Source organism: Actinomadura physcomitrii, from assembly GCF_008923205.2.
Taxonomy (GTDB): domain Bacteria; phylum Actinomycetota; class Actinomycetes; order Streptosporangiales; family Streptosporangiaceae; genus Spirillospora; species Spirillospora physcomitrii.
The window spans coordinates 222,775-280,013 of the sequence record NZ_WBMS02000003.1; the positions used below are offsets into that span (position 1 = coordinate 222,775).

The window sequence follows — 57,239 nt, forward strand, 5'->3', positions numbered from 1 at the left end:
CCCCTCAAAAATCATCAGGGGGGGCCCTGGGCCGGGGGGGGGGCCCCCCCCCCGGGGGGGGGGGGGGCCCCGCCGCCGTCTCGCGGTCAGTGGATCTCGTTGGAGGACCGGAGCGCCTCCTGCAGGCGGTCGATGCCGAAGTCCGGCTCGCGCACCGACGCCAGCAGCGCCTGCTCGCGCCGGGTGACCGTGCCGGCGCCGGCGATGACGTCGTCGACGAGGGGGAAGGGGATCACGACGGCGCCGTGCTGGTCCGCGTGGATCAGATCGCCGTCGTCGACCACCATCCCCATCACCGTCACGGTGCCGCCGAACCCGGTGACATGGGTGTGGGCCCGCGAGGGCACGACGCCGCCGGCGAGGATCTGGAAGCCCGGCGCGTTGTCCGGCACGTCGCGGATCGACCCGTTGGTGACGGTCCCGAGCGCTCCCAGGCGCTGGTGGATGGTGGTGTTGACCTCGCCCCACATGCACCCGGCTCCGGCCCGGTCGGCGTCGAGGTCCTCGATCACCACGACGGTCGGGCCGGCCCCGGCGGCGACGTACTCGTAGTAGGCGGCCCTGAGCTTCGCGGTGGCCTGCTTGTCGCCGGGCGGGCGGACGGCCCTGATCGTGGCCGTGCGCGCGTACCCGACCATCGGCGGCAGGTCCGGATAGACGCACCGCAGCGACCGCGTCGTGAAGTAGTGCAGGTCGAAGTCCGGATCCACCAGGTCCAGCGCGTTGCACACCGTCGGGGTGTCCAGCGCGCGCAACCGCGCGAACTGCTCGTCGGAGATGGTCCGCTCAGGCACGGGCGGCCTCCGCCCGCAGCCGGTCGGGCACCTCCAGCAGGGCCAGGGGCACATGGTGCTGGCCGGCGTGGACGTCGCGGTCGTGCAGGCTCGCCTGGGACACCGGACGCGGGAAGGAGATCTTGACGACGTTGAGCGAGGGGATGCGGAAGATCTGGACGTCGCCGGCCGGGACGCCGTAGAGCCGGCCGATCACCTCCTCGTTGAGGAAGGCGGCGTCGGAGGCGATGCGGTAGCCCGCCTCGTCGCGCATGAAGGTCTCGAGGGTCACCCAGAACGGGCCGGCGTTCTTCGACCTCACCTCCAGCGCGTAGTCGGCCAGGCGGGGGCGCGGGGTCTCAGGCATGGGCGTCCTCTTCCAGGTGGATCCGGAACAGTTCGGACTCGGTGTCGACGTCGACGACGTGGTTGAGCACGAACTCGTACTTCGCCCCCCGCTCGACCTCGGCCGGCGACGTCGGGAAGGCGAAGCTCGGCAGGTAGGCCATGTCGGGCAGCGGCAGGTGGAGCATCAGGGGGTTGGCGACCTTGGCGACCGCCGTGGCGGTGGCCTGGTCGGCGGCGTTGACCAGCAGCATCACGCCGACCTCCCGGGCCGGGCGCCGCTCGGGGTCGGCGGCGCCGAGGATCGCGTCGTGCCCGTAGAGGCGCAGGTCGTAGTCGTACTGCTCGCGCGTGATACCGAGGGTCTGCCGGACGCGGTCGGTCAGGACCTGGTCCATGAACGCCGACCACTCGTCGATGCGGGCCACGACCTCGGGGTCGCGGATGCCGACGAAGGACATCGTCTCGTAGCCGGAGATCCTGGCGCCCTCGAGCTTGACGGTGAGCTGGTCGGCCGGCAGGAACCGCGAGCCCTCGACGCGCACGCGCCGGTCGTCGACGGGTTCGTAGGTGGCGCCGGTGACGTCGAGGGTCCCGGCGGGCTCGCGCATCGAGAACGGGTCGGCGGTCTCGTAGAGCATGTGCGCGGCCACCGAGATGGGCGTGCAGGCGGTGCCGGGGTCGAGCGGCTCGATCTCGAAGCCGTCCGCGTCGATGGTGGCGATCACACCGCCGGAGCGCGGGTTGGTCGTGCACTGGCCGCCGCACTCGACGATCTTCGCGGCGTGCCACGCGGGCCCCGCGGGCATGCCGCGCATCAGCGGGACCGCCGCCGCGGACGCCGTGTCGGTGGCGCGGCCGGCGAGCACGACGTCGGCGCCGGCCCGCAGCGCCTCGGCGAACGGCTCGTGGCCCATCATGCCGACGATGTGCGTGCACTCCTCGAGCAGTGCCGCGTCGAGCGGCCCCATCGGCGCGAGCGGGTGGATCGCGCCCGCGGCGAGCCTGCGCTTGAGGTCCTCGGCGTTCTGCTCGGTGTAGATCCGGGCGACCTTGAGGTCGAGCCCCTCGTCGAGCAGGATCTTCTCGGCGATGCCGGCGACCCAGTCGACTCCGGAGTCGGTGCCCGAGGTGCCGCAGGAGCCGATCAGCAGCGGGATCCGCGCCTCGGCCGCGGCCGCGAGCAGGATCCGCAGGTCCCGCACTATCGCGGCCTCGGTCGTCTTGGCGACGCCCTTGCCGAGGTAGTAGGGCCCGGAGTCGGTCGACCCGCCGTCGACCGAGATCACGTCGGCGCCGAGGGCCAGCCCCCTGGCGACGGTGGCCGGGTCGATCCCGGCTCCGAGCATCCCCGAAGGCGCCATGACCTTCACCCTGGCGGGGAGCCGCACGTCGGCGGCGAACTGCGCGTCTTCACTCAACTGTCGTCTCCTGGCTTGTCGTCGCGCCCGGCCGGGGGACCTCGGCGCGCACCTGTTCCGGCTCGTCCCCCGACCGGTCGCCGGACTCCGGCGCCGGCAGAAGGCGTAGGGCGTCGGGCGGGAGTTCCACGGTCACCTCGGTCGCGTCGACCCGGCGGGTCGTCGCGATCGTGAGCGCGAGATCGTCGGCGCGCAGCGTGTAGCGGTAGTGGTCGCCGAGGTAGGAGACCGCCTCCACCTTCCCGGTCAGTTCGTTGACGCCGCTTCCGGGACGGCCGGCCTCCACCACGTGGACGGACTCGGGCCGGATCGACAGCGCCACCGGGCCGGGCGCCGCGTCGGGGACGGCGACCTGGAGCGGCCGGGCGATCCCGGCCGCCTGCACCAGGACCGGGCCGGCGCCGGACCGCAGAACGGTCCCGGCGAGCAGGTTGGTGGCACCGACGAAGTCGGCGACGAACGGGTCCGCCGGGTGCTCGTAGACCTCGGTCGGCGTCCCGATCTGGCGGACGGCGCCCGCCTCCATCACCACGATCCGGTCGCTCATCGAGAGCGCCTCGTGCTGGTCGTGGGTGACGAAGATCGTCGTCACGCCGATCTGCCGCTGCAGCGCCTTGAGCCACTCGCGCGCGCGGTCGCGCAGCTTGGCGTCCAGGTTGGAGAACGGCTCGTCGAGCAGCAGCAGGTGCGGCGGATGCGCGAGTGCGCGCGCCAGCGCCACCCGCTGCTGCTGGCCGCCCGACAGCTGGTGGGGGTAGCGGTCGCCGAAGCGCTCGAGCTCGACGAGTTCGAGCACCTCCATGACCCGCTCGCGCCGCCGTTTCCGGCCGACCTTGCGGAGCTTGAGGGGGTAGCCGACGTTGTCGGCGACCGACATGTGCGGCCACACGGCGTAGGACTGGAAGACGACGCCGAAGTCGCGCCGCTCGGGTTCCACATGGACGCCGCGGCCGTCGAAGAGCACCCGGTCGCCGAAGCGGATGGTGCCCGAGTCGGGACGGTGCAGGCCGGCGATCGACCACAGCGTGGTGGACTTCCCGCAGCCGCTGGGGCCGAGGAGGGTGAGGATCTCACCGTCGGTGACGGTCAGGCTCAGGTCCTTGAGGACCTGGTTGGCGCCGAAGCGCTTGGCCAGCCTGTCCAGGACGAGGTCAGGCACGGGGCCTCACCCCGAACAGCGCGCGCCCGGCGCCGAGGACGACGAGTGTGATGACCATTTGAATCACTCCTAGAGCGGCGACTGTCCCGCCGGTGCTGGTCGCTGCGAGCTGCAGCATCGAGAGCCCGAGGACCGGGGTCTTCTCGGTGACGAGGAAGACGGCCGGCTCGGCGTCGTTGAGCATGGAGACGAACAGCAGCACGAAGGAGGCCGCCATCGCCGGCAGCACGAGCCGCAGGACGACGGTGCGCATCGCCTGCCACCACGTCGCGCCGGAGGTCCGGGCCGCGTTGTCCAGGTCGCGGCCGATGGCGGCGAGCGCCGGGTAGAAGGCGCTGTAGCCGAGCGCCAGGCTGCGCACCGCGAAGGCGATGCCCATCCCCCACAGGCTCGAGCGGACCCGCCCGGAGGGGTCGAGGACCGCGAAGGACCAGAAGAACGCCATGCCCGTGATCAGGCCGGGCATCATGCGGGGCCAGACCATGCCCCGCTGCAGCGAGCCGCGGAACCGGAACTCCGAGCGGTGCGCGACCATCGACAGCGCGGCGATCACGAGCGTGGTGAGGGCGCCGCCGACGGTCGCGATCAGCAGGCTGTCGGTCAGCGCGCGGGTGTAGAGGTCGTTGCCGACGACCGCCGAGAAATTGGCCGTGGTGAGCACGGTCCACGGGTTGATCAGCGGGGTGAAGATCCTCGTGAAGGCGCACAGCACGACGCCCAGGAGCGGCACGAGGACCATGACGAGCAGGCCGGCGCCGACCACCGCGCTGACCGCCCAGCGCGCCGGTCCGAGCCGGACGGTGCGCCTCGCGGCCGGCTTGCCGGTGACGGTGGTGTACCGGCCGAGGTCGCCGGCGAGCCGGTTGCGGGCGGCGAGCAGCAGCGACACCAGGGCGAGCAGGACGACGGCGCCGGCCGACACCAGGCCCTGGCGCGGCGCCGACGACGCGCTCCAGTTGTCGTAGAGGTAGGTGGAGATCATGTCGATGTTCTTGGAGAACCCGAGCACCAGCGGCAGGCCGAGGACCTCGATGGACAGCGCGAAGACCAGCAGCGAGGAGTTGAGGATCGCGGGCCGCAGGAGCGGCAGGCTGATCGAGAGCACCGCCCGCAGCGGCGACGCGCCGGTGGTGCGCGCGGCGTCCTCGAACGACGGGTCGATGCCCTCGATCGCCCCGCGGCAGAACAGGAAGACCACCGGCGCGGCCACGCTGATGCCGACCAGCGCCATGCCGGGGACGCTGTAGAGGTCGATGGGCATCGCCAGGAAGGTGTGCAGCTTCAGCCAGGACGAGGCGAACCCGCTCGGTGCCCACATCAGGCTCCACCCGAGGATCAGCACGATGCCGGGCAGCATCACCGGCAGGAGCAGCAGGACGCCGAAGACGCGGCGCCCCGGTATGTCGGTGCGGGTGAACAGCACCGCGCACGCCACGCCGACCACGACGGAGCCGGCCGTGTTCAGCGCCCCGAAGAACACGCTGTTGCGGACCGCCGTCCACCACGCCGGATCGGTGAGGAGGTCGCGGTAGTTGGCGGCGGTGAGGTGGCCGCCGCCCTGGTAGAGCGGCGTCGACCACAGCGAGGCGACGACGACCGGGACGATGGGACCGGCGAGCAGGACGAGCGCCGCGCCCCACAGCAGGTAGTGCGACGCCCCGGTGGGCGCCAGGCGCCGCCGTGCGGTTCCGCGATGAGCGGTGAGCGCGCTCATCGGGCGTACCCCTCCATAGGCCTTCCTCCAGACGCGACCGATCGCAACGGTCTCGCTAGATGCTACTTGCTATAGTGAATACGTCAAGATGGATCCGAGAGCCGTACACCTTCTCCTCGCCGTCCGCTCAGAAAGGTGGTCCATGGGCGCGCACATCGTCCTGACCCAGCCCATCCATGCCGACCAGCTCGAGCGGCTGCGGGCCGGCGGCCACCGGGTCACGGCGCTGGAGTCGCCGCGCGGCCTGTCGGCGGCCGAGCTCGCGGACGCCTGCCGGACCGCCGACGTCCTGATCTGCCAGCTCACCGACCAGGTGGAGCGCAGGGTGTTCGAGACGACGTCGCTGTCTCACGTCGCGACGGTCTCCGCCGGCCACGAGCACGTCGACATCGCGGCGGCGGCCGAGCACGGCGTGCTCGTCACGCACACCCCGGGCGTGCTCACCGACGCCACGGCCGACCTCGCCCTGGCCCTCATCCTGGCCGTGACCCGCCATCTGCTCTGGGGCGACCGGGCGGTGCGGCGGCAGAGCGGCGGCCCGTGGCGGCTGCTCCACGAGCCGATGGGCCTCGACCTGTCCGGTGCCACGCTGGGGATCGTCGGCATGGGACGGATCGGCCATGCCACCGCGCTGCGCGCCCATCGCGGCTTCGGCATGAAGATCGTCTACACCGCTCGCCGGCCCCACGCCGCGGCCGAGGCCGACCTCGGCGCCGTCCGCCTCGAACCGGAGCGGCTGCTCGCCGCCGCCGACGTCGTCTCCCTGCACGCTCCGGCCACCGCCGAGACCCGCCACTTCCTCAACACCGCGACGCTGGCGCTCATGAAGCCCTCGGCCGTGGTGATCAACACCGCCCGCGGTTCGCTCATCGACGAGCCCGCGCTCGGCCGGGCGCTGCAGCGGGGCGTGATCGCGGGCGCCGGGCTCGACGTCCTGGAGAACGAGCCCGCGGCCCATCCGGAGCTGCTCGCGGCGGGGGACCGCGTCGTCCTGACCCCCCATGTGGGCAGCGCGACGGCGAGGACCCGCCGTGCGATGGCGGCGATGGCGGTCGACGACGTGCTGGCCTTCCTGGCGCAGGAGGCACCGGCGCATCCGGTCCCCGGCACGGGCCGTAAGCCTCCCCGGTAGGCGCCGCTATCGCGCGGCCGATGGCGCCGGCCGGCCCGCCGCGATGCGCGGTGGCCCGGCCGGAGCGCGGCCTATCGCTCCCGGCGGGCCAGGCGCGGCTCGTTGCCGGCGTGGCTGTGCTCGCGCATGAGCTGCTCGGCGCGATCGGCGTCATGGGCCGCGATCGCCTCGTAGATGGCGCGGTGCTGCTTGAAGCGCCGCGCGACCGCGCCCGGCTCGCGCTCGATCTGGTCGAGGAGGACGGCGCGCCGTTCCTCGTAGTTGAAGGCGTCGACCATGTTGAGCATGTGGATCAGGGTGGCGCTGCCGCTGGCCCGGTCGATGAGGGAGTGGAAGTCGCGCAGCGCCTGCCGGGCCCCCTCGACGGCGGAGCGGTCACCGGCTCTCGCCTGCTCGGCGGCCTGCTCGGCCCGCTCGAGCAGGCCGAGCAGTTCGGCGAGCTGGCCGTCGGTGGCCTTCTCCGCGGCGAAGCGCGCGGCCAGCGCCCGCAGCGCGTCCTCGATGGCGGTGATCCTGCGCAGCTCGTCGGCGTCGAACCGGGCGATCCGCACCGAGCGCGGCCCCACCCGCTCGACCAGGCGGTCCTGCTCGAGGCGGCGCAGGGCCTCGCGCACCGGGGTCGGGCTGATGTTGAGCATGTCCGCCAGGCCCCGCTCGGTGACCTTCGCGCCGCGTTCGAGGGTGCCCGAGACGATCGCCTCGCGGACCGCGGCGTAGGCGCGGTCACCGATCGTCGGCGTCGGCGCGAGCTGCTCAAGCTCCCCCATGGTCGACCTCTCTGCTATGGCACATGGTATATCCGTTAGCCTATCGGAGGGTCGGGAGGCGCGGAGGGCCGTGCCGCCGATCGGTCATGTGAGTTCGACGACCAGGTTGTGCCGGGCGTCGACGGTGATGCGCGCGTCCGGCCCGAAGCCGCAGGACGTCTCCCGCTCCTCGATGACGGCGGGACCCTCGATCACCGTCCCCGCGGGCAGCGCGTAGCGGTCGTACACGGTGGTCTCCAGCTCGCCGTGCCCCTCGAAGTGGACGCGCCGGGTGCCGCGCACCGGGTCGCCCGAGGCGGGCCGGTAGGCCAGGTCGATGTGCGAGCCGGGCAGCGCCGCACTCATCCGCCAGCTGATCACCTCGGGCCGTCCGCCGGAGATCGTCCTGCCGAAGGTGGCGTCGTAGGCCGCCAGGAACCGGTCGCGGATCGCCTCGGCGGCACCGGGCCCGAACGCCGCGTCCGGCAGCGGGACCTCGATCTCGTAGCCCTGGCCGACGTACCTCATGTCGGCCGAACGGCTGACGACGACCTTGTCGCCGAACTCGTCGGCGCCGGCCAGCAGCGCCCTGGCGCGTTCCTCCATCTCGGCGAAGAGCCGGCTCACGTGCGCCCAGTCGGCGTCCGCCAGCTCGGTGGGGTAGCCGCGCACGTCGGTGACGGTGGGGGCGGCGACCAGGAAGCCGAGCGCCGACATGACGCCCGCGCCCATGGGCACCACGATCCTGCCGATCTTGAGCAGCCTCGCGAGCGCGTAGGCGTGGACGGGGCCCGCCCCGCCGAAGGCGACGAGCGTGTACGCCGAGGGGTCGGCGCCCTTCTCCGCCAGGTGCATCCGCGTGGCGGCGGCCATGCTGTCGGCGGCGATGCTCTGGACGCCGACGGCGGCCTCGGCCACCCCGATGCCGAGCGGTCCCGCGACGTGCGCCCGCAAGGCGGCGCGCACGTCGTCGCCGACCAGGTTCATCTCGCCGCCCAGGAAGTGGTCCGGGTCGAGGCGCCCGGTGACGAGGTCGGCGTCGGTGACCGTGGGCAGCGCGCCGCCGAGTCCGTAGGCCACCGGGCCCGGAACCGAACCCGCACTGCGCGGCCCGACCTTGAGCAGGCCGAGGTCGTCGAGGCCGGCGATCGAGCCGCCGCCCGCACCGATCTCGATCATGTCGACCACGGTGAGCCGGAGCGGGAGCCCCGATCCGGGCTTGAACTTCTCCAGCCGTCCGGCCTCGAACCGGTGGGCGAGGGCCGGCGCGCCGTTCTCGACGACGCTCATCTTGGCGGTGGTGCCGCCGACGTCGAAGGAGATGACCCTGTCCTCACCGATCGCGCGGGCGATGTGGGCCGCGGCGATCGCGCCCGCGGCGGGCCCGGACTCCAGCAGCTTCACCGGGAACTCCTTGGCCTCCTCCACGGTCGTGAGCCCGCCGCCGGACAGCATGATGTAGAGGCGGCCGGCGAACCCGGCGGCGCGCAGCGAGTCCTCGAGCCGGTCGAGGTAGGCGTGGACCCGCGGCTGGACGTAGGCGTTGACGCACGCGGTGCTCATCCGCTCGTACTCCCGGATCTCCGGCGCCACCTCGCAGGACAGCGTCACCAGCGCCTCCGGATGGGCCGCGGTGATGACCTCCTTGGCCCGGCGCTCGTGGGCCGGGTTGCGGTAGGAGTGGAGGAAGGCGACGGCGAGGGCCTCGACGCGATGGTCCTCCAGCAGCGTGCGCGCGGCGCCGAGCAGGGCCTCCTCGTCGAGGGCGAGGTGCTCGGTGCCGTCGGCGAGGAGCCGTCCGGGGACCCCGAGGCGCCGGTCGCGGGGCACGAGGACGGTCGCGGGGCGGGCGAAGAGGTTCTCGGTGTCGAACCGGATCTCGCCCCCCATCTCGAGCACGTCGCGGAACCCGTCGGTGGTGATGAGCCCGATCTCGGCGCCGGTCCGCTCCAGGACGGTGTTGGTGATCAGGGTCGTGCCGTGGACGATCACCCCGACGTCGTCCCATCCGGCCCCCGACTCCCGCAGGAGGCGCTCGATGCCGGCGAGGATCCCGCGCCCGGGGTCGTCGGGAGTGGTGAGCAGTTTGCCGGTGCGGGTGATCTGGCGCGACTCGTCGTGCAGGACGAGGTCGGTGAACGTCCCCCCGACGTCGACGCCGATGCGCGCGGTCCTGCCTGACCTCACTGGGTGTTCCTTTCCGGGGCGTGGCCGGGGTAGTCGCGTTCCGCGGCCTCGGGGGTGAGGTACCCGAGGGCGACATCGGTGGCGACGGCGTCCGGGTCGCGTTGGTCGGGGGGCCCGAAGCCCGCGCCGCCCGCGAACAGGAGGTCCACCGTCGCGTCGGGTGCGAGCTGTACGACCGACTTGACCGACGAGACCGGCTCGCCGTCGACCGCGGCCGCGGTGCCGAGGGCGGGCGAGCCGCCCAGCAGTCCCCGCGGCGGGTGGTGCTCCCGGTCTCCGAGGAGGGCCGCCTGCCAGGGACGGCCGGTGGTGTTCCGCACCGAGATCAGCTGCCCGAGGCCGCCGCGGTGGGTGCCGGCGCCGCCGGAGTCGGCGCGGTACTCCTTGCGGGTGAACAGCAGCGGGGAGGCCGCCTCGAGGGCCTCGATGCTGCCGCCGCCGGAGTTGGTCGGGAAGGCGGTCGTGGACAGCCCGTCCGCGTGCGCCGAGGCGCCCATCCCGGCGCTGGCGAACAGCACGAGCCGGAACGGCGCGCCGTCCCGGCCGGTTCCGGCGAACTGGACGCGGAACGCCGGAGCGCCGCCGCTGTCGGCGATGACGCGCTCCGGCAGCACCGGAGCCAGCGCCTGGTAGACCGCGCTGGAGAGCAGGTGACCGGTGAGGTGCCGGGCGAGCACCGGCGCCGGGAAGCGCGGGTTGAGGATCGAGCCCTCCGGCGCGGTCACGGTCAGGGCCCGGTAGGACCCGTGGTTGCCGCGCGCGCCGGCCCCGAGGAGCAGCTTGAGCGGGTTCATCGTGTACGCGCGGGTGTAGGGCAGCGTGCAGTTGATCGCGTAGGGGACCTGCGGCGAGGTCCCCGTGTAGTCGACCTCGATCCGGTCGCCGGCGATGGTGACCCGGCACTGGATCGTGGTCGGCCGCCCGGGCACCCCGTCCGCCTCGACGGTGGAGGTGTAGGCGCCGTCGGGCAGCTCGGCGATGCTGCGCCGCAGGGCGGCGTCGGTGACCTCGTGGATGGCGCTCCCGAGCTCTTCGAGGTCGTCGGCGCCGATGTCGTCGAGGAACTCCAGCAGCCGGCGCCGGCACGTCTCGTTGGCCGCGACCTGCGCCTGGATGTCGCCCCAGACCTGCTCCTGGAGCCTGACGTTGGCCATCAGGAGCGATCTGACCTCCTCGTTGAGCGCGCCGCCGCGGTAGAGCCGCATCGGCGGGACGAGCAGGCCCTCGGCGATCAGCTCGGTCCTGCCCATGCTGGGCGCCCCGCCGATGTCGGGAAGGTGGGCCGCCGTGCCGGTGAAGCCGACGAGCTCGCCGCGGTGGAAGACCGGCGCCACCATGGCCAGGTCGGGCAGGTGCCCGATGCCGATCCACGGGTCGTTGGTGATGACCCGGTCGCCCTCCCGCCAGGTGTCGGCGGGGTAGCGCCGGAGCAGCTCCCGGGTCAGCGGCGTCATCAGCGCGGCGAAGGCCGGGATGCCGGCCCGGCACTCGGCCACCGTCTCGCCGGCCCTGTTCATGATCACGACCGTGTAGTCGTTGGACTCGCGGATGATCGTGGAGAACGCCGTGCGCAGCAGGGTGGTGGCCGCCTCGTCCGCGAAGGCGGCGAGGCGGCTCCACCAGATCTCCAGGGTGACCGGGGCGAGCGCGCGCTTCGGCGGAAGGGAAGAGGTCACCGGCCGTACGCCGCCTTCCACCGCGGCTCGATGGCGGCGCGTCCGCCGGCGGCCTTGTCGATGGTCATGACGTCGAGCTTGTCGGTACCGGTGACCTTCTTGATCGAGGGCACGCCGAACGGGCACCGCACGCCGTCGCGGTAGGGGCTGAAACCGCCCTTGCACGCGGCCTCCTGGCCCTCCACCGAGAGCATGTAGTTGACGAAGACCTTCGCCGCGTTCGGCGACCGCCCGCCCTTGGTCACCGCGATCGTGCGCGGGAGCACCGGCGTGGCGTCGCTGAGGTAGGTCCAGTCGAGCACCTTCGCCGCGTCGGACGTGATCAGTGCGCGGACGGCGCCGCTGACGAAGTACGACGCGGCGTACTGGCCCTGGAGCACCTTCTGGACCAGCGGGCCCACGTTGGACTCGACGGTGGTGTTGGCGCCCAGTTCCTTCAGCGTGGCCCAGGCCGCGTCGCCGCCCTTGGCGACGTAGACCTGCGTGGCCTCGAGCCCGACCGGGTTCCCGATGTCGACGGTGCCGATCTTGCCCTTCATGGTCGCGGAGAGCTTCGCCAGGTCGGCGAGCGTCTTCGGCTGCTTGTCCTTGGGAAGCAGGGCCTTGTTGTAGACGGCGATCACCGGGTCGAGGGAGACGGCGGTCACGCCGGGGGCCGTCTTGGCGTAGTCGGGCAGGTTCGGCAGGTTGGGGTCCTTGTAGTCGACGAAGTCGCCGCGCTCGATGAACTCCTGCATCGTCGCGAGGCTCATCGGCATCACCACGTCGGCCGTGCGCGCGTGGGTCGCGGTCTCGGTCTGGTAGCGCTGGAAGATCTGGTCGTTCTCGAGGCTGAGGACCCTGACCTTGATCTTCGGGTACTTCTTCTCGAACGCCTTGCGGATCGGATCCGTGAGCTGGTCGTCGGCGTCGGTGTAGAGGAGGACCGACCCCTCCTTCTCGGCGGCGGCCAGCACGTCCGGGGCGGGCGGGGTCACCGCGGACGGCGTGCCGACGTCGGCCGAGGGGGTCGACGACGGGGGCGAGGCGGAGCCGCTCCCGCTCTCGCCGCAACCCGCCAGCGCGAGGACTCCGGCGACAGCGGTCGCCGTTGCCGCGATCCTGAACTTGATCACCTGGTGCTCCTCACCCGTCACGGGCCCGCTGCGGGCTCCCTCACATCACGCACAAGATATATGCAATAGCAAATCTGTCAAGGAGTGAGCGCTGCCCATCGCTCTCGGACGGGTGCGCGAGCGGTGTGCTCGCCGGGTGATGGAGGCCGTCAGACGATGACGGCCGACAGCACGCCGGTCAGCTGGTCGGCGAGCTCGCGGGACAGGCCCTGCTCGCGCAGCCGTGTGCGGATCTTCTCGCGCAGCTGGGCGATCCGCTCGGACACGTCGACCGGCCGGCGGGCGAGCAGATCGTTCTCCAGATTGGTGATCACGTTGTCGAGGTCGAGGGCGACGTCCGGCCTGATCTCTCCCGAGGCGGAGCCGCGGTCCACGATGGGACGCAGCCGGCCGAGCGCGTCGCTCACCCCGGCAGGGACCGGTGACGCCGTCGGCCCGGACCCCGGACTGGAGGCGGGAGCCGGAGCGGGAGTGTCCGCCGGGGTCGATCGCGTGGCTTGCGGCTGCGCGACGGGCAGCGGCTCGCGCGCCGACGGCGCCAGCGCCGCCACCACGGCCGTGACCGGGATGGCGATCGCGATGGCGGCCGCGGCCAGGAGCCTCACCTTGCCGCGCCGCGTCCGGGACTCGGGAGGGCGCAGCGTCCCGGTCCCGTCCCGCGGGGCGGGGGACGGCCGCCGTACCGTCGCGGACCGCACCGGGTCCGGCGGCTCGGCGGGCGAGGACAGCATCGACGCGACCTGCATCGCGGACGGCCGGAGCGCGGGATCGGGATCCAGGCAACGCGCCGCGAGCATCGCGAGGTCCGGCAGCGGCGGCCCGCCGGCGAGGCAGGCCGCGATGATGCCGCCCAAGGCGCGGACGTCGGCGGCCTTGGCGTCGTCCAGGGCCGGCCGGAGCGGGACGGGCGCCGTGCCGCCCGTCGTCGCCCGCGCGGTCCGCGCGACCGCGCCGATACCGGTGTCGACGATCTTGATGCCTTCGGAGGCCGGCAGGACCTTGTCCGGCGTCAGGTCGCCGTGCGCCACGTCCGCCGCGTGCGCGGCCGCGAGGGCTCGGGCGATCTGCGCGCAGACGTCCGCGATCTCGGCTGGGGTGAGCGAGCCCGCGGCGAGGCCGCCGGCGAGGGACGCGGCGTCCAGGAACTCGGTGACGACATAGGACACCAGATGCCCGGACGCGTCCCGGGTCCGGTCGCTGTCGTAGATCTTCTCCAGCCCCGGATGCGACAGGCCCGCCGCCCGGTTGACGGCCTTCTGGAACCGCGCCTGCAGATCGCCGCCGGGCGCTGTGAGCACCTTCACCGCCACGGGACGGCCGAGCAGTTCGTCCCGCGCCAGCCAGACCTCTTTGGCCCCGCCGCCGTCCAGGCGATCGACGAGCCGGTAGCGCTCCGTCAGCCAGAACCCGGATTCCACGGCAGGCGGTACGCGGCCGGCGGCTCCCGGGTTCGAACGGCCCCGGCCCCCAGCCCTCCGCACCGTCTGCAGCGCGGCGCGGGGGAGAGGGGCCGGGACCGCCGGCGTCAGCGGCCGATCGAGGACTTGCGGGCGTTGGCCACGATGGTCGCGGCGTCACCGGGGGTGAGGAAGCCGCCCTTCACCGCCGCATTGGCGGGGAAGTGGTGCGCCACACCGGTCTTGGTGAGCCCCACCCGGACCGCGATCTCGTCCAGGGTCGTGCCCCGGTAGCCCTCGGCGGCGAACGTCTCAAGCCCCGCGTCCAGGATCCGCTCGTGGCGAGCGAGGCGATCCGCCCGCCTTTCCGCCGGACTTCGTTCCTTCGTCATCGACACTCCTGAAGCGAGCGCCATCGCCTCGTCCAGAGCCGATCGGCTCGACCGCCTGTACTCGCCGTACGTCACGAACGTCATCACCCACCGAAGGAATTCATCGATGATCAGCGCCGGGTGGAGCCCGGAAATTCCTGATAGTCGGCTGGAAACTCCAGGGGGGCCGCGCACGAACCTCGGACCGGTCTATCTCGGGCACCGGAAATTCGGGTGTGCCGAGCACATTGTCGGGCCAGGGAAGTGGCATCATGGAGAATCGGACTTCCGCTGATCGGTGTCGACGAGGCGGCGAGCTCTCCGAGACCGGTATGTTCGCGGGCCCGTACTGCCATCCTGGGGGTGTCCTCCGAGGTCAGGGGGCCGGCCTCCAGTGCGGTGCGGCGTATCGGGCGAAGGTTTCGGCGAGCACCGGGTCGGAGGCGTCCAGCAGGCGGGTCTCGACGAGGAGCGCCCAGCCGGTCTCCGGGTCCTGCCGGAACCACGGCAGGGCTCTGTGCTGCGCGGACGCCGCGGCAAGAGGTCGGACGACGACACTTTTCCGGCCGAGCCGGCCAATGCGCCCAAAGGCGATCTGGTCGATGTCGTCCCAGGCGTAGGTAACGCGGCTGGCGCCTGTTCGCAGTTCCAAGCCCTGGCCGTCGATCCATAGACCGTCGCGGGCCGGATCGTACTTCGACGACCGTACGAACCAGCGCACGAACAGCGGGACGGCGACGGCCATGAACAGCAGCCCGATGCCTTGCCTGTTGATCACAGCCCCGACGGCCGCCACCATGAGCATGACAGCACCGACGATGAGCAGCGGGTTGGGAAGCGGCGCGCGAATGGGAACGACGCTTCCGGACGGGCGGGGCGTGGTGCCGGGTTCCCGTGCGGGTGGCCGGTGCGGAGAACTCCGCACCTCCGTCCGCTGCTCCGAGGTCACGGTCTGGGTTCGTTCCAGCACGAGGGTTCGCGCGCGGCCCGGGAGCCAGTCACGGGTGAGGTCGGTACCGGTGAACGCGGCGAGGAGGCCGTCGGTGCTCGGACGCTGTTCAGGGTCCTTGGCGAGGCAGCCGGCCACGAGCCCGCGGATCGCGTCGGGAAGGCCGGACAGGTCGGGCTCCTGGTGGACGACGCGGTACAGCAGCGCTGTCGGCGGCCCGTCACCGAAGGGCCGCACCCCGGCGGCGAAGCACAGCACGGCCCCGAAGGCGAACACGTCGGTCGCCGGGGCGACCGGCCCGCCGGTGACCTGCTCGGGCGCCATGTACCCGGGCGTGCCCACGGCGCCGGCCGCCCGGGTGAGCGCGGTCGCGTCGGCCGCCCGCGCGATGCCGAAGTCGATGACGCGGGGACCGTCGTCGGCGATCAGGATGTTGGACGGCTTGAGGTCGCGGTGCACCAGGCCGGCGCCGTGCACGGCTTCGAGGGCCTCGGCGATCCCCGCGCCGAGCACTCGCAGGGTGGGCTCGGGCAGCGGTCCGTGCGCGGCGACCAACTCCATCAGCGAAGGCCCGGGGACGAAGGCGGTGACCAGCCACGGGGGGTCGGCGTCGGGATCGGCGTCCACCACGGGAGCGGTGTGGAAGCCGCCGACCCGCCGCGCCGCCTCGACCTCCTGGCCGAACCGCCGCCGGAAAAGCGGATCGGCCGCGAACTCCGGCCGGACGACCTTGACGGCCACCGGCCGGCCGCCCGGAGACCGGCCGAAGAACACCTCGCCCATGCCACCGCTGCCGAGCCTGCCCGACAACGTGTAGCGCCCCACCGTCCGCGGATCTCCTGGCGCCAGCGGTCTCACCGTCATCCCATCGCCCCATCATGATCATGGCCGCCGGGAAACCCTACCGGGCCGTCCCCGCACCCATCTTCTCCGGCCGAATGCGGCCACCCTGCGTCTCTCCGTGCGGTCATCCGGTCCTCTGATCCGGTGGTAAGGCACCGCGGCGACCGCCGCCGGTCGTGAGCACACGACCGGGCCGGTCGGCTGGATGCAGGGGGGCGTCAGCGACGGCGTGCCGTGATGAGCCAGGCACGCGAATCGAAGTACACGCCGCTGCCGTTGTCGTGAGCGGCCAGGTCGGCCCGTAGCCGCGCACGTGCTCGCTCGGCCGCCGCAGGGTCGAGGGCGTTGAGCAGGTCTTTGTCGTAGAGGCGAAGCACATTGTCGAAGGCGCTGCTGCTGTCGGGGCCGTAGTAGACGGGCTCGCGCACGTCGGTGAAGCCGACTTCCGTGAAGCCGGCCGCCGCCAGGATGCTTTCGGTGAGGACCGGGTCGGCCAGGGAGAACGGGTCCGGGTCGAGGGCGGGCTCAGAGGACGCGCGAAGCCGGCGGATCATGGAGGCCCATTCATTGTGGTCGCGGTCCTGCCAGACCAGCAGCACCAGCCGCGCCGCCGGGCGGAGAGCCCGCCCGATATTGGCGAACGCGGCGACCGGGTCGGCGAAGAACATCGTTCCGAACCTGCTGATGCAGAGGTCGAAGTGGTCCGGCTGGAAGGGATGGAACTGGGCGTCCGCCCGCTGGTAGGTGATGTTCCACAGCCCCTGGGCGTCGCTGAGCCGGCGGGCGCGTTCGAGCATCGGCGCGGAGATGTCGACCCCGACCGCGCTTCCATGGACGGCTGCGCGGGCGGCCTCACGCGTGGTCTGGCCCATGCCGCAGCCGATGTCGAGGACACGATCGTCAGGGCCGACGCGGGCTGCGGCGCGGAGGAGTTCGTTGTGCGGGCGAAGCTCCGCGTCGTAGTCGAACAGGTCGCCGTGCTCGGACGTCACCACCACTGAGTCCTTTCGTCTGTGCGGCCTGAGGGACGAAGACGCCGGGTCATGGCCGGGTGCCTCCGGTGCGCCCTGAAGCTCGCGACGCACGGTTCGACTTCGCTCTAGTTGACGAGCTTCTCGCTGTTAGAGAGATAATGGGCATGGGGACACGTTAGGGCCCGGATGCCCATCGAGGGAAGCGGAGGCCTCCGATCGACCCGATCAGGGCGTCCTGTCGGGCATGATCATCGGTTGTGTCGCTTTTCACAGCACGGAGGGATGTGACTGATGCGAGCTCACGCCATCTCCACCATTGTCGGCATGGTGGCCATGCTCGTCCTGACGGCCTGTACGACCGGAGATGGGAAAGCCCGCCGGCCGGCGGCCGACGCCCCCACAGCACAGGTTTCCGCGGTCCTTCCCAGCTATAAGGGAAAGACGCTCGACGCGGTCAGCAGGGAACGGGAAGGAACCGCCCCCTCCTACACCACCGTCTTCCGCTCCTTGACCGACGGCCACACCTTCGACGGCGAGTCTTATTCCGGCAGCTGGATCGTCTGCACCCAGGCAGAAAGCGCCGCACGCAGGACGGTCGAGTTCGGGGTGCTCCCACCGCAGGTGCAATGCCCGGCCGACGGCCACGTCACGTCCTGGCCCACGGTCCCCGACGTCGTCGGGAAGACCGGATTCGAAGCGGAGAAGATCGGCGATCAGATCGGGTTCCAGGGTCTCCACGGCGAGCCCAACTCGCGCTATGGCGATTCTCATCTGGAGCGGGTCGTCTGCCGTCAGGACCCTCCCGCCGGTGAGAGCATGCGCACCCACTACGGGGAGGCGCTGTCAGTGGTGTTCGTGGATCCGGTGGGGCCGTGCGATCGATAGCAGCCGCTACTCGCGATACTAAGGGTGTGCCTGACGACAGGCGTGAACTGGGCCGCGCCTCCGGTGCCTCCGACAGGGAGCCGAAAGAGTTCGCCAGAGCGTTCAACACCTTCTGGCTCGCCGTATTCGGTATCGCTCTACTGGTGTTCGCCGTCCAATGCACCGCCCGCCTCCAATGGGAGGCCGTGTGGGCGTGGGCGGGCTGGGGCGCGCTACTGCTGTTCATCCTGGCGAGGTCGCGTGACCTGCTGCGCTCGCAGACGGCCTGGCTTCAGGGGACGGTGCTCAACGTCGAGGATCGTTCCGGGCCGCGGCAGTGCGATCTGGCGGCGCCCGGAAAGGTCCGGTGCACCTTTTCCGTCAACATGCGAGGCGATCCGGATTTCCCGGTGCTCATCCTCCGTGATGCGCTGACGGGGGACAGGCTCCGTTATGTTTTGAAGGCCCCCGACGGCTTTCCCTTGAGCCCCGACGACGTCCGCGCCATCGTCTCGGCATTGGAGCGGGGGCCGGCCGAAAGGGCGGCCAGGTGGCTGCGCTACAACGCCCTGTGATCTCCGGAAGGAGACCACGCGCCGACGCGGAGCCCGGCGCCTTTCCGGCTCGTCCGCGGTAGGACGCCTGTGCTGTCCATGCCCTCCCGTGTTCAGCTCGGGCCTGCCGCGCGGCGAGCGGGCGGCAGGCCCCGGGCGCGGCCGGTGTCAGACGGGGATCAGCCGGGAGAGGTTGCCGCCCATGATCTTGGCCCTGGCCGATTCGTCGAGGGCGGCCAGGTCGTCGACGTAGGTGATCGGGTCGGCCTTGCCCTCGGGGTGGGGGTAGTCCGAGCCGAACAGCACGCGGTCGATGCCGATCAGGTCGGCCAGCGCGGCCATGTCGTCCTCGATGAAGGGGCTGACGTGGATGAGCCGGCGCATCTGCTCGACCGGGTCCTCCTGGAAGCCCTGCGGCATCTTCTTGTAGATGTTCGCCAGCTTCTCCAGCAGCGGGCCGACCCAGGCGGAGCCGTTCTCGATGAAGGCGACCTTGAGATCCGGGAACCGCGACAGGCAGCCGTGGCAGATCAGCGACGCGACCGTGTCCTCGACCGCCCGCCACTGCCCGACCTGCCGGAAGGGCTGCGGCTGGAACGGCAGGAACTCGCGCTGCTTGCCCTCCCAGTCGCTGGCGTACCGCTCGTACCCGCTGTCGGAGGAGTGGAAGCCCACCAGCACGCCGCTCTCCTGCACCCGCTTCCAGAACGGGTCGAACTCCTCCAGCGCGAACGACCGGGGGCCGCCGAACCCGTGCACCGGAGCGGGGCGGATCAGGATGGCCCGCGCGCCGCGCTCCAGGACCCACTCCAGCTCCTCGATGGCCTTCTCGACGATCGGGAGGGTGATCACCGGGGTGGAGAAGATCCGGTCCTTGTAATTGAAGGACCAGACCTCGTCCATCCACTGGTTCAGCGCGTGGACGACCGCGTGGGTGAGCTCGGGGTCGTCGCGCATCCGCTCTTCGAGCAGGCTCGCCAGCGTCGGGAACATCAGGGTGCGCTGGACGCCCTGCTCGTCCATCAGCTCCAGCCGCGAGCCGGGCTCCCGGAACGCGGGGACGGCGCGCATCGGCTCGCCGACGAGCTCGCGGTAGGACTTGCCCTCGGGGTTGCCGCGCCGGAAGTACTCCTCCTGGGCGCCCGGGCGGGCCACGACCTCGAACGTCGGGTTCGGGATGTACTCGCTGATCTGGCCGCGAACCGCGATCTTCGTCCGGCCGCGGACCTGCACGTACTGGATGGCGCCCCGGTACTCCTTGGGCAGGTAGCGGGTGAACGCGTCTTCGGTCTCGTACATGTGGTTGTCCGCATCGAACACCGGATACGGCAGTTCACGCGTGGGCATCTGCGTCCACCTCTCATCTCTGACGCTGCGTTCTGATGTAGTTCTAAATCTATCGAAATGTTGTGGGGATGTCACTAGGGTTCATCGAAGTGAGCGGCTCGGCGGATGCCTGCGGTGGTGGGCAGGCCCCTCAGCGGCCGGTGGAGACGAGGTAGAGCAGCACGCCGTTGAGGCCGATGACGACCGCCGCGATGGCCGAGGCGATGATGGTGGTCGGACGCCGGTTCGCGTGCTCGCCCATCACGTCGCGGCGCGCGGTGAGGACGACGAGCGGGACCAGCGCGAACGGGATGCCGAGGGACAGCGCCACCTGCGAGGCCACGAGGGTCACCGTGGGATCCGTGCCGGTCCCGAGGATGAGGAGCGCCGGGACCACGGTGACGATCCGCCGGACGGGAGCGGGCACACCGGACTTCAGCAGGCTCTTCATCACCTCCGCCCCGGCCGCGCTGCCGACCGAGGTGGACGCGAGCCCCGAGGAGAGCAGCGCGACCGCGAAGACGAGGGCGACCCCGCCGCCGAGTCGCGACGCCACCACGTCGTGCACGCCGGCCAGGGTGCCGGTGCCGGGCAGCCCGTGCAGGCTCGTCGCCGCCACCACCAGGAGGGACAGGTTGAGCAGGCCGGCCACCAGGAGCGCCGAGACGACGTCCACCCGGGTCGCCCTCAGCAGCGCGGCGACCGCGAGCCCGCGGCCTCGCTCGTCGAACCGCGCCGCGGTGAGGCTCGAGTGCAGGTAGATGACGTGCGGCATCACGGTCGCACCGATGATCCCGGAGGCCAGGAGCACGCTGTCGGCGCCGGCGAAGGCCGGGACGAGCCCGCCGGCGAGCGCGCCCGCGGGCGGCGGGTCGACCACGAGGCCCGCGAGGAAGCCGACGGCGATGAGGGCCAGGAAGCACATGACCAGCCGTTCCAGGGACCGCTGCCCGCGCGCGTCGCCGACCTTGAGGACCGCCAGCGACACGGCGACCGTGAGGATCGCGCCGAGGACGAGCGGGACGTCGAAGAGCAGGGCGAGCGCGATGGCTCCGCCGACGACCTCGGCCAGGTCGGTCGCCATCGCGATCGCCTCGGCCTGCAGCCAGTAGGCGAGCCGCATCCGGCGAGGGAGGCGGTGCCCCAGATGCCCGGCGAGGGAGCGCCCGGTGACGATCCCCAGCTTCGCCGAGAGGTACTGCACCGGGATCGCCATGGCGTTGGCCAGCAGGACGACCCAGACCAGCGTGTATCCGTGGTCCGCGCCGGCCGTGACGTTCGTGGCGACGTTCCCCGGGTCGACGTACGCGACGGCCGCCACGAACGCCGGTCCGAGCAGCGCCGGGCCCCGGCGCGCCTCGGTGCGCATGGCGCACACCATAGCGGAGCAATTATTTGCTCCAACAGTACCGGCGCGGATACCGTGGGCGCGTGGCGACAGCAGTGGTTCGCGTCGTGATCGACCCCGACGGGCGGTTGGCCGCCGGCGCCTACGAGGCAGGGCTCAGACGGCTGGAGTCCGCCGGGCTGGAGGTGATCGCCAGTCCCGCCGGGCGCCTTCCCGAGCGGCGGCGGGAGATCGAGCTGATCGTCGAGGACGGCGGCGGCGAGCTGCGGACGGGCCCCTACCTGGACGAGTGCCGTACCGCGTTCGGCCTCGAACCCGAGCTCGGCGTCATCACCTACGTCAGCCGGGGGACCGACGACGACGCCCTCGGGGTCCTGCGCCGCTTCGGCCTGTCGGGCGAGGTCGAGCGGACGGTCGAGGGCGGCGAGGAGGTCGTCACGGTCGCGATCCCCCGGGACGCCGGCCGCCGGGTGCCCGAGAGCCGTCTCCACACCGCGCTGGAAGCGGCGCTGAACTGCGAGGTCCGGATCGTGGCGGCACCGGACTGACGGATCGCGGACGACTCCGGCAGCCCGCGGCGGGCGTCAGGTGTCAGCTGTCCGGCGTCATGTAGCCGCGGAGCATGGTGCGGCGCAGGAACGCGTGCGTGCGGGCCTCGCTCGTCCGTCCCGAGTCCTGGTAGGCGAGCCAGAGCACGCTGCGGATCGGGTCGGCTATGTCCTGCGGTGCGGCGAAGGAGCGCAGCGTGCCCTTGGCCATGCCCCGCTGCAGGACGCTCTCGAGCAGCCGCAGGCGGTCCTGCGTCTGCCGGGCGTACCGGCTGAGCGGGGCGAGGTCGGAGTCCGTAGCGTGTTCGATCTGCAGGATGTCGGACTCCTCCCGGAAGCGCCGCCGTGCCTTCACGAACGTCTTCGCCAGCGCGTCGAGGGAGGCCGCCCCGGGCTCTCCCGTGGTCAGCGCCGCGCGGAACGCCTTGTCCAGGCTCGTGGAGAACGCGTCGACCACGTCGGCCAGCATGGCCTCCTTGGACTCGACCCTCCGGTAGAGCGTCGCCATCCGGACGCCCGCGCGCTCCGCGATGTCGCGGATGGTCGTGGCGGCGTAACCGTGGCGCGCGAACTCCGTGCGGGCCGCGGCGATGATCCGGGTGCGCACATCGCCGTCGACCGGCTTCTCCGGGCGGGACGGCCAGGTGGACAGCGCGTCGTCGACCGCCTCGAGCGCCTCGGAGCGGTCGAGTTCGTCGTCGCTCGGGCAGTCCGCGACGATGCCGTGCAGGAGCAGTTCGCTCACGTCGTCGGCGACCGCGGCGGGATCGGGGTGGCCCGGGAAGTAGGCCGCGGCGTCCAGGGAGAGGTTCTTGAGCGCGAAGCGCAGCAGCCGCGCGTTCTCCGCTCCGGTCCCGCTTCCGGTGACGTCGTCGACGGCGGTCTTCCACATGCGCTCCAGGACGGGAGCGCGGACCTGCTGGGCCTCGCGGAGCCGCGCGGTCGCGACCGTGGGGGGCTCGAAGTACCTGAGGGCGACGGCGCCTCCGTGGCGGAAGCTCAGGACCGCCACCTCGCGCATCAGATGGCGGAACCGGTCCTCGGGCGCCAGGCCCGCCGCCGAGGCCGCGAGCCGCGCGCTCACCGAGCCGAGCTCCCGGTCGAACCGCTTGAGGATCTCTACGGCGATCTCCTCTTTGGACCCGAAGTGGTGGTACAGGCTGCCGGGCAGGACGCCGCTCGCGTCGGCGATGTGGGTCATCGTCGTCGCCGCGTAGCCGCGCCGCTCGAAGAGCGCGGCGGCCGCCAGCCGCACCTCGTCGGTGCGGCTCGACGGCATGGGGGCCGAGGTGCCCCGAGCGGTCGCCCGCTGTGAGCTCATGGGAAAAGTATGCCCGCGAACCGTGCCGCGGGCGAAGCCGGGCGATGCCCCCTGGAGACGCCCCGGGAGACGCCCCGGGAGCGGCCGTCTAGCGGAGCAAATATTCAATCCGGTAGCCTGCCCGCGTGCCCCGCCGGGACACCGGTATGGAAGGAGTCACCAGTGGCTGAGATCGAGATCAACGGCGGCCGGGTGGTCTACGAGTTCGTGGGTCCGGACGACGGCGAGGTGGTGGTCCTGACTCCGGGAGGCCGCTTCAGCAAGGACCACGGCGGTGTGCCCGAGCTGGCCGAGGCCCTGGCTGCGGGGGGCAGGCGGGTCCTGCTGTGGGACCGTCCGAACTGCGGTGCCTCCGACGTCCAGCTGTTCGGGATTTCGGAGTCCCACATGCGCGCCGAGACGCTCGGCGCGCTGGTCCGGGAGCTGGGCGTCGGTCCGGTGGTCGCCGCGGGCGGCTCCGGCGGGGCCCGCGACACGATCCTGTTCACGATGCTGTTCCCGGAGCTGGTCACGAGGCTCGCCGTCTGGTCGATCGTGGGCGGGACGTTCAGCACGATGAGCCTGGCCGGCGTCTACGTCCTGAACGAGCTGCGCGCGGTGCGGACCTCGGGCATCGAGGGCGTGCTGCGACTGCCAGGGTGGGCCGAGCTGGTGGAGGCGAACCCGCGCAACCGCGACCGGCTGCTGGCGATCGGCGCCGAGGAGTTCGAGCGGGTGATGACCCGCTGGCTGGAGGCCTACGTGCCGAAGCCGAACGAGGCGATCCCGGGAGTGCCCGACTGGCAGTTCGCGGACATCGCGGTGCCGACGCTGATCATCCGCGGCGGGGAGAAGGACTTCGACCACCCCAAGCGCACGTCGTTCGAGGTGCACGCGCTGATCAAGGAATCGGTCCTGGTCGACCCGCCGTGGCCCGAGGACGCCTGGGAGCGCGCCGTCGAGGCGTCGTTCGCCGGCAAGGGCAGCATTTTCGATCCCTGGCGGCTGGCGGCGCCGCTCCTCCTCGACTTCTTCGACGGACGCGAGGTGGGGCCGGAGGCTCTTGCCCTGGGCCGGGCGCGCGGTTAGCGTGTGAGCAAACGTTAGATTCGTCCGACGTGCCGGCGACGCCCCGCGACCGGAGCAATGATTTGATCCACTCGAGGAGAACGGGATGAGCCACCGATGACCCCGCAGAGCCCCCCGAGGATCGACGCCAGCGTGCACGTCTTCTTCAAGGACGGCGCCGACCTGCGCCGCCACCTGCGCGAGCCGTTCCGGAGCAGGGGGTTCCCCGACCCGGACGTCGCCTGGTACTCGCGGCCCGGCCCCAAGTACGCCGAGGGCACGGACGGCCCGGACGGCTCGCACCCCGGCTCGGACCCCGCGCTGGTCGGACGCCAGGTCCTGGACGAGCGCGGCTTCGACTACGCCGTCCTGCACCCCATGTCGGTCGCCGGGATCCTGCCCGACTGGCACCTCGGCACGGCGCTCTACGCCGCCACGAACCAGATGCTCGCGGAGCGGTGGCTCGAATCGGGCCCGTACGCCGACCGGTTCCGGGGCACCGTCCGCGTCAACCCCAACGACGTCGAGGGCGCGGTGCGCGAGATCGAGAGATGGCGCGACCACCCGCGGATGGTCCAGATCGGGCTGCCGGTGCAGACGCAGGCGCCCTACGGCAGGCCCTACTTCAAGCCGCTGTGGCGGGCCGCGTGCGACGCCGGGATGCCGGTGGCCTTCCACCTGGAGATGGGCGTCGGCATCACCCACCCGCCGACGCCGTCCGGCCCCACCAGGACGTACTCGCACCATGCGGCCTACCAGCCGATGACCTACATCTGGCACCTGCTCAACATGATCGCCGAGGGGGTGTTCCAGGAGTTCCCGGACCTGAGGGTGATCTGGGCCGACGGCGCGGGGGACATGGTCACGCCCTTCACGTGGCGCATGGACACCTTCGGGCGGCCCCACCTGGAGCAGACCCCGTGGGCGCCCAGGATGCCCAGCGACTACCTGCGGGACCACATCTACTTCGTGCACGGCCTGCTCGACGGCCCGGGGGAGGCGGAGTACGCCTCGGAGTGGCTGCGCATGACCGGCAAGGAGGACATGGTCATGTTCGGTTCGAGCTATCCGGACTGGCAGACCGCGTCCCCGCAGGACCTGCCCTCGGGGTGGAGCGCGCGGCAGCGCGCGAAGGTCCTGGGAGGCACCGCCGCCGGCCTCTTCGGCATCGACCGGCTCGTCCCCGCCTGAACCCCACCGGCCGCCCGCAGCGAAAGGAGCACGCCGTGACGATCGACCTCCAGCACGCCACCCGCACCGCAGCCAACGAGAAGGCCGCCGAGAAGGAACAGGTCAGGGTGGTCGACTGCGACGTCCACCCGGTGCCGAAGCGCGGGGAGCTCGAGCCGTTCATCCCCGAGCCGTTCCGCGGCCTGTTCGCGCAGCGCGCCGAGCGGGCCGGCGAGATGATCTACTACGACGCGCCGGACTACGCCCATGCCTACGCCATGCGCACCGACACCTTCCCCGAGGACGGGAACTTCGCCGGCTCCGACCCGAACCTGACGTTCCGGCAGCTGATCATGGACGCCGGCTCGGACATCGCGATCCTCGGCCCGACGAACGGCTCCAGCGGCCAGACCGCGGAGGAGCTCCACGCGCTCGCCGTCGCGACCAACCGCTGGCAGGACGCCTGCTGGCTGGATCCGGTGAACAACTGGCACCAGCGGTTCTACGGCTCGATCGTCGCCGCGATGGAGGCGCCGGAGGCGGCGGCCAGGGAGATCGAGCACTGGGCCGGGCATCCCCGCTTCTGCCAGGTGCTCATCAACGCCGAGATGCGCCCCGCGTGGGGCGACCCGCGGTACGACCCGGTCTGGCGCGCGGCGACCCGGCACGGCATCCCGGTCGCCTGCCACCTCGGCCGCGGCCGGTTCAACGAGCTGCCGATGTCGCCGGTCGGGTTCATGACCTACAACCACGACCTGATGGTCAGCTACTCGATGCTGGCGGCGAACCAGATCATGAGCCTGATCTTCGACGGCGTGTTCGACCGGTTCCCGGACCTGAGGATCGTCCTGATCGAGCACGCCTTCAGCTGGATCCTGCCGCTCATGTGGCGGATGGACGCCATGTACAAGGCGCAGGGCCCCGAGAACGGGCTCAAGCGCAAGCCGTCGGAGTACGTCAAGGACCACATCTGGTTCACCACCCAGCCGCTGGACTACCCCGAGGACAAGCTCGAGCTGACCAACGCGCTGGAGTGGATGGAGGCGGACAGGCTGCTCCTGTTCTCCTCCGACTACCCGCACTGGACGTTCGACGACCCGGCGTACATCGTCAAGCACATCCCCCGGCGGATGCGCGAGAAGATCATGTTCGGGAACGCGCTCGACCTGTTCGGCCTGCCCGGCCAGGTGCCCGCCCTCGCCGGGCAGAAGCGGGTCTTCTGATGACGGCCGAGCCGGCCGCCGAACGTCCCGCCCGCCTCGCCCGGGGCCGCGAGCACGTCGTCGCGACCGTGGGGGAGATCCCGCCGGGCGAGCGCATGATCGTGCCGATCGGGCGGCACGGCGTCGGGGTCTACAACGTCGGCGGCAGGTACTACGCCATCGCCAACTACTGCCCGCACGAGGGCGGCCCGCTGTGCCACGGCCGCACGCACGGGCAGGTCGTCGTCGACGACGGCAACCCCGGGGGAGCGGCGGAGGTCCGGGACGGCGAGTTCATCTACTGCCCCTGGCACCAGTGGGGGTTCGAGCTGGCGACGGGCACGACGGCCGTGAAGCCCGAGTGGAGCATCCGCACGTACCCGGTGCACATCCGGGGCGACGAGATCGTCGTCACGGGCTGAGCGGCGATGCGGACGAACGTTCCGGCCGGCGCGCGGATCGCGACCGCCTACCCGGGCATCTCCCCTCGGCTGCTCTCCTCCGGCGCGGAGGACGAGGACATCGGCGCGTACCGGTCCGGCGGCGGCTACCGGCCGCTCGGCGACGCCGAGGCGTTCGTCCGCGAGGTCGAGGCGTCGGGGCTGCGGGGCCGGGGCGGCGCGGCCTTCCCCGCGGGCCGCAAGCTCCGCGCCGTGCGGGACCACGGCGCGGAGCCCGTGGTCGTGGCCAACGGCGAGGAAGGCGAGCCCGCCTCGGTCAAGGACCGGTGGCTGATGCGGCACCGGCCGCATCTCGTCCTCGACGGCCTGCGGCTCGCCGCCCTGGGCGCCGGGACGAGGGACGCCCACGTCTACGTCTCGGACCCGCGGAGCCGGCAGAGCATCGAACGGGCGCTGGAGGAGGCGCGCCGGGACCCGGCGTTCGCCATCGAGGTCTCCGTCACCCAGGTGGAGCCCGCCTACGTCGCGGGCGAGGAGACGGCCGTCGTCCAGGCCGTCAACGGCGGGCCGGCCGTCCCGACCGACAAGCCCCCGCGCCCGTTCGAGGAGGGCGTGGACGGCAGGCCGACGCTGGTCGGCAACGTCGAGACGCTGGCCAACCTGCCGTGGGTGCAGAGGCTGGGCGCCTCCGGTTACCGCGCGCTGGGCACGGAGCGCAGTCCCGGGACCTTCCTGATGACCCTGACGTCGCCCGGCGGCACAGGTCTTCACGAGATCCCCTTCGGGACGACGTTGCGATCCGTCCTGACCTGGGCCGGTGAGGACGTCGGCTCGGTGCGGGGCTTCCTGATGGGCGGCTACTTCGCGGGGGTCGCCGGCAAGGACGCGCTCGACGTGCCGCTCGACTACGACGCGTTCGCCGCCCTCCGAAGCGGCCTCGGATGCGGTGCCGTGGCGGTGCTGCACCGGGACGACTGCCCCGTCGCCACGTCGGCGGCGGTCATGGCGTACTTCGCCCGGGAGAACGCCGGCCAGTGCGGGTCCTGCTTCAACGGGACCGCCGCCATGAGCGCCGTGCTGGAGTCGCTGCGGGACCACAAGGCCTCCGCCGCTGACGTCGAGCGGTTGCGCGGCTGGTCGACCGGGCTGCGCGGCCGGGGCGCGTGCGGAACCCTCGACGGCGCCGCGAACGTCGCGGCGGCGCTGCTGCGGGAGTTCCCCGAGACGGTCGCCGTCCACCTCGACGGCCGGTGCGGCCCCTGCGCCGCCGGCGACGTGCGCCTCGAACCGCCGTCCGCCGCGCTGGAGCCGGCGGGGCACGGTCCGTGAGAGGACGCAGAGGACGTGAGAGGAGCGGCAGGGTGAGGATCAAGCTCGACAGGACGCTGTGCGACGGCTTCGGCATCTGCGGCGTCCATGCCCCGGAGTCGTTCTCGATCGACGAGTGGGGTTACGCGTCGCTGGCGGCGCCGCTGGCGGGGTCCGGCGAGGTGCCGACCCGTGAGGAGGACGGCGTGCGGCGGGCCGTCCTCGACTGCCCGGTGCACGCGATCACCGAGTTGCCCGAAGCGGGCCGCCCCGTCGCGTGAGGCGGCCCGACCCGGCTCACCGGCCCTTGAGGTGCTCCTTCATGCCGTCGAGCTTCATCAGCACGGGGTAGCCGTCGACGCTGAGGGCGTTGCCGTGTCCGGTCTGGTGGATGTCGAACACGGACTGGATCGCGGCGTAGAAGCCCTGCACGTCGAGGGTCTGGTTGACGGCGCGCTTGGCCTGCCGCAGGCCGAACGGGTGCATCTGCGCGATCCGCCCGGCGAGTTCCATTGTCGCGCTCTGCAGGTCGTCCAGCGGCACGACCTTGTTCACCATGCCGACCTTCTCGGCCTCCTCGGCGGTGACGCCCCGGCCGGTGAACAGGATCTCCTTGGCCTTGCGCGGGCCGAGCTCCCAGGTGTGGCCGTGGTACTCGACGCCGCCGATGCCCATGAGCACGACCGGGTCGGAGAACTCGGCGTTCTCCGCCGCGACGATCAGGTCGCACGGCCAGCACAGCAGCAGGCCGCCGGCGATGCACTTGCCCTGCACCGCGGCGATCGACGGCTTCGGGACGTTGCGCCACCGCAGCGAGTACTCCAGGTACCGGCGCGCCTCCATCCCGTAGATGTGCTCCAGTGTGACCTTCGCGGGCGCCGGGCCGCCGGCCTTCAGGTCGTGGCCGGACGAGAAGTGCTTGCCGTTCGCGTTCAGCACGATGACCCGCACGTCGTCGTCGTCTGCGGCACGGCGCCAGGCCGCGTCCAGGTCGTCCAGCAGTCCCATGGTCTGGGCGTTGGCGGCCTCGGGACGGTTCAGCGTGATGACCGCGACGCCGTCGGCGGCCTTGTAGAGAATCTGGTCCATGCGCGTTCCCCTCACTTGAGCTTCGGCCGCCAGAACGTCGCCAGCAGCCCCGCCGTCGCGACCACGGCGACGCCGAGGGCGATGCCGCCGCCGGCCCAGCCCGTCACGTCGATGCCGGCCGCGTCGTCGACCGACAGCCCGCCCGGACCGAGCATGGCCAGGGCGAGCGAGACGACGGCGAGCACGAGGACGTACTCGTAGCCGTCCTTGAAAACGAAGAACCCGTTGGGACGATGGGCGAGGAGGCCCGCGACCAGCATCACCGAGATGACGGCCGCGCACGCCAGCGGCGTGAGCAGCCCGGCCGCGATCAGGGCTCCGGCACCGATCTCGGTGATCACGCTCATCCAGGCCTGCAGGCGCCCGTGCCGCAGGCCGAGGCCGCCGAACCAGCGGCCGGTGCCCTCGATGCGGCCGCCGCCCAGCCAGTGGTTGGCGCCGTGGGCGATCATCGTGATCCCCAGCACCGCACGGACGAGCAGCAGGGCGATGTCGGCGTCCATCACTTCCACCTTTCGGACGGCCCGGGGCGCCGCGGCGAGCCGTCCGGCGGCTCGCCGCACGCGTCCGGGGCGGTCGATGACGCGGGCGGCCCGCCGGGGTGGTGCGCCGGCGGCCGCCGTTCCGCGCGCCGACGATCAACGACTATTTGATATTAGGGTAACCATCGAAATATCGTCAATGCCGGGGCGCCCGCCGCGGCTCCGGAGGCCGCCCGCGCGAGCACGCGGGGCGATTCCCTCTGGTGCGAAGCGGATCGCCGCTGCATACTAACCTCGACGTCGATATCGACATCGGCGCCTTCTCCGCCCCACCGCGGGCGGCGCCGGCCCGCCCGCGATGGGGCGGCCGGTGATCCGGGACGACCCTGGAAGGCGGTTCATGAACAGCCCCGAGAAGAGCTACGCCAGGCGCCTCGCCGAGCTGGCCGACGAGCATCCGGACGACCTCGCCGTGCGCTTCATCCTCCTCGACGGAACGGAGCCGGCGTTCACCTGGCGCGAGCTGCACGACCGGTCGAGCCAGCTGGCCGCCGCCCTCGCCGCGCGCGGGCTGGCCCTCGGCGACCGCCTCGCGCTGAGCCTGCGCAACGGTCCCGAGTTCGTCCTCGGCGCGTTCGCCGCGTGGAAGCTCGGAGCGGTGCCCGTCCCGGTGCGGTGGGACCTGCCGGACTGGGAGCTGTCCCGGCTGCGCGACGTCGTCGACCCGAAGGTGCACCTGGACGTCTCCGAGATCCCGTGGATCCGGGGGACGGCCGGCGACCCGGTGCCCGACCTTCCGGACGCGCTCTCGCCGCAGCGCTACGGCATCTGCAGCAGCGGCTCGACGGGCACGCCGAAGGTGATCCTGCCCGGGGAGCCGGGGATCTTCCGGCAGGAGATGGTCGTTCCGTTCGCCCTGTCCTGGGGGCCGATTCCGCGGCCCGACACCATCATGGTGCTGGCGCCTCTCTACCACACCAACGGCTTCTCCACGCTGATGAACCTGCTGGGCGGCGACACGCTCGTCATCCTGGAGAAGTTCGACGCGGCGCGCGTCGTCGACGTCATCGAGCGGCACCGCGTGTCGACGTTCACCGCGACGCCGACGATGCTGAAGCGCATCGCCGACGTCCCGGGCATCGAGCGGCGGGACCTGTCCAGCATCCAGTGGTTCATCCAGGGCGCCGCGCCGATGCCGCCGTCGCTGATGCACCGCTGGGTGGACCTGGTCGGCGCGGAGCGCATCATCATGGCGTACGGCATGACGGAGGGGTTCGGCCTCACCGCCCTGCGCGGCGACGAGTGGCTGACGCACGAGGGCAGCGTCGGACGCCCCTTCCGCGACACCGAGATCCGCATCCTCGGCGAGAACGGCGAGGAGCTGCCCACGGGGGAGATCGGCGGGGTGTACATGCGGTCGTCCTACGGCGGCAACTACACCTACCTCGGCGACGCCCCCCGGGCCGCCGCCACCGCCGACGGGTTCCAGAGCGCCGGTGACATGGGGTACCTCGACGACGAGGGCTACCTGTACCTGAAGGACCGGGCGGTGGACCTGATCCTCAGCGGCGGCGCGAACGTGTTCCCGGCCGAGGTGGAGGCGGCGCTCATCGACCATCCGAAGATCGCCGACGTGGTGGTCATCGGGCTGCGCGACCCGGAGTGGGGCCGCCGGGTGCACGCCGTCCTCGAACCCGCGGACCCCGCCGCGCCGCCCACGGCCGAGGAGATCATCGCCTACGCCAAGGGGCGGCTGGCCGCCTACAAGGTGCCGAAGACGGTCGAGATCGTCGAGGCCGTCCCGCGCAGCGAGGCGACGAAGGTCAACCGCACGGCCATGGTCGAGGCCCGCGGCGGCTGACGCGCCGGCCGACCGTGCCGGGCGACGACATTCCCACCCCCTGAAAGAGGCATCATGACGTCAACGCACGAGCAGTCGCCGCCGGTCCCCGACACCCTGGACGCACTCCTGTCACCGGAGTGGCTCACCCGGGCGCTCGGGGCCCGCTTCCCCGGCGTCCGCATCTCCCGCGTCACCCCCGGTCCGGTGGTCAGCCGCATGTCGACGAACGCGCGGTTCAGCATCGAAGCCGAGGGGGGACTCCCGCCGGGCCTGCCCGCCGACCTGTGCGGCAAGGGCTACTTCACGGAGGCGACCTGGCCGACCCGCGCGACCGGGGTGTACGAGGTGTCCTTCTACCGCCACCTGGCGGCCAGGACCGGTGTGCGCACGCTGCGCAGCCTCTACGCGGACATCGCCCCGGAGACCCGGCACGGGGTGGTCATCACCGAGGACGTCGTCGCGCAAGGGGCCACATTCCTCGACGCCACCAGCGACTACTCGCCGGACCTGACGGCCGAGAGCCTCACGCAGCTCGCCAAGCTGCACGCCGCGACCTGGGCCGACCCGGCGCTCGGCACGGCCGACTGGCTGGCGCCGCGGCTCGACTCCCACATGAGGGCGCGCGGGGTCAAGGAGATCCGCGGCAACTTCGAGAGCGAGATCGGCGCCGGGGTGCCGAGCGAGGTCCGCGATCCCGAGCGGCTCTTCGCCGTCTACCGGGCGCTCACGGAGCAGGCGCCCTGGGAGGCGCCGTGGACGGTCGTCCACGGCGACCCCCATGTCGGCAACGTCTACCTCGACGGAGACGGACGGCCCGCCTTCCTGGACTGGCAGCTGGTCCAGCGGGGGCCCTGGTACCTCGACGTCGGCTACCACATCGCGTCCACGCTCAGCGTCGAGGACCGGCGCCGGACGGAAGAGGACCTGCTGCGGCACTACCTGGACAGGCTCCGCGCGGAGGGCGTCGAGGCTCCGTCGTGGGACGAGGCGCGGCAGGGCGTCCGCCGGGGCATCGTCCACGGCTTCTACCTCTGGGCCATCACGCTGATGGTCGCCCCCGCCATCACGACCGTCCTGCAGCATCGGCTCGGAACCGCCGCCGCCGATCACGACGCCTTCGCCGCGGTGGACCTCTGACACCGCCGCTCTCCGCCAGACGATTCGATGTGCTTAAATGTATAAACGGACATCGAGGTCGGCCGGCGGAGAAGCAGTGGTTCGGAGCGGCGGATGAGACTCGCACTGCACATCAACGACTACTCGAGCCTCGGCCCGCCCGACCGGATGGCTCCGGCGCTCGCCCGCGTCGCCCGGACGGCCGAGGAGGCCGGGTTCGCCCGCCTCAGCCTGACCGACCACGTGTGGCAGATCAGCATGCTCGGCGAGCAGGGCGAGCCGATGCTGGAGGCCTACACGACCCTCGGGTACCTGGCCGGGCAGACCCGGTCGATCGAACTGCAGACGCTCGTCACCGCCGCGACCTACCGCCCGCCCGGCCTGCTCGCGAAGATCGTGGCGACGCTGGACGTGCTGGCCGGAGGGCGCGCCTGGCTCGGCATCGGCGCGGGCTGGAACGAGCAGGAGGCGACCGGGCTCGGGCTGCCGTTCGGCGCCCATGCCGAGCGCTTCGCGCGGCTGGAGGAGACCGTCCAGATCTGCGACCGGATGTGGGGCCCCGGCGAGGAGGCGTACGTCGGTGAGCACTACCGGCTCGCGAGCACGCTCAACTCGCCGCGGCCTCTGCGCCGGCCCCGGCCGGGGATCCTGATCGGCGGGGGAGGCGAGCGGACGACGCTGCGGCTGGCCGCGCGGTACGCCGACGCCTTCAACGTCCACGGGGGGACGGACGCCGGGCAGAAGGCGGACCGGCTGCTCGAGCACTGCGCGCGGATCGGACGCGACCCGGACGAGATCGAGCGGACCGCCGTCCTGCCGAACCCGGCCGAGGTCCCCGCGGACCCCGGCCGGCTGCTGGCGGAGCTCCGGCGGCTGCACGAGCTCGGCTTCACCACGGTCTTCACCGTCGTGCCGGACGTCGGCGCGATCACCCCGCTGGAGGCGTTCGCCACCAAGGTGATCCCCGAGATCTCCACCTGGTGACGGCGCGCGCGGCCCGGACGGCACCCGCCGACAGAGCACCGGCCGACAGAGCACCGGCCGACAGAGCACCGGCCGACACGGCACCGGCCGACACGGCACCGGCCGACACGGCACACCCGCACAGGAACCGACGGAAGGGAACCGGGATGAACGTCGACGACATGATCCTGGTCAGCATCGACGACCACGTCATCGAACCGCCCGACATGTTCGACGACCACGTGCCCGCCAGGTACCGGGACCAGGCGCCAAAGTCGATCATGGATGAGAACGGCTATGAGACCTGGTGGTTCCAGGGCGTCCCCAGCGTCTCCACCAGCCTCAACGCCGTCGTGGGCTGGCCGAAGGAGGAGTGGGGGATGAACCCCTCCACGTTCGCCGAGATGCGGCCCGGCAGCTACGACATCCACGAGCGCGTGCGGGACATGAACCGCAACGGGATCCTCGCCTCGATGTGCTTCCCCTCGTTCGCCGGCTTCAGCGCGCGGTTCTTCCAGGAGGCCGACGACAAGGACCTCGCGCTGATCATGCTGAAGGCCTACAACGACTGGCACATCGACGAGTGGGCGGCGGCCTATCCCGGCCGGTTCGTCCCCATCGCGCTCGGGCCGGTGTGGAACCCTGAGGAGCTCGCGGAGGAGGTGCGGCGCGTCGCGGCCAAGGGCGTCCGGGCCGTCACCATGCCCGAGCTGCCCCACCTGCAGGGCCTGCCCAGCTACCACGACCTGGAGTACTGGGGCCCGTTCTTCCGCGCCGCGTCCGAGACGGGCGTCGTCATGTGCCTGCACATCGGGCAGGGCTTCGCCGCCATCAACGGGGCCCCGGACGCCCCGATCGACAACCTGATCATCCTCGCGACGCAGGTGTCCACGTTCGCGGCCCAGGACCTGCTGTGGGGCGGGGCCATGACGGCCTACCCCGACCTGAAGATCGCCTGGTCGGAGGCGGGCATCGGGTGGATCCCGTTCTACCTGGACCGCTGCGACCGGCACTACACCAACCAGCGCTGGCTGGGGCACGACTTCGGCGGGAAGCTGCCCAGCGACATCTTCCGCGAGCACTCGCTCGCCTGCTACGTCACCGACCCCACCGCGCTGAAGGTCCGGCACGACATCGGCATCGAGAACATCGCCTGGGAGTGCGACTACCCGCACTCGGACAGCATCTGGCCCGACGCCCCCGAGTTCGTGCTCGCCGAGATGAACGAGGCGGGCGTCCCCGACCACGAGATCAACATGATCACGTACCAGAACACCTGCCGGTTCTTCGGCTGGGACGCCTTCAAGGACATCCCGAAGGAGCGGGCGACGGTCGGCGCGCTGCGCGCCCTGTCGCCGGACGTCGACACCACCACGCGCTCCAAGCACGAGTGGCGCCGCCTGTACGAGGCGTCGCGCGCGTCCTGAGCGGGCGGTCGGACCGGACGCCGCCGCGGCGTCCGGTCCCGCGCGTGCACGGCCCGCCGGGCGGTCAGGGGACCTCGATGACGACGGCGCCGCCCTGGCCGCCGCCGGCGCACATGGTCGCCAGGCCGAACCCGCCGCCGCGCCGGCGCAGCTCGTGGACGAGCGTGGTCACCATGCGAGCGCCCGTGGCGCCGATCGGATGGCCGAGGCTGCAGCCGCTGCCGTGGACGTTGACCCGGTCCTCGTCGAGGCCGAGCACCTCGCAGGCCGCCACCGGGACGGACGCGAACGCCTCGTTGATCTCCCACAGGTCGACCTCGGAGGCCCGCAGGCCGGCCCGCGCGAGGACCTTGGTCGCGGCGTCGATCGCGCCGACGCCGGTGTAGGCGGGCTGGACCCCGACCGCCGTCCAGGCGCGCACGACCGCGAGTTCCGGCAGCCCCTCCTCGCGCGCGAGGTCGTCGGCGACGATCGCCAGCGCGGCCGCGCCGTCGTTCATCCCGCAGGCGTTCCCGGCGGTGATCGAGAAGCCGTCGATCTCCGGGTGCAGCGGCGCCAGCGCCGCGAGCTTCTCGGCGGAAGTGGTGGAGCGCGGGTGCTCGTCGGCCGTGAACTCGACCACGGAGCCGTCCCGGCGGGTCACCTTGATCGGGGCGATCTCGTCGGCGAACGCGCCCGACTCGGTGGCGGCGACGGCCCGCCGGTGCGAGCGCAGCGCCCAGGCGTCCATCTGCTCCCGGGTGAGCTCGTAGCGCCGGGCGACGTTCCAGCCGACGCTCAGCGACACGTCGTCGGTGGCCTCACCGGTGTACGGGAAGGTGGGGGCGTTGCGCTGCTCGGTGCCGTCGCCGCCCGGGATCCGCCAGGTCAGGGCGGGGCCGGTGGAGCTCGACTGGACGCCGCCCGCCACGACGGCGCGGTCCATGCCCGCCCGGATGCCCGCCGCGGCCATGCCGATCGCGGCGAGGCCGCTGGCGCAGTGCCGCTGTACGGCGACGCCGGGCACATGGGTCATTCCCGCGGCGACCGCCGCGTAGCGGGCCAGATCGCCGCCGCCGTACATCACCTCGCCGAAGGCGACGTCGTCGAACCGGCCCGGCGCGAGCCCGGACCGGCGCACGGCCTCCCGGAGGACATGGGTCGCCAGCTCCTCGGCGGGCGTCTCCGACAGGGTCCCCTTGAAGGCGGTGCCGATGGGGGTCCGCACGGCACTGGCGATCACGGCTTCGGGCACGGGGCCACCTCACTGTCACGGTCGAGTGCCCAGCGGTGGAGGGCACCGTCGGAGCGATGGCCTCCAATATAATTCCAAAGAACTAAACATGTCGAACTCTGATATCGAAGTGCCGCGACACGGGGCCCGGCCACCCGTTCTGCCGTACGGTGAATGGGCCGAGCCCCGCCCCGGGGACACGACTTCGACAGATCGGGAGACGAGAGTGCCCAGGCAAGCGGAGGGCAGGAGCCCGGTCGGCCGGCCGGGGTCCCGGCCGGCGACCAGCGTCGACGTCGCCAAGCTCGCCGGAGTCTCCCGGGCGACGGTGAGCCACGTGCTGAACGGCCAGGTCGAGAGGTTCAACACCGACACCGTCGAGCGCGTCCGCCGCGCCGCCGCCGCGCTCGGCTACGTCCGGTCCGCGGCGGGGCGGGCCCTCGCGCTGGGCAGGAGCGACTTCATCGTCGTGGTCGTCCCGAACGTGACCTTCATCCGCCTCCAGGACGTCGTGCAGACGCTCTCCGCCGACATCGAGAAGCTCGGGTTCACCGCGGTCGTCCACTTCAGCGTGGCCGGGCCGGAGGGCACGGGGACCGACCGGCTGCGGCACCTGCTCGAGACCCTCCGGCCCGCGGGAGTGCTCGACCTCGGCGGGCTCACCAGGGCGGACCGGGAGTTCGCCGCGCAGGCGGGCTGCCCGGTGCTCCCGCCCGACAAGCCGCCCTTCAACGTGAACGAGTGGCTCGGCTTCCTCCAGGCCGATCACCTCCGCTCTCGCGGATACGCGCGGATCGCCTACGCCCTGCTGGCGGACGAACGCGACGACTCGTACGCGCGCGCACGCGCGGCGAGCGTCGCCGCGTTCTGCGCGGCCGAAGGCATGCCCCCCTCCGTCGACGTCCACGTGCCCATCGAGCCCGAGGGCGCGCAGCGGGCGCTGGAGGCCCTCCTCGAGGCGCACCGGCCGCCGTTCGGGGTCGCCTGCTACAACGACAAGGTGGCGCTCGCCCTGCTGTTCGCCGCCCGCCGGCTCGGGCTGGCGGTGCCGGACGACGTGGGGGTCATCGGCATGGAGGGCGCCGACGTGGGGCAGGTGGTGTCGCCCCGGCTGACGACGGTCCGCAGCGACGTCCGCGCGGCGATGCGGCCCTTCCGGTACGCGCTCGCGCAGGCCTACGGGGGCCCGGCGTCTCGGGAGGACGAGCCCGTGTTCGGGAAGGAGGCGTTCGCGGTGCTGCCCGGAGAGACGACCTAGCCGCCGTTCCGGCCCGGCGGGTCGTGCGACAGCACCGGATCACGGAGCGTCACCGACCGCGGGAACTGTTGACGCGCGTCAACGAGGCTTCTTAGGCTGGGCGGGCCGACCAAGACCTTCGGGGACTCAGGCCCCGGAGGAGGGCGCTGCGAGGAGGTTGGCCGATGGGGCCGAGCGGGCTTGTCGATGTGGTGGTGATCGGGTCCGGCATGAGCGGGCTCGCCTCCGCGGTCGTGTCGGCGAAGGCCGGGGCCCGCGTCCTCCTTCTCGACCAGGACGTTCCCGTCAGGCGCAGGCTGGTCTCCTCCCGGGCGGACCGTTCGCGCGAGGCGCTGCGGGCCGGTCTCTGGCGCGCCGTGCACTCGGTCGGGGTCCAGGTGCAGGTGCACTGCCGCGCCCACGAACTCGTGATGGACGGCGGGAAGGTGACCGGTGTCGGTTACGCGATGCTGCCGTCCCGGGGCGTCGCCTCCACCGGCTACCGCCTGCTGCGGAGGATGAACGCCCGGCTGCCGGAGCGGTTCGGGTCCGTCCTGGACAGGGCCGCCGACTCGGTGTGGCGGTCGTCGTTCGACGTCGGCGAGGTCGGCTGCCTGCGGGTCGTGCTCGCCATGGACCCGCGCCACTGGGAGTTCGTCGGTCCCGCGGCGTGGGCGGTGGCGCGCGGCCTCGGCGACGGAGCGCAGGCCCGGCCCGAGAATTTGCGCCGGCTGCGCGCGATCGACCCGGCGGCCGGCGGCGGGCGCACTCCCGAGCTGGCCGTCCGCGAATGGTGCGCGTCCCGCGACGCGGCGGCCTCCGCCTCCCTGCTGGAGGAGCTGTCCGTCGACGAGACGACCGGAGCCGTCGTCGTGCGCGAGGGGTGGCGCGTACGGGGCCTCTACACCGCCGCGCACGTCGACGACGCCGAGGTGATCCACAGCTTCGCCCCCGCCGCGCTGTCGGGGGACGGGTCCGAGCTCCGGCGGGCGGCCTGAGCGCCGGCCCCGGTCAGCGGTCGCGGAACCGCGGCGACCTTTTCTCCAGGAAGGCGGCGATGCCCTCGTGCAGGTCCGAGGTCGTGAGGGTGATCGGCTGGGCGAGCGACTCCCACTGCAGGGACGCCTCCAGGCCGACCGCCGACCGCTCCAGGCCGTTCTTGGTGAGCCGCGTGGCGATCGGGGCGGCCTCGGCGATGCGGGCGGCGACGGTGAGCGAGTGCTCCAGCCCGTCGTCGGCGACGTCGTTCACCAGCCCCCACTCCAGCGCCTGGTCCGCCGGGACCTCGCGCCCGGTGTAGAGCATGTCACGGGCCCGGGTGATCCCGATCGCCTCGGGCAGCAGCCAGGTCGCCGCCATCCCACCGTGCGTCCCGCGGAAGACGAACGGGGTGCTGAACCACGCGTCCGGCCCGGCGAAGCGCAGGTCGCAGGCCAGCGCCAGGCAGACCCCCGCGCCCACGGCCGGCCCGTCGACGGCGGCGATGACGGGGAAGGGAAGGTCGCGCGGCCGCAGCCAGCTCCGGTAGAAGGGCAGCATGCGCTCGCGCAGCCGGTCGATGGTGACGTCCTCGGCCTCGTCCTGGGTGAGCCAGGACAGGTCGGCGCCCGAGGAGAAGCAGCCGCCCCGCCCGGCCACGACGAGGACGCGGGTCCGCCTGTCGGCGGCGACCGCGTCGACGGCCCGGTCCCAGTCCCGGGTCATCTCCTCGGTCATCGCGTTGCGCAGGCCCGGCCGGTTGAGCGTGATCAGGCGCACGCCCGGTCCCGGCTCGGTCAGCAGTACCGCGTCGCTGGAGTCGGCCGCCACCAGTCGATCCCTTCTGCCGCCAGAGCGGACACGTTACCGCAGGCCCGGCCGCGAGCGGCCGGCGCGCTACCAGGTGATGAGAGGGGCGCCGGCGTCCGCCTCCGCCGCGGCGGCCGGTTCCTCCCGGTCCCCGGCGGCGCGGCGGCCCGCGGCGCCGGCGGTGCTCGCGGCGGGGGGCGTGCCGGGTGCCAGCGGCCATAGCTGCTCGATCACCTCGCCGAGGATGTCCCGGCGCAGCGAGTAGAAGTAGCTGCGGCCCCGCTTGTGCACCTCGATCAGCCCGGCCTGCGTGAGGATCTTGGTGTGGTAGGAGATCGTGGGCTTGGAGACGGGGAGGGTGTCCTCCAGGACGCTGCAGGGGAACTCCTCCTCCTGCGCCACCTGCTGGATGATGCTCCACCGGATCGGATCGGCCAGCGCTTTGAAGATCTCCGTCGGGGCGATCGCCTCGCGAGGCATCACACCTCCTCCTTGCTCCGCACGGTTCCAGGATTCGCCAACTATGAATGTAGTCGACGGCGAGGGGGATGCCACGCGCGTTCCGGAGCTGCGGAACGATTATTCGATAGATTGACAACTTTTTCAATATCGTGTTCAGTGGGGTCGAGGCACGATGTGAGAGGAAGTCTCGATGGAACTGGCGCTCTCGCCGGATCAGAAGCTCTTCCGGACCTCGGCCCGAGGGCTCCTGGAGGAGGAGCACTCCCTGGACCGCGTCCGGGAGATGAAGGACGGCGAGCCCCGCTGGAGCCGGGACTGGTGGCGCAGGGGAGCGGAGCTGGGCTGGGCGGCGGCGCTGGTCCCCGAGGACCTCGGCGGCGGGAGCGTGTCCGGTGAGGGAGTCCGCGATCTGGCCCTCCTGGCGGAGGAACTGGGCGCCGACGTCGCTCCCGGGCCGCTGATCCCGGTCAACACCGTGCTCGCCGGCCTGGTCGAGGCGCACGGGCGGGGCCCCGACCACACCGCCGAGATCGAGGCGCTGGCGGCGGGGGAGAGCATCGCGACCTGGGCCGTCTACGAGCCCGGCCGGGAGTGGTCGCCGTCGGAACCGGACGTCACCGCGACGCCGGTGGACGGCGGCTTCGTCCTCGACGGGACCAAGGACCGGGTCCAGGACGCCGACCAGGCCGACCTGCTGCTGGTCACCGCCGCGACCCCGGACGGACCCGCCCAGTTCCTCGTTCCCGCCGGGGCCGACGGCGTGTCGATCGCCCCGCAGTGGACGGTCGACCTGTCCCGGTCGTTCGGCGAGGTCCGGTTCGACGGCGTGCGCGCCGGCGCCGGCGCCCTGGTCGGCGAACCGGGAGCCGGGCGGGTCGTCGAGCGCCAGCTCCAGATCGCCGTGGTGATCCAGTGCGCGGAGGTCACCGCGGTCCTGGACCGGGCGTTCGGCATGACCGTGCAGTGGGCCTTCGACCGGCACTCGTTCGGCCGCCCGCTCGCGTCCTACCAGGCGCTCAAGCACCGGTTCGCCGACATGCGCACCTGGCTGGAGGCGTGCCACGCCACGACGCAGGCCGCGGCCGCCGCCGTCCAGGCCGGCGGGCCCGGCGCGGCCCGGGCGGCCAGCGTGGCCAAGTCCTTCGTGGGGCAGCGGTCGCTGCCGCTGCTCCAGGAGTGCGTGCAGCTGCACGGCGGGCTCGGGGTGACCTGGGAGCACGACCTGCACCTGTTCCTGCGCCGGGCGCTCCTCGACCGGGCCTTGTACGGAACCCCCCGGGACCACCGCCTCCGCATCGCCGACCTCGCCTCCCTGTGACGCGCCGAAGGGCCGAACCATGACGATCGAGAGCATCGAGTCCTTTCGCGGCCGGGCCCGCACGTGGCTGGCCGAGAACATGCCGCGGACGGCCGGCCGGGAGCCGGCGCCCATCATCGAGGACGACAGCCACGAGTGGCAGTGGGCCCGCGAACTGCAGAAGAAGCTGTACGCCGGGGGCTTCGCGGGCATCTGCTTCCCGAAGGAGTACGGCGGCCTCGGCCTGACGCCCGCGCACCAGCAGGCCTTCAACGAGGAGAGCGAAGGCTACGAGATGCCGCTGCTGCTGAACTCGCCGACGTTCAGCATCTGCGCGCCGACCCTGCTGGACATGGGCAGCGAGGAGCAGAAGCGGGAGCGGATCGGCGCGGCCATCCGCGGCGAGGAGATCATGTGCCAGTTCCTCTCCGAGCCCGGCGGCGGATCCGACCTGGCCGGAGTCCGCACCCGCGCGGACCGGGACGGCGACCACTTCGTCCTCAACGGCGCGAAGATCTGGAGCACCTCGGCGTACGCGGCCGACTGGGGCCTGTGCCTCGCGCGCACCGACTGGGACGTGCCGAAGCACCACGGGCTGACGATGTTCCTCGTCTCCACCAGGGCTCCGGGCGTCACGATCAACCGCATCCGGATGGTCAACGGCAACCGGGAGTTCTGCGAGGAGTTCTTCGACAACGTGCGGCTTCCGCTGTCGGCCGTCGTCGGCGAGGTCGGCGACGGCTGGCGGGTCGCCTCCCAGCAGCTCTACCACGAGCGCACCGCCATGGGCGGCGGCTCGCCCTACACCTCCGGCACGGGGCACCCGGCGATGATGCCCGGGGCGACCCCGGTCGAGGTCGCGACGGCGCTGGGCCGGACGGCCGATCCGCGGGTCCGCGAGATGGTCGGCGAGTACCTCGCGCTGAACGAGGTGGCGGAGCAGACGTCCGCCCGGGTCACGCGGGCCATCGAGGCCGGGGACCTGCCGCCCACGGCCGCCTCGCTGCTGCGGCTGCTGCACGCCGAGGCGTCCCACGTGAAGCACGACCTCGCCGTCGAGGTCGCGGGGGCGGCGGTCGCCACCGGTGTCGGCAACGACGAGGGCATCCAGGGGCGGGCGGCCATCGGGTTCCTCATGCGCCAGAGCGCCAGCCTCGGCGGCGGCAGCGACGAGATGTCCCGCAACGTCGTCAGCGAGCGGGTGCTCGGCATGCCGCGCGAGCCCGCCCCGGACCGCGGCGTTCCCTTCAAGCAGGTCAGGAACGGCCGGTGACGCGCGTGCGACGGCAGCAGGAGGTGCCGCTTCGATGAACCTTGCGATCGTCTTGGGGATGGTGGCCGACGGGATGGCCGACCGCGTCCTGCTCGGGGACCGCACCGCCGGCCTGACCGGCGCGGGCCTGCGGGAGCGGGCGGCGGCCGGCGCCGCGCGCATCCGCGCGGAGAGCGCGGGTCCGCTGGTGTACCTGGGGCCGAACGGCCCGGAGTTCCCGGTGGCGCTGTTCGCCGCGGCCCTGGCCGGGGTCCCGTACCTGCCGGTCAACTACCGGCTCGGCGCCGAGCAGCTGGCCGAGGTGATGGGCCGGCACGCCGACCCGCTCGTGGTGACCGACACCCCCGACCGGGTTCCCGGCGCGCGGACCATCGGGCTGGACGAGTTCATGGCCCTGCCGCCCGCCCCCGCGGCGGAGCCGGACCCGGACGAGGACGCGGTGGCGGTGCTGCTGATGACCAGCGGCACCACCGCCGCGCCCAAGAGCGCCGTGCTGCGCCACCGCCACCTGGCGGCGTACCTGTTCGGGTCGGTGGAGTTCGCGTCGGTGCCCGACACCGACGCGACCCTGGTCAGCGTCCCGCCGTACCACATCGCCGCGGTCGCCAACGCGCTGTCGAACCTCTACAGCGGCCGACGCATCGTCTACCTCGACCGGTTCAGCCCCGGCGAATGGCTCGACGTCGTCGAGGAGCAGCGGATCAGCCACGCCATGGTCGTGCCGACCATGCTCGCCCGCATCGTCACCGAGCTCCGCGCCCGCGGAACCGAGGGACCCGCCTGCCTGAAGTCCCTGTCCTACGGCGGCGCCAAGATCGCGCCCCAGGTCGTCCAGGAGGCGCTGCGGCTGTTCCCCGGCACCGGGTTCGTCAACGCCTACGGGCTGACCGAGACGGCGTCGTCGATCGCCGTGCTCACCCCCGACGACCACCGGGCCGCGGCCGGCGACTCCGATCCCGGGGTCCGGGCCCGGCTGGGCTCGGTGGGGCGGGCGCTGCCGTCGGTGGAGATCCGCGTCGAGGACGACGAGGGACGGCCGTGCGCCGCGCACGTCGTCGGGAACATCCTGGTGCGCGGCCCCCAGGTCGCCGGCGAGTACCTGGAGGCCGGCAGCCGCGTCCGCGACGACGGCTGGTTCCCCACCCGCGACCGCGGCCACCTCGACGGCGACGGCTACCTCTTCGTCCAGGGCCGCGCCGACGACACCATCATCCGCGGCGGCGAGAACATCGCCCCCGCCGAGATCGAGGACGTCCTCGGCGCGCATCCCGCCGTCGCCGACTGCGTCGTCGCCGGCGTGCCCGACCTGGAGTGGGGCCAGCGGATCGGCGCGTTCGTCGTGCGCCGCCCGGGAGCCGAGGTCGACCCGGAGGAGCTGCGGGCCTGGGTCCGCGAGCGGCTCCGCGGGTCCAAGACCCCCGACCAGGTGGAGTTCGTCGACGAGTTCCCGACGACCCCGACCGGCAAGGTGCTGCGCCGCGAACTCGTCGCGCTCGTCGCGGAGCCCGATTCCGCCGCGCTCTGATCCGCTCGCGGGTCCCGCCCGCCACCTCGCTCGAGAAGCGTCACAAGGAGAGAACATGCAACTCGAAGGCGCATCGGCGCTGGTCGTGGGGGGTGCCGGCGGTTTCGGCTCCGCCACCGTGCGGCGGCTGGCGGCCGCGGGCGTCAAGGTCGTGATCGCGGACCTGGCGGAGGACAAGGGCAAGGCGCTCGAAGCCGAGCTGGGGGCCGACCGGGTGCGCTTCCTGGCCACCGACGTCACCAGCGAGGACTCCGTGGCCGCGGCGGTCGCCGCCGCCCGCGACCTGGGCGTGCTGCGCGTCGGGGTCGCGGTCCACGGCGGGCCCGCCGCGGCGCGCCGGATCGTCAACCGCAAGGGCGAGTTCTATCCGCTGGAGACGTTCCGCCGTACCACGGACGTGTTCCTGGGCGGCACCTACAACGTGCTCAGCCAGACGGCGGCCGCGATGACCCGCAACGAGCCGCTGGACTCCGGCCAGCGCGGGGTCGTCGTCATGACGTCGTCCATCGCCGGCTACGAGGGGCAGGTCGGCCAGACCGACTACGCCGCGGCGAAGGGCGGCGTCATCAGCCTGACCCTCACCGCCGCCCGCGACCTGGCGCCGACCGGGGTGCGGGTGGTGTCCATCGCGCCCGGGACCTTCTACACGCCCGCCTACGGCGTGACCGAGGAGGTGGCGCAGGAGCAGTGGGGCAAGGGCGTGCCGAACCCCAAGCGCATGGGCCACGCCGACGAGTACGCGCGGCTGGCGATGCACATCGTCGACAACGACTACCTCAACGGAGAGGTCATCCGCATCGACGGCGCGCTGCGCTTCAACGTCTGAACCGGAGCCGGCGGGACGGCGACGCTTGTCGGATATAACTTTGATAGTTATAGTTCTGTCGAAACGAGGGTGTGCGCGCCGTCACACCTAGGTCGGACGCGGCCCGCCGCTCTTGCCCGTCAGCGCCGGCCCCCGGCCGGCCCAGCGACCGGAAACCGAGGTCTCGTCCGTGGTGAAACCGATGGAGGGCATCCGGGTCCTCGAAGTCGCCCAGTTCACCTTCGTGCCGTCCGCAGGCGCCGTCCTCGCGGACTGGGGCGCCGACGTCATCAAGATCGAGCACGCCGAGAAGGGCGACGCCCAGCGCGGCATCGTCAAGGTCTTCAGCCACGGCGTCGGGTCCGGCGACTCCTTCTCGGCGATGATGGACGGCCCCAACCGCGGCAAGCGCAGCGTCGGCCTGGCCCTGGAGAAGCCCGAGGCCAAACCGGTCCTGGAGAAGCTGATCAGGACCAGCGACGTCTTCCTGACCAACTTCCTGCCGAGGGCCAGGGCCAAGCTGGGCATCGACGCCGACTCCGTCCGCCGGGTCAACCCCGACATCGTCTACACGGTCGGCTCGGGGTTCGGGCACAGCGGTCCGGACGCCGACAAGGGCGGGTACGACTCCACGGCCTTCTGGGCGCGCGCCGGCACCGCCGACTCCGCCACCGCGCCCGGCGCCGAGTACCTCGTCAACCAGCCGGGCGGCGCGTTCGGCGACAACATCGGCGGGATGACCATCGCCGGCGGGATCGCGGCGGCGCTGCTCGCCCGCGCCCGGACCGGCGTCGCGCCGACCGTGGACATCTCCCTCCTCGGCGTCGGCGCGTGGGCGAACCAGATGAGCGTCAACATGGCGCTGGCGAACGGCGGCCCGCTGCCCAAGATCGACCCGGTCGCCGCGCGCGCCAGCAACCCGCTGACCGGCGTGTACCGGACGGCCGACGACCGCTGGATCTCGCTGTCCATGCTCCAGCCCGGCCGGTACTTCCCGGAGTTCGCCGAGCGGATCGGCCGCCCCGAACTCGCCGCGGACGAGCGGTTCGACTCGGCCGAGAAGCTGATGGCGAACGCGGCCGAGGCCGCGGAGATCATCGCGGCGGCGATCGAGGAGCGCACCAAGGACGAGTGGGTCGCCGCCTTCGACGGCATGGAAGGCCAGTGGGCGGTCGTCCAGAACACCTACGAGGTCGGCCACGACCCCGCCCTGCGGGCCGTCGGGCAGATCGCCGACGTGGTCGACGCGGAAGGCCGGCCCCGGCAGCTCGTCGGCAGCCCCGTCCAGTTCGACCGGGAGGCCCCGGAGCTGACGCGCGGCCCGCTGTTCGCCGAGCACACCGACGAGGTGCTGCGGGAGCTGGGGCTGAGCGACGAGGAGCTGCTGAACCTCAAGATCGCGGGGGCGGCGACATGACGGCCGGCCAGGGGCCGCGGGTCGGTTTCATCGGCCTCGGCAGCCAGGGCGGGCCCATGGCCCGCCGGATCGCCGAGGCCGGGTTCCCGCTCACGCTGTGGGCCCGCCGGCCCGAGGCGCTCGCGCCCTTCGCCGGCACCGGCGCGCGGACCGCCGCCTCCGCCGCGGACCTGGCGGCCGGCAGCGACCTCGCCTGCGTGTGCGTGGTGGACGACGCCGGCGTGGAGCAGGTCGTCGCGGGCCCCGGCGGCCTGCTGGAGGGAATGCGCCCCGGCGGGACGATCGCGGTGCACAGCACCGTCCATCCGGACACCTGCCGGCGGCTCGCCGAGACGGCCGCCGCCCGGGGCGTCGCGCTGGTGGACGCGCCGGTCAGCGGGGGAGGGCCCGCCGCCGAAGCGGGCCGCCTGCTGGTGATGATCGGAGGCGACGAGGACGTGGCGGAACGCTGCCGGCCGGTCTTCCAGGCCTACGGGGACCCGGTCGTCCACCTCGGCCCCGTCGGTTCCGGGCAGCGCGCCAAACTCGTCAACAACCTGCTGTTCGCCGCCAACCTCGCGGTCGCCGAGAGCGCGTTCGCCCTGGCCCGGAGCATCGACGTGGACCCGGCCGAGCTCTCCGTCGTCCTGGCGAACGGCTCCGGCGCGAGCTTCGGCGCGAGCCTGCTGCCGGGCATGGAGTTCTCGCTGGCGGCGCTCGCCGAGCACGCCGGGCCGCTCTTGCAGAAGGACGCGCGGATCGTCGCCGAGCTGGCCGAGGCCGCCGGAGCCGACGCGGCGACGGTCTTCGGCGCGGCCGACGCGGCGCTGGAAGCGATGGGACGCGCGCGGTGAGCGCCCCGCACCCCCGCCACCCCACCCCGAACGGAACGGAGGCCGCGCGGTGAACGCACTCGGCGAGCGCATGCTCGTGAACGGCGACCTGGTGACGGCGCCGGACGGCCGCACCTTCGACAACGTCAACCCGGCCACCGAGGCCGTCATCGGCGCGGTCCCCGAGGCGGGCGCCGCCGGCGTGGAACGCGCGATCGGCGCGGCGCGCCGGGCCTTCGACGGCACCGGCTGGTCGACGGACACCGGCCTGCGGCGCCGCTGCCTCGTGCAACTGCGCGACGCGCTGCGCGCGAACGTCGAGGAGCTCCGCTCCCTCCTCGTGGCGGAGGGCGGCATGCCGGTGAGCCAGACCTCCGGTATCGCGCTCGAGGAGGCGATCGGCTACATCGACCACTACGTCGGGCTCCTGGACGCCTACGAGTGGGAGCGGCCGATCCCCACCAAGACCATCTTCGGGATGCCCGCGGACCGGATCGTCCGGCGGGAGGCGGCCGGCGTGGTCGCGGCGATCACGCCGTGGAACTACCCCGTCTACCTGAGCCTCTGCAAGGTGAGCGCCGCGCTCGCCGCGGGCTGCACGGTCGTCCTCAAACCGGCGCCCGACACGCCCGCGAGCGTGCTGGCCATCGGGGAGATCGCCGCCGCGCACACCGACATCCCGCCCGGCGTCCTCAACGTGGTGACCACGAACGACATCGGTGCCGCGCAGCTGCTGGCGTCCCACCCCGGCGTCGACGCCGTCACGCTGACCGGATCCACCGCCACCGGACGCAAGGTCATGGCCGCGGCCGCCGGCACCGTCAAGCGGGTGACCCTCGAGCTCGGTGGCAAGTGCGCCGCCGTCTTCCTCGATGACGCGCCCCTGGAGATGATCGTCCCGGCCATGGCGGGCGCGGTGTGCACCCACGCCGGGCAGGGCTGCACGCAGATGACGCGGCTGCTGGTCCCGCGCGCCCGGCTGGACGACGCGGTCGGCCTCGCCCGGACGGCGATGGAGCAGGTGAAGTGGGGCGACCCGACCGACCCGGAGAACATCATGGGCCCGGTCGTCAACGCCGCGCAGCGCGGCAAGATCCTCGGCTACTACGCGGCCGCCGCCCGCGACGGCCGCGTCGTCCTCGGCGGCAAGCCCACCGACCGCTTCGACCGCGGCTACTTCGTCGAACCCACGCTCATCACCGGCGTGCCGCCCGAGTCCCCCGTCGCGCAGGACGAGATCTTCGGGCCCGCGCTGGTGATCCTGCCCCACGACGGCGAGGACGACGCCGTCCGCATCGCCGACGGCACGATCTTCGGCCTGTCGACGTCGGTGTTCGGGGCCCCGGACCGGGCGATGGCGCTGGCCCGGCGCTTCCGGACCGGGACGGTCAGCGTGAACGGCGCCGCGTGGTTCGACGTCGAGTCGCCGTTCGGCGGCTACAAGCAGAGCGGACTCGGACGCGAGTGGGGCACCGCGGGGCTGGAGGACTTCCTCGAGGTCAAGACCATCGCCTTTCCGGCCTCGGGCTGAGCTTGCGGCCCCGGCCCGCCGGCGACGCCAGAGGGCACATGCGCATCCCCCGCCCACCACCCCAGGAAGGAAGTCGCGACATGGGACGAGTCGAGGGCAAGGTCGCCTTCATCACCGGCGCCGGCCGAGGGCAGGGCCGCAGCCACGCGGTCCGGCTGGCCGAGGAGGGCGCCGACATCATCGCGGTCGATCTCTGCCGCGACGTCGAGAGCAACACCTACCCGCTCAGCGGCGCCGACGACCTGAAGGAGACCGTCCGGCTGGTCGAGGCCACCGGACGCCGGGTCGTGGCGGCGCAGGCGGACGTGCGCGACCGGGTGCGCCTGGCCGAGGTCGTGCAACAGGGCGTCGGGGAGCTCGGCCGGCTGGACGTGGTGGTCGCCCAGGCGGGGATCATGCCGCTGTTCGGCGACCCGCCGCTGCAGGCGTGGACGGACGTGGTCGACACCAACCTCGTCGGCGTCATCAACGCGATCCACGTGGCGATCCCGCACCTGCCGGACGGCGCCTCGATCATCGCGACCGGATCGGCCGCGGCGTTCATGGTCGGCCAGCAGGTCGCCGAGCCGGGCAAGGACCCCGGCGGCGCGGGCTACCAGTACTCCAAGTTCGCGGTGGGGCAGTTCATCCACGAGCTGGCGCGCAACCTCGCGCCGAGGATGATCCGCGCCAACGCCGTGCACCCCACCAACTGCGACACCGGCATGCTGAACAGCGACCCCATGTACCGGGTCTTCCGCCCCGACCTGGAGAACCCGACCCGCGAGGACGCGCTGCTCGCCTTCCCCGCGCAGCAGGCGATGCCGATCCCCTACATCGACCCGCTCGACGTCAGCAACGCGGTCGTCTTCCTCGCGTCCGACGAGTCGCGCTACGTCACCGGCCTCCAGATGCGCGTCGACGCCGGCTCCTACCTGAAGTTCCACGACTTCCACGCCTGACGACCGCATTCCCGACTGATTCCACCCCCGACCGAGGAGCTCACCGTGAAGGTACGAGTCGACCCTGAGGTCTGCCAGGGACACACGCTGTGCGCGATGAACGCGCCCGACCTGTTCGCCCTCCGGGATGAGGACGGCCACGCGTACGCCGTCGACGAGGAGGTGCCCGCCGGCAAGGAGGACCTGGCCCGGGACGCCGCCCGCACCTGCCCCGAACAGGCGATCGTCCTGTCCTGACCCGTCTCGACCAGTTGAGGGACCATGAGCAACGACGATCCTCGAGACAAGCCCACCATCAGCCTGGACCGGCACTCCCCGCGGTACCGCCTCGAGTTCGAGAGCCTCGCGACGGAGTTCCATGCCAGGTGCCCCGTCGCCTGGAACGACACCCACGGCGGCTACTGGTTCGCCAACGGCAACAAGGAGCTGTTCGACCTCGCGCGGCGGGCCGACCTGCTGTCCAACGAGAACGACGTCGACGGCACCGGCCGCGGCTACCAGGGCATCAGCATCCCGTCCCAGAGCGACCAGGCGAACCGCACCCGGGGCGGGTTCCTGGAGATGGACCCGCCTGACCAGCGGTACTACCGCCAGGCGCTGAACCCCTACCTGTCGCCCGCCGCCGTCGAGCGGTGGAAGCCGGTGATCGACGAGCTGACCCGCGCCTGCCTCGACGAGAAGATCGAGACGGGCCGGATCGACTTCGTCGACGACCTGGCCAACATCGTGCCCGCGGTGTTCACGCTGGCGATGCTCGGCATGCCGCTGAAGGACTGGGACGTGTACTGCGAGCCCGTCCACGCCGCGGTCTACACCCCGCCGGGCACGCCGGACCACGCCCGCGTCATCCAGCTCCAGATGCGCATGGGCATGCACATGATGGAGGTCATGCAGGGGATCCGGGAACGGCCGCGCCCCGGGCTGATCAACGAGCTGGTCACGCTGAAGCTGGGGGACCGCACCCCGGACGACACCGAGATCGCCGGCGTCATCATGCTCATCATCGGCGGCGGGTTCGACACCACGACCGCGCTGACCGCCCACTCCCTGGAGTGGCTGTCGGAGCATCCCGGGGAGCGCGAACGGCTGAGCCGCGAACGGGACACGCTGCTCGACAGCGCCACCGAGGAGTTCCTGCGGTTCTACACCCCCGCCCAGGGCGACGGGCGCACGATCACCCAGGACTGCGAGGTCAACGGGACGGAGTTCAGGGAGGGCGAGCGGCTCTGGCTCTCCTGGGCGATGGCCAACCGGGACGCGAAGGTCTTCGAGGACCCGCACACCATCCACCTCGACCGGAAGGGGAACCGGCACAGCAGCTTCGGCCTGGGCATCCACCGGTGCATCGGGTCCAACGTGGCGCGCGCGGTGTTCAAGTCCATGCTCACCGCGGTGCTGGACCGGATGCCGGACTTCGTGTGCGATCCGGACGGCGCCGTCCACTACGACACGACGGGCGTCATCAACGGCATGAAGCACCTCCCGGCGACCTTCACGCCCGGGAAGCGGCTGGGAGCCGGCCTGGACGAGACGCTCGAGCGGATGCAGCGGATCTGCGACGAGCAGCGCCTCGCCGAACCGGTCACCGTCCGCAAGGCGCGGGCGAAGCTGCGGGACTGACCCGGGCGATCTGAAGGGAGCGTGCGGTGGTGCATCCGGCGGCCGGTGCGAAGAGGGGTGGTCGATGAGCGCGGAAGGACGTCCGCTCCCTCTGGTGACGCCGTGGAACGCGTTCTTCTGGACCTCCGGGTCCGAGGGTGTCCTGCGGATCAAGGAGTGCGGGTCGTGCTCCGCGCTCGTCCACCCGCCGAAGCCGGTGTGCCCGTACTGCGCGGGTTCCGAGATGGGGGTCCGGGCGGTGTCGGGCTCCGGCACGCTGTTCGGGTTCACCGTCAGCCACCGGTTCCATCTCCCGGGCGTGCCCTCCCCGTACATCGTCGCCCAGGTCGCGCTCGACGAGGACCCGCGGGTGCGGCTGACCACGCGCCTGGTGGACTGCGAGCCGGACGAGCCGCGCCTCGGGATGCGCATGGAGGTGGCCTTCGAGCAGGTCGAGGACGTCTGGCTGCCGCTCTTCCGGCCGGCGGCGCGGCAGCCGGAGCGGCCCGCCCCGCCGCCGCCCGAGGAGACGCCGCCCGAACGCGCGCGCGCCCTCGTCCGGCCCATGCGGGGCGTGCGCAAGTTCGAGGACGACGCCGTCCTGTCCGGTATCGGCAGGTCGGAGATCGGGCGCCGGCTGATGCGCGATCCGCTCGCCCTCACCGTCGACGCCTGCCGGGCCGCGGTGGCGGACGCGGGCCTGACGATGGACGACATCGACGGCCTGTCGACCTATCCCGGCGGAGGGCTGGAGCACGGCATGGGGGAGGGCGGCGTCACGGCGCTCGAAGCCGCGCTGCGCGTGCGTCCGACCTGGTTCAACGGCGGCGGTGAGACGTTCGGTCCCGGCGGCTCGGTGATCGCCGCGATGCTCGCGGTCTCCGCCGGGCTCGCCCGCCACGTCCTGTGCTTCCGCACGGTCTGGGAGGCGACCCGTGCCCGGCTGCTGCAGGAGGGGCGGCTCGCCATGGGGTCCGGCCGCGTCGCGGGCGACATGGGGTGGGGCATGCCGTTCGGCGCGACTTCGGCCGCGCACGTCCTGGCGCAGACGGCCGGCCGCTATCTCGACCGCTACGGCGCGACCAGGGAGACGCTCGGGTGGATCGCGCTCAACCAGCGCGCCAACGCCGCGCTCGATCCGACCGCGGTCTACCGCGATCCGCTCACGATGGACGACTACCTGAACGCCCGGACGATCACCACGCCGTTCGGCCTGTACGACTGCGACGTCCCCTGCGACGGGGCGGTCGCCGTCGTCGTCTCCGCCGCCGACACGGCCGGCGACCTGCGTAAGCGTCCGGTGCGCGTGGAGGCGGTCGGCACCCAGATCGTCGAGCGGATGGAGTGGGACCAGAGCACGGCGACGCACGAACCGCAGGTCCTCGGCCCGGCGGCGCACCTGTGGACGCGCACCTCGCTGCGGCCGGACGACGTGGACGTGGCCGAGCTGTACGACGGCTTCACCTTCAACTGCCTGTCCTGGATCGAAGCCCTGGGCTTCTGCGGGATAGGAGAGGCCAAGGACTTCCTGGACGGCGGCGGGAACATCGCCCGTGACGGCGTCCTGCCCCTCAACACCCACGGCGGCCAGCTGTCGCACGGCCGGACCCACGGCATGGGGCTGGTGCACGAGGCCGTCGCCCAGCTTCGCGGCGAAGCGGGGGAACGGCAGATCGGCGGTGCGCGGGTCGCGGTGGTGAGCAGCGGAGGGCTCACGCCCAGCGGGGTCATGCTGCTGCGCGCCGACGGCTGACCGCACGAGAAACAGAGATGAGGAGCACACAATGAAATTGCGAGTAGGACAGACCTTGAAGAGCGCCGTGGACGAGACCTCGGTGGTCGTGATCAAGAGCCCTGGAGGTGAGACCGCCGTGACCTGCGGCGGCCACGAGATGACGGAGCAGCCCGGTGCGCCGGTCCCGGCCGCCGAAGGGGACGCCGGGCCGGGGCTGATGCTGGGCAAGCGCTACACCGTGGAAGGCGTGGAGATCGAGCTGCTGTGCTCCCACGGGGGCCGGCACGCGGTCGCGGTCGACGGTGCGCCGGTAGAGCAGAAGTCGGCCAAACCCCTCCCCGCGTCCGACTGATGGCGGCCGTGGAACGGGCGGCGGTGCCCGGGCACGTGGTGATCGTCGGCGCCGGCGTCGGCGGGCTGCGCACGGCCGAGGCGCTGCGCTCGGGCGGGTACGAGGGGCGGCTCACGCTGATCGGCGCCGAGCGGCACCCGCCCTACGACCGGCCTCCGCTGTCCAAGCAGATCCTCGAGGGGCGGTGGGAGCCCGAGCGGGCGATCCTCCGCGACCGCGCCGGCCTGGCGGACCTGGACGTCGCGGTACGGCTGGGCACCCGCGCCGTGGCGCTGCGCGGGACGACGGTCGACCTGGACGACGGCGAGAGCGTCACCGGCGATGCCGTGGTCGTCGCGACGGGACTCGTCCCGCGCAGGATGCCGCACCAGCCGGACGGCGTGGCGTCCCTGCGGACCCTCGACGACGTCCTCGCCCTGCGCGAGGCGTTCGAGTCCGCCGAGTCGCTGATCATCGTGGGCGGGGGCTTCATCGGGGCGGAGGTCGCCTGCGCGGCCCGCCGCCGGGGCATCGCCGTCACGGTGCTCGAAGCGCTGGGGGCGCCCTGCGAGCGGGTCCTCGGGCGCGAGGTCGGCGTGCTCGCGGCACGCCTCTTCCGGGAGGCGGGGATCGACCTGCGCCTCGGGGCGCGGATCCTGCGGATGCCCGACGGGCGCACGATCGAGTTCGCGGACGGGACGCGGCTGTCGGCCGACGTGGTCCTGGCGAGCGTCGGCGGCATCCCGGACCTCACCTGGCTCGGCGGCGCGGAGCTGCGCATCAAGGACGGTGTCGGCTGCGACGCCCGCGGCCGCGCCATCGGCATGGACGGCGTCTGGGCCGTGGGCGACGCCGCCGCCTGGTGGGACCCGGTCACCGGCGAGCACCACCGCGCGGAGCACTGGAGCACCGTGACCGACCAGGCCAAGCGGGTCGCCGGCGACATCCTCGGGGCCGAGCTCCCGGCTCCCTCCCCGCCCTACGTCTGGTCCGACCAGTTCGACCTGAAGCTGCAGGTCGCCGGCCGGACGGGGAACGCGGGCGAGGTGGTCGCCCTGCACGGCTCGGGGCTGGAGGGAGGCCCGGTCAAGGGCACCGTCGCCGGGTACTTCACCGGTGACGCGCTGAGCGGCGTCGTCGCGTTCGGCGCCCCCAAGCCGTTCATGCGGTACCGGTCCCTCATCGCGTCCGGCGCCGGCCGCTCGGCGGTCTTCGAGGAGGCCCGGCGGTGACGGGCCCGGCCCGTGCGGGCATCTACCTGCCGCAGCTGCGGATGGACCTGGCGACCATCGAGGCGCGCGCACGGGCCGCGGAGGAGGCCGGATTCCACTCCGCCTGGTTCATGGACCACCTGTCGCCCCCGGCCGCCCGCGACCAGCCCATGCTCGACGCGTGGACGGTCGCCACGGCGGTCGCGGTGCGGACCGAGCGGCTGCACGTGGGCCACCTCGTGCTGTGCAACGAGTTCCGCCACCCCGCGATGCTGGCGAAGATGGCCGCGAGCCTCGACGTCGTCTCCGGGGGGCGGTTCGAACTCGGGCTGGGGTGGGGATCGGTCGCCCGGGAGCTCACCGACTACGGAGTCACCGGCGCGGGCCCGTCGGTGCGCGCCGAACGGCTCGCCGAGACGATCGACATCCTCCGCGCGCTGTGGACGGGGGAGCCGGTCGACTTCGACGGGAAGCACTGGACGCTCCGCGACGCGATCTGCCGTCCGCGCCCCGTCTCCGGCCGGGTGCCCGTGCACATCGGCGGGTCGGGCCGCACGCTCACGCTGCCGCTGGTCGCGCGCTCGGCCGACTGGTGGAACTGCCCGTCGACCGCCGCCGACCGGATCGCCGAACTGCGCCCGTCGGCCGGCTCGGCGCGCGTGTCGGTGCAGCACCCGGTCGGGCTCGCCCCGTCCACCGCCGCCCGGGACGAGGTCGTGGAGATCGCGCGGCGGCGCTTCGGGGCGTGGGGCGGGCTGGTCGCCGGGACGCCGGACGAGGTCGCCGCGGCGCTGCGCCCCGAGCGCGAGGCCGGGGCGGAGCTGTTCATCTGCCAGTTCCACGACTTCGGAAGCGCCGAGTCGTCGCGGCTCTTCGCCGAAGAGGTCCTCCCCGCGCTCGACTGACCCCGCCCGGGGCCCGGCGTCGCGCGGAACGCCGGCCCCCGGGCGGACGCGCCGGGTGTCACAAGCGCGACTCGACCGGCGCCGAAGCCGCCTTCCCGCTGACCGAGAGGGCCCGGATCATGGCGTCCTGGGTGAACGAGGCGATGAGGCGCCCGTCCTCGGTGAGCACCTGGCCGCGCACGTGGCTCATGCCCGCGCCCGCGTAGGTGCTCTCGTGGTGGTAGCGGATCCAGCCGTCCCAGCCGAGGGGCTCGTGGAACGCCACCCCGATGCCCATGGGCGCGGTCGAGAGGCTGTAATGCGCCTGGGCCGTGCCGACCCCGCTGTGCGGGCGCATCGAGGTGGAGATGGACAGCGGCCCGGTGAACTGGGCCAGCAGCGCGCGGCGGAGGTCGTCGCGCTCGGGGACGCTGTCGTAGCGCAGCCAGGCGTCCACGACGGGCGGCCCGACCTCCTCGGGATCGTTGAGATCGCGGACGCCTTCGAGGCGGACCTCCCTGCCCTGCAGCGGCATGCGGGCGGGGTTCGCCGAGCCGGGGCCCCCGACCGGCTCGCCGGTCCACCGGTCGTGCCTGATGACGTCCGGCTGCGGCCGGTCCAGCAGGAGGGTGACGGTCGAGCGGATCCGGTCGTCCTGCGTGACGGCGACCGTGGCGCTGGCGAAGGAGCGGCCGGCCTGGACCGGTGTGACGGTGAAGTCGAGGGGGTGCGCCGGGTCGGCGACGGACACGAACAGGCCGTGCGCGGTGCGGACGGTGCGGCCGGGCAGGGCCTTGCTCACGGCCACGATGGCCTGGGAGAGCATCTGGCTGCCCTCGACCACCCGGCGCCCCTCGTCGAAGCTGTCCCCCCGGAACCGGCGCGGTCCGTCGGGCCCGTCGTCGGCCGGCTCGACATCGAAGATGTCGAGCATCTGCTGCAGTGTGGTCTGTGCCGGCTCGGTCGTCTCGCTCATGTTCGCGCTCCTTCGCCCGCGCCCGTGGTGGGCCGTCCACGGCCCTCGGTTGCGATCCGGATCAGTGAATCCATAGTATTGCAAATATCGAACTATGTGGGCGGCCGGGTGAAGGAGGACCCCGACGGCCAGGAGCGGTCCCGTGAGCACGCAAGGAGACACCCGAGTGAACGCAAGCCCCGCCCCGGCGGAGGAGACCCCGCGGCACGTCCTCAAGGAACTCGGCTTCTCGATCAGGCAGGCCGGCGAGGAACTGCACGGCACCGCTTCGATCACCCCGCAGATGCACGTGCCGGGGGCCTCCCGCCTGCGGACGTCCGTCCTGGCGACCTGGGCGGACACCCTCGTCGGCCTGCTCGCGGCCCGGGTCATCGCCCCTCGCGTGCCGGTGACGCTCGAGCTCGACGTGCACCTGTACCGGCCCGCCCCCGCGACCGGAGACCTCCTGGGGATCGCCAGGACGGTCAAGGCCGGCCGCTCGACCTTCGTCGCGGACGTCGGGTTCACCGTGGACGGCGAACCGCTGGCCATCGCCAACGGCCTGTTCATGACGGCACCGGACCCCCGCCTGCGGATGCCGTCGGCGCTCAGCATCGACATGCCCGCGTCGGACGAGCGGCTGACCGTGCCGCTGGCCGAGCGCGCCGGCTGCGAACGCCGCGAGGCGGGAACGGCCGTCCTTCCCCGCAGCGAGGACGGCCTCAACGCCTCCGGCACCATCAACGGCGGGCTCATCGCGCTGGCCGCCGAGGAGGCGGTGCTCTCGCTGGCGCCGGGCGACACGCTCCGCTCGCTCAGCCTGCTCTACCTCCAGGCCGCGCGGGTCGGGCCCGTGGTCGCGACCGCAAGCCTGCGCGGCGGGATCGCCCGGGCGGAGCTGCGCGACTCCGGCAACGGCGGCCGCCTCACCGGCGTGGCGACCGCCTCCACCTTCCATGGCTGACGGGCGGGCTCCGGGCGCTCCGGGCGCCGGACCCGCTCGCTCAGCCGGCCGGCGCGGCGCGGTCCGCGGCGCGGTCCGCGACGCCGGGACGGATGCCGACCGCGTTGATCCAGATGCGGGTGAGCTGGTCGGTGGCGGTGGCGAGGTCGAAGCCGAAGGCGTTGCCGGTGTTGAAGAGGTAGTCGGCGAAGGACGCGACCATGCCGCCGAGCGCCTGCGCGGCGTAGACGGCGTCGACCTCCGGGTCGGCGACCTCGGTCTCCTGCAACTGGCGGATGCGCCGCTCGATCGCCCGGGCGAAGGCCTCCTGGCGCTGCAGACGGGTCGCGCGGACCTCGGCGTCGATGGTCGACACCTGCTGGATCACCCGCATGAGCTTGGCGTTCGCGCGGTAGGCGGTCAGGTAGTGCTCGTTCGCCGTGCGGATGCGCTCGATCGGGTCCGCGTC

At 72.4% G+C, this 57,239-nt stretch carries 54 protein-coding genes (1 of these 54 running past the window's edge); 31 read left to right on the top strand and 23 right to left on the bottom strand.

What is annotated here, in order from left to right:
- Positions 1-86: 86 nt before the first annotated feature.
- Genes F8568_RS05095 through F8568_RS05115 form a run of 5 tightly spaced genes read right to left on the bottom strand, consistent with a single transcriptional unit; the run spans position 87 to position 5,412 of the window.
- Positions 87-794: an RraA family protein gene (locus F8568_RS05095; RefSeq protein ID WP_202124508.1), complete on the bottom strand. Its 708-nt coding sequence runs from the start codon at positions 792-794 to the stop codon at positions 87-89.
- Positions 787-1,140: a DUF4387 domain-containing protein gene (locus F8568_RS05100; protein WP_151591880.1), complete on the bottom strand. Its 354-nt coding sequence runs from the start codon at positions 1,138-1,140 to the stop codon at positions 787-789. Before F8568_RS05100 ends, F8568_RS05095 begins: the two co-directional genes overlap by 8 nt.
- Complete coding sequence (locus F8568_RS05105; protein ID WP_202124509.1) at positions 1,133-2,539, bottom strand: acyclic terpene utilization AtuA family protein; 1,407 nt, start codon at positions 2,537-2,539, stop codon at positions 1,133-1,135. Before F8568_RS05105 ends, F8568_RS05100 begins: the two co-directional genes overlap by 8 nt.
- Positions 2,532-3,698, bottom strand: coding sequence for an ABC transporter ATP-binding protein (locus F8568_RS05110; RefSeq protein WP_151591882.1), 1,167 nt, complete (start codon positions 3,696-3,698; stop codon positions 2,532-2,534). The genes F8568_RS05105 and F8568_RS05110 overlap by 8 nt, the downstream gene beginning before the upstream one ends.
- Positions 3,691-5,412 (bottom strand): ABC transporter permease, encoded by a 1,722-nt coding sequence (locus tag F8568_RS05115; RefSeq protein WP_151591884.1) that lies wholly within the window; start codon positions 5,410-5,412, stop codon positions 3,691-3,693. Before F8568_RS05115 ends, F8568_RS05110 begins: the two co-directional genes overlap by 8 nt.
- A 142-nt stretch (positions 5,413-5,554) precedes the next feature.
- Between F8568_RS05115 and F8568_RS05120 the strand changes: the two genes are divergently transcribed.
- Positions 5,555-6,544, top strand: a complete 990-nt coding sequence (locus F8568_RS05120) for an NAD(P)-dependent oxidoreductase (RefSeq protein ID WP_160573505.1) — start codon at positions 5,555-5,557, stop codon at positions 6,542-6,544.
- A 71-nt stretch (positions 6,545-6,615) separates the two neighbouring features.
- On the opposite strand, the gene F8568_RS05125 is transcribed toward F8568_RS05120, so the two are convergent.
- The 8 genes from F8568_RS05125 to F8568_RS05160 form a co-directional block, all read right to left on the bottom strand.
- The gene (locus tag F8568_RS05125; RefSeq protein ID WP_151591887.1) at positions 6,616-7,311 is read right to left on the bottom strand and encodes a GntR family transcriptional regulator; all 696 of its coding nucleotides are present in this window, start codon (positions 7,309-7,311) and stop codon (positions 6,616-6,618) included.
- An 84-nt stretch (positions 7,312-7,395) separates the two neighbouring features.
- A complete protein-coding gene (locus F8568_RS05130) occupies positions 7,396-9,477 on the bottom strand; it encodes a hydantoinase/oxoprolinase family protein (protein WP_151591889.1) in 2,082 nt (693 codons plus the stop codon).
- On the bottom strand, positions 9,474-11,153 hold the full coding sequence (locus tag F8568_RS05135) for a hydantoinase B/oxoprolinase family protein (protein ID WP_151591891.1): 1,680 nt from the start codon (positions 11,151-11,153) through the stop codon (positions 9,474-9,476). Before F8568_RS05135 ends, F8568_RS05130 begins: the two co-directional genes overlap by 4 nt.
- Positions 11,150-12,268, bottom strand: a complete 1,119-nt coding sequence (locus F8568_RS05140) for an ABC transporter substrate-binding protein (RefSeq protein WP_151591893.1) — start codon at positions 12,266-12,268, stop codon at positions 11,150-11,152. Before F8568_RS05140 ends, F8568_RS05135 begins: the two co-directional genes overlap by 4 nt.
- A gap of 149 nt (positions 12,269-12,417) precedes the next feature.
- The gene (locus tag F8568_RS05145) at positions 12,418-13,686 is read right to left on the bottom strand and encodes a protein kinase domain-containing protein (RefSeq protein ID WP_160573506.1); all 1,269 of its coding nucleotides are present in this window, start codon (positions 13,684-13,686) and stop codon (positions 12,418-12,420) included.
- 107 nt (positions 13,687-13,793) lie between these two features.
- A complete protein-coding gene (locus F8568_RS05150) occupies positions 13,794-14,057 on the bottom strand; it encodes a TetR/AcrR family transcriptional regulator (protein ID WP_151591897.1) in 264 nt (87 codons plus the stop codon).
- 355 nt (positions 14,058-14,412) lie between these two features.
- Complete coding sequence (locus tag F8568_RS05155) at positions 14,413-15,849, bottom strand: serine/threonine-protein kinase (protein ID WP_202124510.1); 1,437 nt, start codon at positions 15,847-15,849, stop codon at positions 14,413-14,415.
- 197 nt (positions 15,850-16,046) lie between these two features.
- The gene (locus F8568_RS05160; protein ID WP_328600728.1) at positions 16,047-16,823 is read right to left on the bottom strand and encodes a class I SAM-dependent methyltransferase; all 777 of its coding nucleotides are present in this window, start codon (positions 16,821-16,823) and stop codon (positions 16,047-16,049) included.
- Positions 16,824-17,126: 303 nt separating this feature from the next.
- Between F8568_RS05160 and F8568_RS05165 the strand changes: the two genes are divergently transcribed.
- Together F8568_RS05165 and F8568_RS05170 are read left to right on the top strand one after the other, a co-directional pair.
- Positions 17,127-17,687 (top strand): PASTA domain-containing protein, encoded by a 561-nt coding sequence (locus F8568_RS05165; protein WP_151591901.1) that lies wholly within the window; start codon positions 17,127-17,129, stop codon positions 17,685-17,687.
- 26 nt (positions 17,688-17,713) lie between these two features.
- Positions 17,714-18,241 (top strand): hypothetical protein, encoded by a 528-nt coding sequence (locus F8568_RS05170; RefSeq protein WP_151591903.1) that lies wholly within the window; start codon positions 17,714-17,716, stop codon positions 18,239-18,241.
- Between the two features lie 147 nt (positions 18,242-18,388).
- Here the strand turns inward: F8568_RS05170 and F8568_RS05175 are convergent, their stop codons facing one another.
- Positions 18,389-19,567, bottom strand: coding sequence for an amidohydrolase family protein (locus F8568_RS05175; RefSeq protein ID WP_151591905.1), 1,179 nt, complete (start codon positions 19,565-19,567; stop codon positions 18,389-18,391).
- 130 nt (positions 19,568-19,697) lie between these two features.
- Positions 19,698-20,915 (bottom strand): Nramp family divalent metal transporter, encoded by a 1,218-nt coding sequence (locus F8568_RS05180; protein WP_202124511.1) that lies wholly within the window; start codon positions 20,913-20,915, stop codon positions 19,698-19,700.
- A 62-nt stretch (positions 20,916-20,977) separates the two neighbouring features.
- Between F8568_RS05180 and F8568_RS05185 the strand changes: the two genes are divergently transcribed.
- Complete coding sequence (locus tag F8568_RS05185) at positions 20,978-21,442, top strand: hypothetical protein (protein WP_151591909.1); 465 nt, start codon at positions 20,978-20,980, stop codon at positions 21,440-21,442.
- A 43-nt stretch (positions 21,443-21,485) separates the two neighbouring features.
- Here the strand turns inward: F8568_RS05185 and F8568_RS05190 are convergent, their stop codons facing one another.
- On the bottom strand, positions 21,486-22,763 hold the full coding sequence (locus tag F8568_RS05190; RefSeq protein WP_151591911.1) for a TetR/AcrR family transcriptional regulator: 1,278 nt from the start codon (positions 22,761-22,763) through the stop codon (positions 21,486-21,488).
- Positions 22,764-22,925: 162 nt separating this feature from the next.
- Here F8568_RS05190 and F8568_RS05195 point away from each other — a divergent pair, with 162 nt between their 5' ends.
- From F8568_RS05195 to F8568_RS49360, 6 genes are all read left to right on the top strand, one after another.
- Positions 22,926-23,831: an alpha/beta fold hydrolase gene (locus tag F8568_RS05195; RefSeq protein ID WP_151591913.1), complete on the top strand. Its 906-nt coding sequence runs from the start codon at positions 22,926-22,928 to the stop codon at positions 23,829-23,831.
- Positions 23,832-23,927: 96 nt separating this feature from the next.
- Complete coding sequence (locus F8568_RS05200) at positions 23,928-25,001, top strand: amidohydrolase family protein (RefSeq protein ID WP_151591915.1); 1,074 nt, start codon at positions 23,928-23,930, stop codon at positions 24,999-25,001.
- A gap of 35 nt (positions 25,002-25,036) precedes the next feature.
- Positions 25,037-26,203, top strand: coding sequence for an amidohydrolase family protein (locus F8568_RS05205; RefSeq protein ID WP_202124512.1), 1,167 nt, complete (start codon positions 25,037-25,039; stop codon positions 26,201-26,203).
- Positions 26,203-26,604: a Rieske (2Fe-2S) protein gene (locus F8568_RS05210; RefSeq protein WP_151591917.1), complete on the top strand. Its 402-nt coding sequence runs from the start codon at positions 26,203-26,205 to the stop codon at positions 26,602-26,604. Before F8568_RS05205 ends, F8568_RS05210 begins: the two co-directional genes overlap by 1 nt.
- 6 nt (positions 26,605-26,610) lie before the next feature.
- Positions 26,611-27,912 carry an NADH-ubiquinone oxidoreductase-F iron-sulfur binding region domain-containing protein gene (locus tag F8568_RS05215; RefSeq protein WP_151591919.1) on the top strand — a complete coding sequence of 434 codons (1,302 nt, stop codon included), beginning with the start codon at positions 26,611-26,613 and terminating at the stop codon, positions 27,910-27,912.
- A 32-nt stretch (positions 27,913-27,944) separates the two neighbouring features.
- Positions 27,945-28,172 carry a ferredoxin gene (locus tag F8568_RS49360; protein ID WP_151591920.1) on the top strand — a complete coding sequence of 76 codons (228 nt, stop codon included), beginning with the start codon at positions 27,945-27,947 and terminating at the stop codon, positions 28,170-28,172.
- Positions 28,173-28,188: 16 nt separating this feature from the next.
- Here the strand turns inward: F8568_RS49360 and F8568_RS05225 are convergent, their stop codons facing one another.
- Positions 28,189-28,980 carry an enoyl-CoA hydratase gene (locus F8568_RS05225; protein WP_151591922.1) on the bottom strand — a complete coding sequence of 264 codons (792 nt, stop codon included), beginning with the start codon at positions 28,978-28,980 and terminating at the stop codon, positions 28,189-28,191.
- Between the two features lie 11 nt (positions 28,981-28,991).
- Entirely contained in the window at positions 28,992-29,483 is a 492-nt protein-coding gene (locus F8568_RS05230; protein WP_202124513.1) for a DoxX family protein, read from the bottom strand.
- A gap of 379 nt (positions 29,484-29,862) precedes the next feature.
- On the opposite strand from F8568_RS05230, the gene F8568_RS05235 reads away from it, so the two are divergent.
- The 4 genes from F8568_RS05235 (at position 29,863) to F8568_RS05250 (ending at position 34,811) form a co-directional block, all read left to right on the top strand.
- Positions 29,863-31,323, top strand: a complete 1,461-nt coding sequence (locus tag F8568_RS05235) for a class I adenylate-forming enzyme family protein (protein WP_151591926.1) — start codon at positions 29,863-29,865, stop codon at positions 31,321-31,323.
- A 54-nt stretch (positions 31,324-31,377) separates the two neighbouring features.
- On the top strand, positions 31,378-32,442 hold the full coding sequence (locus F8568_RS05240; RefSeq protein ID WP_151591928.1) for an aminoglycoside phosphotransferase family protein: 1,065 nt from the start codon (positions 31,378-31,380) through the stop codon (positions 32,440-32,442).
- A gap of 93 nt (positions 32,443-32,535) precedes the next feature.
- Positions 32,536-33,405, top strand: coding sequence for a TIGR03560 family F420-dependent LLM class oxidoreductase (locus F8568_RS05245; RefSeq protein ID WP_151591930.1), 870 nt, complete (start codon positions 32,536-32,538; stop codon positions 33,403-33,405).
- Positions 33,406-33,551: 146 nt separating this feature from the next.
- Entirely contained in the window at positions 33,552-34,811 is a 1,260-nt protein-coding gene (locus tag F8568_RS05250) for an amidohydrolase family protein (RefSeq protein WP_151591932.1), read from the top strand.
- Between the two features lie 64 nt (positions 34,812-34,875).
- On the opposite strand, the gene F8568_RS05255 is transcribed toward F8568_RS05250, so the two are convergent.
- Positions 34,876-36,045 carry a thiolase family protein gene (locus F8568_RS05255; protein WP_151591934.1) on the bottom strand — a complete coding sequence of 390 codons (1,170 nt, stop codon included), beginning with the start codon at positions 36,043-36,045 and terminating at the stop codon, positions 34,876-34,878.
- Between the two features lie 205 nt (positions 36,046-36,250).
- On the opposite strand from F8568_RS05255, the gene F8568_RS05260 reads away from it, so the two are divergent.
- Both F8568_RS05260 and F8568_RS05265 read left to right on the top strand, forming a co-directional pair.
- Entirely contained in the window at positions 36,251-37,282 is a 1,032-nt protein-coding gene (locus F8568_RS05260) for a LacI family DNA-binding transcriptional regulator (protein ID WP_160573507.1), read from the top strand.
- Positions 37,283-37,446: 164 nt separating this feature from the next.
- Positions 37,447-38,259, top strand: coding sequence for an FAD-binding protein (locus tag F8568_RS05265; RefSeq protein WP_151591938.1), 813 nt, complete (start codon positions 37,447-37,449; stop codon positions 38,257-38,259).
- A 13-nt stretch (positions 38,260-38,272) separates the two neighbouring features.
- Here the strand turns inward: F8568_RS05265 and F8568_RS05270 are convergent, their stop codons facing one another.
- Complete coding sequence (locus tag F8568_RS05270; RefSeq protein WP_328600729.1) at positions 38,273-39,070, bottom strand: enoyl-CoA hydratase/isomerase family protein; 798 nt, start codon at positions 39,068-39,070, stop codon at positions 38,273-38,275.
- A 66-nt stretch (positions 39,071-39,136) separates the two neighbouring features.
- Positions 39,137-39,529: an ArsR/SmtB family transcription factor gene (locus F8568_RS05275; protein WP_236008446.1), complete on the bottom strand. Its 393-nt coding sequence runs from the start codon at positions 39,527-39,529 to the stop codon at positions 39,137-39,139.
- Between the two features lie 172 nt (positions 39,530-39,701).
- On the opposite strand from F8568_RS05275, the gene F8568_RS05280 reads away from it, so the two are divergent.
- The 14 genes from F8568_RS05280 (at position 39,702) to F8568_RS05345 (ending at position 54,893) form a co-directional block, all read left to right on the top strand.
- Positions 39,702-40,829 (top strand): acyl-CoA dehydrogenase family protein, encoded by a 1,128-nt coding sequence (locus tag F8568_RS05280; RefSeq protein WP_151591942.1) that lies wholly within the window; start codon positions 39,702-39,704, stop codon positions 40,827-40,829.
- A 19-nt stretch (positions 40,830-40,848) separates the two neighbouring features.
- Positions 40,849-42,081 carry an acyl-CoA dehydrogenase family protein gene (locus F8568_RS05285; protein ID WP_151591944.1) on the top strand — a complete coding sequence of 411 codons (1,233 nt, stop codon included), beginning with the start codon at positions 40,849-40,851 and terminating at the stop codon, positions 42,079-42,081.
- A gap of 34 nt (positions 42,082-42,115) precedes the next feature.
- A complete protein-coding gene (locus F8568_RS05290; RefSeq protein WP_151591946.1) occupies positions 42,116-43,606 on the top strand; it encodes a class I adenylate-forming enzyme family protein in 1,491 nt (496 codons plus the stop codon).
- 55 nt (positions 43,607-43,661) lie between these two features.
- Positions 43,662-44,432: an SDR family NAD(P)-dependent oxidoreductase gene (locus tag F8568_RS05295; RefSeq protein ID WP_151591948.1), complete on the top strand. Its 771-nt coding sequence runs from the start codon at positions 43,662-43,664 to the stop codon at positions 44,430-44,432.
- Positions 44,433-44,601: 169 nt separating this feature from the next.
- Positions 44,602-45,828, top strand: coding sequence for a CaiB/BaiF CoA transferase family protein (locus F8568_RS05300; RefSeq protein ID WP_160573508.1), 1,227 nt, complete (start codon positions 44,602-44,604; stop codon positions 45,826-45,828).
- The gene (locus F8568_RS05305) at positions 45,825-46,661 is read left to right on the top strand and encodes an NAD(P)-dependent oxidoreductase (RefSeq protein ID WP_151591950.1); all 837 of its coding nucleotides are present in this window, start codon (positions 45,825-45,827) and stop codon (positions 46,659-46,661) included. Before F8568_RS05300 ends, F8568_RS05305 begins: the two co-directional genes overlap by 4 nt.
- Before the next feature lie 49 nt (positions 46,662-46,710).
- A complete protein-coding gene (locus F8568_RS05310) occupies positions 46,711-48,171 on the top strand; it encodes an aldehyde dehydrogenase family protein (RefSeq protein ID WP_328600730.1) in 1,461 nt (486 codons plus the stop codon).
- A gap of 80 nt (positions 48,172-48,251) precedes the next feature.
- Positions 48,252-49,112, top strand: a complete 861-nt coding sequence (locus F8568_RS05315) for a mycofactocin-coupled SDR family oxidoreductase (protein ID WP_151591952.1) — start codon at positions 48,252-48,254, stop codon at positions 49,110-49,112.
- A gap of 45 nt (positions 49,113-49,157) precedes the next feature.
- The gene (locus tag F8568_RS05320; protein WP_151591954.1) at positions 49,158-49,349 is read left to right on the top strand and encodes a ferredoxin; all 192 of its coding nucleotides are present in this window, start codon (positions 49,158-49,160) and stop codon (positions 49,347-49,349) included.
- A gap of 24 nt (positions 49,350-49,373) precedes the next feature.
- The gene (locus tag F8568_RS05325; protein ID WP_151591956.1) at positions 49,374-50,732 is read left to right on the top strand and encodes a cytochrome P450; all 1,359 of its coding nucleotides are present in this window, start codon (positions 49,374-49,376) and stop codon (positions 50,730-50,732) included.
- Between the two features lie 64 nt (positions 50,733-50,796).
- The gene (locus F8568_RS05330; protein WP_151591958.1) at positions 50,797-52,464 is read left to right on the top strand and encodes a thiolase C-terminal domain-containing protein; all 1,668 of its coding nucleotides are present in this window, start codon (positions 50,797-50,799) and stop codon (positions 52,462-52,464) included.
- 31 nt (positions 52,465-52,495) lie between these two features.
- Entirely contained in the window at positions 52,496-52,798 is a 303-nt protein-coding gene (locus F8568_RS05335) for a hypothetical protein (protein ID WP_151591960.1), read from the top strand.
- Entirely contained in the window at positions 52,798-54,009 is a 1,212-nt protein-coding gene (locus F8568_RS05340; RefSeq protein ID WP_151591962.1) for an NAD(P)/FAD-dependent oxidoreductase, read from the top strand. Before F8568_RS05335 ends, F8568_RS05340 begins: the two co-directional genes overlap by 1 nt.
- The gene (locus tag F8568_RS05345; RefSeq protein WP_202124514.1) at positions 54,006-54,893 is read left to right on the top strand and encodes an LLM class flavin-dependent oxidoreductase; all 888 of its coding nucleotides are present in this window, start codon (positions 54,006-54,008) and stop codon (positions 54,891-54,893) included. The genes F8568_RS05340 and F8568_RS05345 overlap by 4 nt, the downstream gene beginning before the upstream one ends.
- A 58-nt stretch (positions 54,894-54,951) precedes the next feature.
- Here the strand turns inward: F8568_RS05345 and F8568_RS05350 are convergent, their stop codons facing one another.
- Entirely contained in the window at positions 54,952-55,848 is an 897-nt protein-coding gene (locus F8568_RS05350) for an acyl-CoA thioesterase (RefSeq protein WP_151591964.1), read from the bottom strand.
- 166 nt (positions 55,849-56,014) lie between these two features.
- Between F8568_RS05350 and F8568_RS05355 the strand changes: the two genes are divergently transcribed.
- Entirely contained in the window at positions 56,015-56,791 is a 777-nt protein-coding gene (locus F8568_RS05355; protein WP_202124515.1) for a PaaI family thioesterase, read from the top strand.
- A 40-nt stretch (positions 56,792-56,831) separates the two neighbouring features.
- Here the strand turns inward: F8568_RS05355 and F8568_RS05360 are convergent, their stop codons facing one another.
- On the bottom strand, positions 56,832-57,239 hold the 3' portion of the coding sequence (locus F8568_RS05360) for a TetR/AcrR family transcriptional regulator (protein ID WP_151591966.1). It continues 315 nt past the right edge of the window; 408 of the gene's 723 nt are visible here — the last part of the coding sequence; its start codon lies beyond the right edge, outside the window — the gene reads right to left on this strand; its stop codon occupies positions 56,832-56,834.

Coding starts and splice junctions, on each gene's coding strand:
- F8568_RS05100 (WP_151591880.1), bottom strand. CDS start 1,140: ATGCCTGAGACCCCGCGCCCCCGCCTGGCCGACTACGCGCTGGAGGTG.
- F8568_RS05115 (WP_151591884.1), bottom strand. CDS start 5,412: ATGAGCGCGCTCACCGCTCATCGCGGAACCGCACGGCGGCGCCTGGCG.
- F8568_RS05120 (WP_160573505.1), top strand. CDS start 5,555: ATGGGCGCGCACATCGTCCTGACCCAGCCCATCCATGCCGACCAGCTC.
- F8568_RS05125 (WP_151591887.1), bottom strand. CDS start 7,311: ATGGGGGAGCTTGAGCAGCTCGCGCCGACGCCGACGATCGGTGACCGC.
- F8568_RS05150 (WP_151591897.1), bottom strand. CDS start 14,057: ATGACGAAGGAACGAAGTCCGGCGGAAAGGCGGGCGGATCGCCTCGCT.
- F8568_RS05155 (WP_202124510.1), bottom strand. CDS start 15,849: ATGACGGTGAGACCGCTGGCGCCAGGAGATCCGCGGACGGTGGGGCGC.
- F8568_RS05165 (WP_151591901.1), top strand. CDS start 17,127: ATGGTGGCCATGCTCGTCCTGACGGCCTGTACGACCGGAGATGGGAAA.
- F8568_RS05175 (WP_151591905.1), bottom strand. CDS start 19,567: ATGCCCACGCGTGAACTGCCGTATCCGGTGTTCGATGCGGACAACCAC.
- F8568_RS05180 (WP_202124511.1), bottom strand. CDS start 20,915: ATGCGCACCGAGGCGCGCCGGGGCCCGGCGCTGCTCGGACCGGCGTTC.
- F8568_RS05190 (WP_151591911.1), bottom strand. CDS start 22,763: ATGAGCTCACAGCGGGCGACCGCTCGGGGCACCTCGGCCCCCATGCCG.
- F8568_RS05200 (WP_151591915.1), top strand. CDS start 23,928: ATGACCCCGCAGAGCCCCCCGAGGATCGACGCCAGCGTGCACGTCTTC.
- F8568_RS05210 (WP_151591917.1), top strand. CDS start 26,203: ATGACGGCCGAGCCGGCCGCCGAACGTCCCGCCCGCCTCGCCCGGGGC.
- F8568_RS05215 (WP_151591919.1), top strand. CDS start 26,611: ATGCGGACGAACGTTCCGGCCGGCGCGCGGATCGCGACCGCCTACCCG.
- F8568_RS05225 (WP_151591922.1), bottom strand. CDS start 28,980: ATGGACCAGATTCTCTACAAGGCCGCCGACGGCGTCGCGGTCATCACG.
- F8568_RS05230 (WP_202124513.1), bottom strand. CDS start 29,483: ATGGACGCCGACATCGCCCTGCTGCTCGTCCGTGCGGTGCTGGGGATC.
- F8568_RS05235 (WP_151591926.1), top strand. CDS start 29,863: ATGAACAGCCCCGAGAAGAGCTACGCCAGGCGCCTCGCCGAGCTGGCC.
- F8568_RS05240 (WP_151591928.1), top strand. CDS start 31,378: ATGACGTCAACGCACGAGCAGTCGCCGCCGGTCCCCGACACCCTGGAC.
- F8568_RS05245 (WP_151591930.1), top strand. CDS start 32,536: ATGAGACTCGCACTGCACATCAACGACTACTCGAGCCTCGGCCCGCCC.
- F8568_RS05250 (WP_151591932.1), top strand. CDS start 33,552: ATGAACGTCGACGACATGATCCTGGTCAGCATCGACGACCACGTCATC.
- F8568_RS05265 (WP_151591938.1), top strand. CDS start 37,447: ATGGGGCCGAGCGGGCTTGTCGATGTGGTGGTGATCGGGTCCGGCATG.
- F8568_RS05275 (WP_236008446.1), bottom strand. CDS start 39,529: ATGCCTCGCGAGGCGATCGCCCCGACGGAGATCTTCAAAGCGCTGGCC.
- F8568_RS05280 (WP_151591942.1), top strand. CDS start 39,702: ATGGAACTGGCGCTCTCGCCGGATCAGAAGCTCTTCCGGACCTCGGCC.
- F8568_RS05285 (WP_151591944.1), top strand. CDS start 40,849: ATGACGATCGAGAGCATCGAGTCCTTTCGCGGCCGGGCCCGCACGTGG.
- F8568_RS05290 (WP_151591946.1), top strand. CDS start 42,116: ATGAACCTTGCGATCGTCTTGGGGATGGTGGCCGACGGGATGGCCGAC.
- F8568_RS05295 (WP_151591948.1), top strand. CDS start 43,662: ATGCAACTCGAAGGCGCATCGGCGCTGGTCGTGGGGGGTGCCGGCGGT.
- F8568_RS05305 (WP_151591950.1), top strand. CDS start 45,825: ATGACGGCCGGCCAGGGGCCGCGGGTCGGTTTCATCGGCCTCGGCAGC.
- F8568_RS05315 (WP_151591952.1), top strand. CDS start 48,252: ATGGGACGAGTCGAGGGCAAGGTCGCCTTCATCACCGGCGCCGGCCGA.
- F8568_RS05325 (WP_151591956.1), top strand. CDS start 49,374: ATGAGCAACGACGATCCTCGAGACAAGCCCACCATCAGCCTGGACCGG.
- F8568_RS05330 (WP_151591958.1), top strand. CDS start 50,797: ATGAGCGCGGAAGGACGTCCGCTCCCTCTGGTGACGCCGTGGAACGCG.
- F8568_RS05335 (WP_151591960.1), top strand. CDS start 52,496: ATGAAATTGCGAGTAGGACAGACCTTGAAGAGCGCCGTGGACGAGACC.
- F8568_RS05340 (WP_151591962.1), top strand. CDS start 52,798: ATGGCGGCCGTGGAACGGGCGGCGGTGCCCGGGCACGTGGTGATCGTC.
- F8568_RS05350 (WP_151591964.1), bottom strand. CDS start 55,848: ATGAGCGAGACGACCGAGCCGGCACAGACCACACTGCAGCAGATGCTC.